This is a genomic window from Flavobacterium xylosi (genome assembly GCF_042787345.1).
Classification (GTDB): Bacteria; Bacteroidota; Bacteroidia; order Flavobacteriales; family Flavobacteriaceae; genus Flavobacterium; species Flavobacterium xylosi.
This window is the reverse complement of sequence record NZ_JBHZPZ010000017.1, coordinates 1-57,671: the sequence shown is the minus strand read 5'-3', so window position 1 is coordinate 57,671 and position 57,671 is coordinate 1. Positions and strand designations below refer to the sequence as shown.

At 33.2% G+C, this 57,671-nt stretch carries 58 protein-coding genes (1 of these 58 running past the window's edge); 14 read left to right on the top strand and 44 right to left on the bottom strand.

Translation table 11 applies throughout. The features are described from left to right. The 5 genes from ACFX5E_RS13475 to ACFX5E_RS13455 all read right to left on the bottom strand — a co-directional run. Window positions 1–123 carry the 5' end (the start) of a methyltransferase domain-containing protein gene (locus ACFX5E_RS13475; RefSeq protein ID WP_379855676.1) on the bottom strand. The gene continues 711 nt to the left of window position 1, outside the view, so only the first 123 of its 834 coding nucleotides appear in the window; its start codon is at window positions 121–123; the stop codon falls past the left edge of the window. After that, complete coding sequence (locus ACFX5E_RS13470; RefSeq protein WP_379855697.1) at window positions 120–317, bottom strand: YgaP family membrane protein; 198 nt, start codon at window positions 315–317, stop codon at window positions 120–122. Before ACFX5E_RS13470 ends, ACFX5E_RS13475 begins: the two co-directional genes overlap by 4 nt. A 119-nt stretch (window positions 318–436) precedes the next feature. Beyond that, entirely contained in the window at window positions 437–1,849 is a 1,413-nt protein-coding gene (locus ACFX5E_RS13465; RefSeq protein ID WP_379855675.1) for an MBL fold metallo-hydrolase, read from the bottom strand. A gap of 79 nt (window positions 1,850–1,928) precedes the next feature. Further along, window positions 1,929–2,717 carry a sulfite exporter TauE/SafE family protein gene (locus tag ACFX5E_RS13460; protein WP_379855674.1) on the bottom strand — a complete coding sequence of 263 codons (789 nt, stop codon included), beginning with the start codon at window positions 2,715–2,717 and terminating at the stop codon, window positions 1,929–1,931. A 72-nt stretch (window positions 2,718–2,789) separates the two neighbouring features. After that, the gene (locus ACFX5E_RS13455) at window positions 2,790–3,422 is read right to left on the bottom strand and encodes a Crp/Fnr family transcriptional regulator (protein ID WP_379855673.1); all 633 of its coding nucleotides are present in this window, start codon (window positions 3,420–3,422) and stop codon (window positions 2,790–2,792) included. Between the two features lie 331 nt (window positions 3,423–3,753). Between ACFX5E_RS13455 and ACFX5E_RS13450 the strand changes: the two genes are divergently transcribed. After that, window positions 3,754–4,065 (top strand): rhodanese-like domain-containing protein, encoded by a 312-nt coding sequence (locus ACFX5E_RS13450; RefSeq protein WP_379855672.1) that lies wholly within the window; start codon window positions 3,754–3,756, stop codon window positions 4,063–4,065. A gap of 58 nt (window positions 4,066–4,123) precedes the next feature. Continuing rightward, window positions 4,124–5,704 (top strand): NADP-dependent glyceraldehyde-3-phosphate dehydrogenase, encoded by a 1,581-nt coding sequence (locus ACFX5E_RS13445; RefSeq protein ID WP_379855671.1) that lies wholly within the window; start codon window positions 4,124–4,126, stop codon window positions 5,702–5,704. Window positions 5,705–5,799: 95 nt separating this feature from the next. Here the strand turns inward: ACFX5E_RS13445 and ACFX5E_RS13440 are convergent, their stop codons facing one another. Next, window positions 5,800–6,711, bottom strand: coding sequence for a DUF6268 family outer membrane beta-barrel protein (locus ACFX5E_RS13440; protein WP_379855670.1), 912 nt, complete (start codon window positions 6,709–6,711; stop codon window positions 5,800–5,802). A gap of 281 nt (window positions 6,712–6,992) precedes the next feature. Between ACFX5E_RS13440 and ACFX5E_RS13435 the strand changes: the two genes are divergently transcribed. Continuing rightward, entirely contained in the window at window positions 6,993–7,712 is a 720-nt protein-coding gene (locus tag ACFX5E_RS13435) for a hypothetical protein (protein ID WP_379855669.1), read from the top strand. Window positions 7,713–8,160: 448 nt separating this feature from the next. Here the strand turns inward: ACFX5E_RS13435 and ACFX5E_RS13430 are convergent, their stop codons facing one another. From ACFX5E_RS13430 to ACFX5E_RS13355, 16 genes are all read right to left on the bottom strand, one after another. Next, window positions 8,161–9,219: a PSP1 domain-containing protein gene (locus ACFX5E_RS13430; protein WP_379855668.1), complete on the bottom strand. Its 1,059-nt coding sequence runs from the start codon at window positions 9,217–9,219 to the stop codon at window positions 8,161–8,163. 112 nt (window positions 9,220–9,331) lie between these two features. Continuing rightward, window positions 9,332–9,784: an OsmC family protein gene (locus ACFX5E_RS13425; RefSeq protein ID WP_379855667.1), complete on the bottom strand. Its 453-nt coding sequence runs from the start codon at window positions 9,782–9,784 to the stop codon at window positions 9,332–9,334. A 239-nt stretch (window positions 9,785–10,023) separates the two neighbouring features. Further along, complete coding sequence (locus tag ACFX5E_RS13420) at window positions 10,024–10,245, bottom strand: CDGSH iron-sulfur domain-containing protein (RefSeq protein WP_379855666.1); 222 nt, start codon at window positions 10,243–10,245, stop codon at window positions 10,024–10,026. Window positions 10,246–10,279: 34 nt separating this feature from the next. Continuing rightward, a complete protein-coding gene (gene lipA / locus ACFX5E_RS13415) occupies window positions 10,280–11,149 on the bottom strand; it encodes a lipoyl synthase (RefSeq protein ID WP_379855665.1) in 870 nt (289 codons plus the stop codon). Window positions 11,150–11,216: 67 nt separating this feature from the next. Then, window positions 11,217–12,155 carry a WD40 repeat domain-containing protein gene (locus tag ACFX5E_RS13410; protein ID WP_379855664.1) on the bottom strand — a complete coding sequence of 313 codons (939 nt, stop codon included), beginning with the start codon at window positions 12,153–12,155 and terminating at the stop codon, window positions 11,217–11,219. Further along, window positions 12,152–12,505: a 4Fe-4S binding protein gene (locus ACFX5E_RS13405; RefSeq protein WP_379855663.1), complete on the bottom strand. Its 354-nt coding sequence runs from the start codon at window positions 12,503–12,505 to the stop codon at window positions 12,152–12,154. The genes ACFX5E_RS13410 and ACFX5E_RS13405 overlap by 4 nt, the downstream gene beginning before the upstream one ends. A gap of 38 nt (window positions 12,506–12,543) precedes the next feature. Further along, a complete protein-coding gene (locus tag ACFX5E_RS13400) occupies window positions 12,544–13,008 on the bottom strand; it encodes an Rrf2 family transcriptional regulator (RefSeq protein ID WP_379855662.1) in 465 nt (154 codons plus the stop codon). 127 nt (window positions 13,009–13,135) lie between these two features. Continuing rightward, a complete protein-coding gene (locus tag ACFX5E_RS13395; protein WP_379855661.1) occupies window positions 13,136–13,687 on the bottom strand; it encodes a BrxA/BrxB family bacilliredoxin in 552 nt (183 codons plus the stop codon). A 32-nt stretch (window positions 13,688–13,719) separates the two neighbouring features. Continuing rightward, entirely contained in the window at window positions 13,720–14,040 is a 321-nt protein-coding gene (locus ACFX5E_RS13390; RefSeq protein WP_379855660.1) for a DUF59 domain-containing protein, read from the bottom strand. Window positions 14,041–14,050: 10 nt separating this feature from the next. After that, entirely contained in the window at window positions 14,051–15,139 is a 1,089-nt protein-coding gene (locus ACFX5E_RS13385) for an Mrp/NBP35 family ATP-binding protein (protein ID WP_379855659.1), read from the bottom strand. Window positions 15,140–15,147: 8 nt separating this feature from the next. Beyond that, on the bottom strand, window positions 15,148–16,524 hold the full coding sequence (sufD, locus tag ACFX5E_RS13380; RefSeq protein ID WP_379855658.1) for a Fe-S cluster assembly protein SufD: 1,377 nt from the start codon (window positions 16,522–16,524) through the stop codon (window positions 15,148–15,150). A 10-nt stretch (window positions 16,525–16,534) separates the two neighbouring features. Continuing rightward, a complete protein-coding gene (gene sufC / locus ACFX5E_RS13375; RefSeq protein ID WP_379855657.1) occupies window positions 16,535–17,296 on the bottom strand; it encodes a Fe-S cluster assembly ATPase SufC in 762 nt (253 codons plus the stop codon). Window positions 17,297–17,324: 28 nt separating this feature from the next. Then, on the bottom strand, window positions 17,325–18,776 hold the full coding sequence (sufB, locus tag ACFX5E_RS13370; protein ID WP_379855656.1) for a Fe-S cluster assembly protein SufB: 1,452 nt from the start codon (window positions 18,774–18,776) through the stop codon (window positions 17,325–17,327). Window positions 18,777–19,310: 534 nt separating this feature from the next. Beyond that, complete coding sequence (locus tag ACFX5E_RS13365; RefSeq protein WP_379855655.1) at window positions 19,311–19,679, bottom strand: hypothetical protein; 369 nt, start codon at window positions 19,677–19,679, stop codon at window positions 19,311–19,313. Window positions 19,680–20,071: 392 nt separating this feature from the next. Continuing rightward, complete coding sequence (locus ACFX5E_RS13360) at window positions 20,072–20,794, bottom strand: hypothetical protein (RefSeq protein WP_379855654.1); 723 nt, start codon at window positions 20,792–20,794, stop codon at window positions 20,072–20,074. Between the two features lie 141 nt (window positions 20,795–20,935). Continuing rightward, entirely contained in the window at window positions 20,936–21,967 is a 1,032-nt protein-coding gene (locus ACFX5E_RS13355) for a hypothetical protein (RefSeq protein WP_379855653.1), read from the bottom strand. Between the two features lie 227 nt (window positions 21,968–22,194). Between ACFX5E_RS13355 and ACFX5E_RS13350 the strand changes: the two genes are divergently transcribed. From ACFX5E_RS13350 to ACFX5E_RS13330, 5 genes are all read left to right on the top strand, one after another. Further along, window positions 22,195–22,716, top strand: coding sequence for an RNA polymerase sigma factor (locus ACFX5E_RS13350; protein ID WP_379855652.1), 522 nt, complete (start codon window positions 22,195–22,197; stop codon window positions 22,714–22,716). A gap of 36 nt (window positions 22,717–22,752) precedes the next feature. After that, a complete protein-coding gene (locus ACFX5E_RS13345) occupies window positions 22,753–23,661 on the top strand; it encodes a FecR family protein (protein ID WP_379855651.1) in 909 nt (302 codons plus the stop codon). 9 nt (window positions 23,662–23,670) lie between these two features. Beyond that, on the top strand, window positions 23,671–26,208 hold the full coding sequence (locus tag ACFX5E_RS13340) for a TonB-dependent receptor (RefSeq protein WP_379855650.1): 2,538 nt from the start codon (window positions 23,671–23,673) through the stop codon (window positions 26,206–26,208). Between the two features lie 1,042 nt (window positions 26,209–27,250). Further along, window positions 27,251–29,221, top strand: coding sequence for an aconitate hydratase (locus ACFX5E_RS13335; protein ID WP_379855649.1), 1,971 nt, complete (start codon window positions 27,251–27,253; stop codon window positions 29,219–29,221). Window positions 29,222–29,453: 232 nt separating this feature from the next. Then, complete coding sequence (locus ACFX5E_RS13330; RefSeq protein ID WP_379855648.1) at window positions 29,454–30,428, top strand: hypothetical protein; 975 nt, start codon at window positions 29,454–29,456, stop codon at window positions 30,426–30,428. Between the two features lie 128 nt (window positions 30,429–30,556). Here the strand turns inward: ACFX5E_RS13330 and ACFX5E_RS13325 are convergent, their stop codons facing one another. The 3 genes from ACFX5E_RS13325 to ACFX5E_RS13315 all read right to left on the bottom strand — a co-directional run bounded on the left by ACFX5E_RS13325 (window position 30,557) and on the right by ACFX5E_RS13315 (window position 32,848). Beyond that, window positions 30,557–30,754, bottom strand: coding sequence for a tyrosine-type recombinase/integrase (locus ACFX5E_RS13325; protein WP_379855696.1), 198 nt, complete (start codon window positions 30,752–30,754; stop codon window positions 30,557–30,559). 19 nt (window positions 30,755–30,773) lie between these two features. Beyond that, on the bottom strand, window positions 30,774–31,796 hold the full coding sequence (locus tag ACFX5E_RS13320) for a phage integrase SAM-like domain-containing protein (RefSeq protein ID WP_379855647.1): 1,023 nt from the start codon (window positions 31,794–31,796) through the stop codon (window positions 30,774–30,776). A gap of 824 nt (window positions 31,797–32,620) precedes the next feature. Then, on the bottom strand, window positions 32,621–32,848 hold the full coding sequence (locus ACFX5E_RS13315) for a helix-turn-helix domain-containing protein (RefSeq protein ID WP_379855695.1): 228 nt from the start codon (window positions 32,846–32,848) through the stop codon (window positions 32,621–32,623). Between the two features lie 266 nt (window positions 32,849–33,114). On the opposite strand from ACFX5E_RS13315, the gene ACFX5E_RS13310 reads away from it, so the two are divergent. Genes ACFX5E_RS13310 through ACFX5E_RS13295 form a run of 4 tightly spaced genes read left to right on the top strand, consistent with a single transcriptional unit; the run spans window position 33,115 to window position 34,757 of the window. Beyond that, window positions 33,115–33,870 carry a hypothetical protein gene (locus ACFX5E_RS13310; RefSeq protein ID WP_379855645.1) on the top strand — a complete coding sequence of 252 codons (756 nt, stop codon included), beginning with the start codon at window positions 33,115–33,117 and terminating at the stop codon, window positions 33,868–33,870. A 1-nt stretch (window position 33,871) separates the two neighbouring features. Further along, on the top strand, window positions 33,872–34,297 hold the full coding sequence (locus ACFX5E_RS13305; protein WP_379855644.1) for a DUF5675 family protein: 426 nt from the start codon (window positions 33,872–33,874) through the stop codon (window positions 34,295–34,297). A 15-nt stretch (window positions 34,298–34,312) separates the two neighbouring features. Then, the gene (locus ACFX5E_RS13300; protein WP_379855643.1) at window positions 34,313–34,591 is read left to right on the top strand and encodes a hypothetical protein; all 279 of its coding nucleotides are present in this window, start codon (window positions 34,313–34,315) and stop codon (window positions 34,589–34,591) included. Beyond that, window positions 34,578–34,757 (top strand): hypothetical protein, encoded by a 180-nt coding sequence (locus ACFX5E_RS13295; RefSeq protein WP_209550182.1) that lies wholly within the window; start codon window positions 34,578–34,580, stop codon window positions 34,755–34,757. The genes ACFX5E_RS13300 and ACFX5E_RS13295 overlap by 14 nt, the downstream gene beginning before the upstream one ends. 109 nt (window positions 34,758–34,866) lie before the next feature. Here ACFX5E_RS13295 and ACFX5E_RS13290 read toward each other — a convergent pair whose 3' ends face one another. The 19 genes from ACFX5E_RS13290 to ACFX5E_RS13200 all read right to left on the bottom strand — a co-directional run bounded on the left by ACFX5E_RS13290 (window position 34,867) and on the right by ACFX5E_RS13200 (window position 55,325). Next, window positions 34,867–36,387, bottom strand: coding sequence for an amidohydrolase family protein (locus ACFX5E_RS13290; protein ID WP_379855642.1), 1,521 nt, complete (start codon window positions 36,385–36,387; stop codon window positions 34,867–34,869). Window positions 36,388–36,490: 103 nt separating this feature from the next. After that, the gene (locus ACFX5E_RS13285; protein WP_379855641.1) at window positions 36,491–37,231 is read right to left on the bottom strand and encodes a LytTR family DNA-binding domain-containing protein; all 741 of its coding nucleotides are present in this window, start codon (window positions 37,229–37,231) and stop codon (window positions 36,491–36,493) included. A 179-nt stretch (window positions 37,232–37,410) separates the two neighbouring features. Beyond that, window positions 37,411–37,833 (bottom strand): DUF6943 family protein, encoded by a 423-nt coding sequence (locus tag ACFX5E_RS13280; RefSeq protein ID WP_379855640.1) that lies wholly within the window; start codon window positions 37,831–37,833, stop codon window positions 37,411–37,413. 948 nt (window positions 37,834–38,781) lie between these two features. After that, window positions 38,782–39,540 (bottom strand): Abi family protein, encoded by a 759-nt coding sequence (locus ACFX5E_RS13275; RefSeq protein ID WP_379855639.1) that lies wholly within the window; start codon window positions 39,538–39,540, stop codon window positions 38,782–38,784. Window positions 39,541–39,546: 6 nt separating this feature from the next. Further along, complete coding sequence (locus ACFX5E_RS13270) at window positions 39,547–39,786, bottom strand: hypothetical protein (protein ID WP_379855638.1); 240 nt, start codon at window positions 39,784–39,786, stop codon at window positions 39,547–39,549. A 114-nt stretch (window positions 39,787–39,900) separates the two neighbouring features. Continuing rightward, window positions 39,901–41,163 carry a type II toxin-antitoxin system HipA family toxin gene (locus tag ACFX5E_RS13265; protein WP_379855637.1) on the bottom strand — a complete coding sequence of 421 codons (1,263 nt, stop codon included), beginning with the start codon at window positions 41,161–41,163 and terminating at the stop codon, window positions 39,901–39,903. Between the two features lie 80 nt (window positions 41,164–41,243). After that, a complete protein-coding gene (locus ACFX5E_RS13260; RefSeq protein ID WP_379855636.1) occupies window positions 41,244–41,594 on the bottom strand; it encodes a helix-turn-helix domain-containing protein in 351 nt (116 codons plus the stop codon). Window positions 41,595–42,267: 673 nt separating this feature from the next. Continuing rightward, a complete protein-coding gene (locus ACFX5E_RS13255) occupies window positions 42,268–43,380 on the bottom strand; it encodes a DUF3298 domain-containing protein (protein ID WP_379855635.1) in 1,113 nt (370 codons plus the stop codon). Between the two features lie 30 nt (window positions 43,381–43,410). Then, entirely contained in the window at window positions 43,411–44,064 is a 654-nt protein-coding gene (locus ACFX5E_RS13250; protein ID WP_379855634.1) for a hypothetical protein, read from the bottom strand. Window positions 44,065–44,745: 681 nt separating this feature from the next. Then, window positions 44,746–45,015, bottom strand: a complete 270-nt coding sequence (locus ACFX5E_RS13245; protein ID WP_379855633.1) for a hypothetical protein — start codon at window positions 45,013–45,015, stop codon at window positions 44,746–44,748. A gap of 140 nt (window positions 45,016–45,155) precedes the next feature. Beyond that, entirely contained in the window at window positions 45,156–46,307 is a 1,152-nt protein-coding gene (locus tag ACFX5E_RS13240) for a hypothetical protein (protein ID WP_379855632.1), read from the bottom strand. Window positions 46,308–46,312: 5 nt separating this feature from the next. Then, entirely contained in the window at window positions 46,313–46,543 is a 231-nt protein-coding gene (locus ACFX5E_RS13235) for a hypothetical protein (protein WP_196853776.1), read from the bottom strand. 156 nt (window positions 46,544–46,699) lie between these two features. After that, the gene (locus ACFX5E_RS13230) at window positions 46,700–48,364 is read right to left on the bottom strand and encodes a DnaA ATPase domain-containing protein (protein WP_379855631.1); all 1,665 of its coding nucleotides are present in this window, start codon (window positions 48,362–48,364) and stop codon (window positions 46,700–46,702) included. Window positions 48,365–48,525: 161 nt separating this feature from the next. Then, complete coding sequence (locus ACFX5E_RS13225) at window positions 48,526–50,778, bottom strand: DUF262 domain-containing protein (protein ID WP_379855630.1); 2,253 nt, start codon at window positions 50,776–50,778, stop codon at window positions 48,526–48,528. Beyond that, the gene (locus tag ACFX5E_RS13220) at window positions 50,765–52,426 is read right to left on the bottom strand and encodes a DUF262 domain-containing protein (RefSeq protein ID WP_379855629.1); all 1,662 of its coding nucleotides are present in this window, start codon (window positions 52,424–52,426) and stop codon (window positions 50,765–50,767) included. The genes ACFX5E_RS13225 and ACFX5E_RS13220 overlap by 14 nt, the downstream gene beginning before the upstream one ends. 20 nt (window positions 52,427–52,446) lie before the next feature. After that, window positions 52,447–52,929: a 3'-5' exonuclease gene (locus ACFX5E_RS13215; RefSeq protein ID WP_379855628.1), complete on the bottom strand. Its 483-nt coding sequence runs from the start codon at window positions 52,927–52,929 to the stop codon at window positions 52,447–52,449. Then, window positions 52,929–53,825: a helix-turn-helix transcriptional regulator gene (locus tag ACFX5E_RS13210; protein WP_379855627.1), complete on the bottom strand. Its 897-nt coding sequence runs from the start codon at window positions 53,823–53,825 to the stop codon at window positions 52,929–52,931. Before ACFX5E_RS13210 ends, ACFX5E_RS13215 begins: the two co-directional genes overlap by 1 nt. A 433-nt stretch (window positions 53,826–54,258) precedes the next feature. Further along, window positions 54,259–54,846 carry a hypothetical protein gene (locus ACFX5E_RS13205; RefSeq protein ID WP_379855626.1) on the bottom strand — a complete coding sequence of 196 codons (588 nt, stop codon included), beginning with the start codon at window positions 54,844–54,846 and terminating at the stop codon, window positions 54,259–54,261. A 5-nt stretch (window positions 54,847–54,851) separates the two neighbouring features. Further along, a complete protein-coding gene (locus ACFX5E_RS13200; RefSeq protein ID WP_379855625.1) occupies window positions 54,852–55,325 on the bottom strand; it encodes a hypothetical protein in 474 nt (157 codons plus the stop codon). An 865-nt stretch (window positions 55,326–56,190) separates the two neighbouring features. Here ACFX5E_RS13200 and ACFX5E_RS13195 point away from each other — a divergent pair. Next, window positions 56,191–56,637 (top strand): hypothetical protein, encoded by a 447-nt coding sequence (locus ACFX5E_RS13195; RefSeq protein ID WP_379855624.1) that lies wholly within the window; start codon window positions 56,191–56,193, stop codon window positions 56,635–56,637. A gap of 69 nt (window positions 56,638–56,706) precedes the next feature. After that, on the top strand, window positions 56,707–57,561 hold the full coding sequence (locus tag ACFX5E_RS13190) for a dynamin family protein (protein WP_379855623.1): 855 nt from the start codon (window positions 56,707–56,709) through the stop codon (window positions 57,559–57,561). Window positions 57,562–57,671 lie beyond the last annotated feature (110 nt).

Below are 57,671 nucleotides of genomic sequence, written 5' to 3'. Positions count from 1 at the left end.
TTGTATGGGAGGTGATACTTTTCCTAAATCCCAACCGGTGGTTTTGGCTTTGTATTGTGCTTCCCAATACGCTGCGTCTAGCGGTTTTTCGCATGAAACGACACAACATTCTATTTCTTTCATTCTATATTTTTTTTGCGGGTTGAAAGCCCGAAAGGCATATATAGCGGGCAAACGCTAATAAAACTGGTTAGTATAAAAATAATTGCAAATGCTCCTAAAACTAGGGCAAGTGTACCGCTAATAGTATTGGTAAAATACAATATAGCTATTAGAACTGCTGCGGAAATGCGGATAATTCTGTCTGTAGAACCCATATTTTTTTTCATCAGATATAATTTGACGGATTAAAATTCAATTAAAATCTATGGTAAATTTAAGATATAATTAGCTGATAAACAGATGTTTTTTGAGTAATTATACTAAAAAATAGTCTTTATAACACTTTACTTTGGCACACAAAATCAGTTTTTGGCAAATCAGTTTTTGCAATAGCGTTAAATCCACCTTCAATTTCTGTAATATTCCTGAAGCCACGTGCCTGCAAAATAGAAGCAGCAATCATACTGCGGTAACCCCCTGCACAATGAAGGAAAAAGGATTCTTTTGGATTAATATCTTTTATCCATTCATTTATACTAGCTAAAGGTTTGCTGTAAGCTTCTTCAACATGTTCCGCGCAATACTCGCTTTCTTTACGAATGTCGATTACTTTGCTTTCACCAATTTTCACTTGATTGGCAAACTCTTCTGCTGTAATTCTGTGTATGGTATCGATTTCTTTTCCTGCTTTTTTCCAGGCATCAAAACCACCGTCCAGATGACCAATTAATTTATCAAAACCTACTCGGCTCAATCGAGTTACCGATTCTTCTTCCTGACCTGTTTCTGTAACAAGAATAATTGGTTGTTTTACATCGGCAATCAAAGCACCTACCCATGGGGCAAAATCTCCGTCAATACCTATGTTTATCGATTGCGGAATAAAGCCTTTGGCAAAATCTCCATTTTTTCGCGTATCTAAAATCAAAGCTCCGGTTTCTTCTACAATAGCTTCAAAATCATTTACTGGTATGGCTTTCATTCCGTTATGTAGAACGGTTTCAAAACTTTCATACCCTTGTTTGTTCATCGCTACATTCATACCAAAATAGGGTGGTGGAGGTAATAATCCCTCTGTCACTTCTTTGATAAATTCATCTTCGGTCATATTGGCTCTCAAAGCATAATTGGTTGCTTTTTGGTTCCCAATAGTCGAAACGGTTTCTTTGCTCATGTTTTTGCCACAAGCACTGCCGGCACCATGAGCTGGATATACAATTACATCATCAGGCAAAGTCATTATTTTTGTTCTTAACGAATTAAATAATATTCCCGCTAGTTGTTCCTGAGTCATGTGAGCCGCTTTTTGAGCTAAATCAGGTCTTCCTACATCACCTATGAATAAAGTATCTCCAGAGAAAATAGCATGTTCTTTTCCATTTTCATCCATTAGTAAGTACGTCGTACTTTCCATGGTATGGCCTGGGGTATGTAATGCTTTTATTTTGATGTTTCCAACGCTAAATTCCTGTTCGTCTGTTGCAATTATTGCATCAAATTCTGGTTTAGCAGTAGGTCCATAAACGATTGGGGCTTCGGTTTTTTTACTTAGGTCAACATGTCCGGAAACAAAATCAGCATGAAAATGAGTTTCAAAAATATATTTTAGCTTTACATTGTCACGTTCTAATCGGTCTAAATAGGGTTGTATCTCGCGAAGCGGATCTATAATCGCAGCTTCCCCATTTGAAGTTATATAGTAGGCACCTTGTGCTAAACATCCTGTATAAATTTGTTCTATTTGCATGATTTTATAATTTAAGATTCTTATACAAAGATAATTCTTGTATTTGATTTTAAGAGTGACTATTGTTACACAAAGTATTTTATTTAAAAAAGATTTCTTTGGCAATAATATATATTCCCATTACTAATACAAACCAACCAAAAATTGGTTTAAGTTTGGCTCCGTCAATATTTTTTGAAAGCTGGATTCCCATAATCATTCCTATAAACGCAATACTCGAAATCACGAGTAAAAACGAATAGTTAATTGGTGTGCCAATATATAAATCGCCAGCAAAACCTATGCTTGAATTTATGAAGATAATCAGTAATGATGTTCCAACGGCTTGTTTCATTGGTAAATTAGCAAAAAACAATAGTGCCGGTATGATTAAAAATCCACCACCAGCTCCCAAAAAACCAGTTACAATTCCCACTATAAATCCAATTATTCCCAGTTGGGTGTAATTTGTTTTTGGCGGATTCGGTATCGCTTTTCTTTTACGTATCATCGATATGGCCGCTGCCATCATCAGTACAGAAAAAATAATCATTATCAAAAAACCTTTTGAAACTTGATAGGAAGCAATGGAGAAAATTGTAGATGCTATTTTTGGAAAAATGACTTCGCGAATTATTAAAATAGAAAAAACTGAAGGTATAGCAAAGTGCAGCGCTGATTTAATTCTAAGGTTTCCCATTTTATAATGGCTTATACAACCAAATAAAGCAGTAATTCCCACTATGAATAAAGAATAACTTGTGGCTAATTCGGGCTCTATTTTAAATAAGTAAACTAAAATTGGTATGGTAAGAATAGATCCGCCACCTCCAATTAAACCTAGAGAAAGTCCGATAATGATTGAAGCTAAATAACCAATATATTCCATCTATAAATATTTATTAAAAAGGTTGCTTGTATTTAATTTACAAACAGTAACATTTATAATATTGAATAGTTTTTATGTCAAAAGTTCGATTTGATTGCGATGCAATTTTACCATTCCGCGTTGTTCCATCTTTTTGAGCAAACGAGAAATCACTTCTCTGGAAGTATTCAATTCCGTTGCAATTTCCTGATGGGATAATTTCAAATCTTTACAACCACAAGCTTCCGCATGGCGTTTTAAATAAAACTCTAATCGCTCATCCATAGCTCGAAATGCAATACTGTCTAATACTTCCAGGACTTCTTCAAATCGAGTTCGATAGGTAAATAGTACAAATTCGTACCAACTGCGATATTTCATCATCCATTTTTCCATCAAGGAAAGTGGAATCATTATCAGTTCAACATCCTCCACCACTTTTGCCATAATCTGGCTTGTTTGACTTTTGGTGGCACATATCATGGAAACTGCACATGCTTGCCCCGGTTGCAAATAATACATAAAAAACTCGCCTCCGTTTTCTCCTTCACGATAAATCTTAATTTGACCTTTAGTCACCAAAATCGTGTTGTTGATATACTGACCTGTACGCATGATGATATCCCCGGTTTTATAGGACTGGAGAATAGCATTCGTTTCAATTTCATTAATAAGCTCGTCTGAAAACGATGGGAATATTTTTTTTAAATCATCAGAATCATGCATTGCGAAGTGTTTTTTTAAAATATAATTAGTTAAAAAAGAAACTGTTATTTTGAAAAAAATCAAGATAAGCAGTGTAAAAGTAAGCTAAAAAGTTAATTATTCAGGTGAACTGTTTAATTGAAATTGATACTTGGAAAACAAAATTCGAAGAATAAATTAAATGTATTTCCTATAGATTTGATGGACTATTTTTTAATGATTTCGTAAGCAAAAATGTAATTTGTTGATTATTAGTATTTAGCGAAAACGTTTTCTTTGAATTATATAATAATTTAAAAGAGGACTGTTTATAGTTATTTAAAAACATCGTATTTTTACAAAAAACATCATCATGAATTTAAAACAAGAAGATTGGATTTCTCAGCTCGAAGCAGATGAGAATGCAGTGATACTAGACGTAAGAACAGAGGACGAATACAATGACGGAATTATAGCCAATGCCATAAATATTGATATTCACATGGGACAAGGTTTTGTAAATGAAATCGAAACTTTAGACAAAAATAAAAACTATTACGTCTATTGTCGTTCCGGGGCAAGAAGTGCAAAAGCCTGTGAAGTTATGAATGAATTGGGTATTGAAAATGCCTATAATCTAACAGGAGGTATTTTGGCTTGGAACGGAGAAATCGTTGCGCCATAAAAATTAGCGAGTATAACTTGGTTTATACTTTATTACCAAAAAACAAAAGCAACCTACAATGAATGCAATACCAGAAGAATTCCAGATTAAAACATTATTAAATCAAGACACGTATTTAGTGAATGGTGAATTAAAAAAATGGGAAGGCCAAACTTCGGCAGTGTTTTCCACTATTTCATCAACAGAAAAATATGAGCCTACTATATTGGGTTCTATTCCTTTTATGGGAGAAAAAGAAGCAATGGAAGCGGTTGAGGCGGCATCGGCGGCATACAATAACGGTCAAGGTTTATGGCCTACTATGAAAGTAGTGGATCGTATCAAATGCATGGAAAATTTTGTCGCTCAAATGAAAACAACTCGAACAGAGGTTGTAAAACTTTTGATGTGGGAAATTGGGAAATCTTTGGGAGATTCTGAAAAAGAATTTGACAGAACCGTAGAATATATTTACGACACTATCGAAAGTTACAAAGAATTAAATGCTCAAAGCTCTCATTTTTCTAAAGTGCAAGGGATAAATGCCATGGTTCGCAGAGGACCACTTGGTGTTGTATTGTGCCTGGGACCTTACAACTATCCTTTGAATGAAACTTTTTCGTTGCTTATTCCGGCATTGATTATGGGGAATCCTGTAATTTTTAAACCTGCCAAGCATGGTGTTTTATTAATTTCTCCTTTGTTAGCAGCGTTCAGAAGCAGTTTTCCTGCCGGAGCCATCAATATTGTTTATGGTAGAGGTCGAGAAGTCGCTTCGCCTATCATGAAGTCGGGGAAAGTTGATATTTTGGCTTTGATTGGAAACAGTAAATCAGCGATTGCTTTGCAAGACCAACATCCAAACAAAAACAGATTGCGTTTAGTATTAGGTTTAGAAGCCAAAAATCCTGCGATAATCCTTCCGGATGCCGATTTAGATTTGGCCATACAAGAATGTATTGCTGGGTCATTATCCTTTAATGGGCAACGTTGTACTGCTTTGAAAGTTTTGTATGTTCATGAATCAATCGCAGATGAATTCAATAAGCGTTTTGCTGCCAAAGTGGATGCGCTAGCTTTTGGAAATCCATGGGATAAATCCGTATTTCTGACTCCTTTACCAGAAAAAGAAAAACCAGCCTATATACAAGAATTGATTGATGATGCTACAAGTAAAGGAGCAAAAATTATCAATGCAAAGGGAGGAGAGCATACTGATAATTATATTTTTCCGGCAGTTTTATTTCCAATAAACAAAGAGATGCGTTTGTATCATGAAGAGCAGTTTGGACCAGTGGTGCCAATTCTGTCTTTTAAAGATATTCAGGAACCATTGAACGATATGGCCGAGTCTAATTACGGACAACAAGTAAGTTTGTTTGGAAAAGACATCAAAACCATTGCACCGCTTATTGACACTTTAGTGAATCTTGTTTGTAGAGTAAACTTAAATAGTTCTTGTCAAAGAGGACCGGATGTTTTCCCGTTTACAGGAAGAAAAGATTCAGCAGTGGGGACATTGAGTATTCACGATGCCCTGCGTTCATTCTCTATCAGAACTTTTGTTGCTTCTAAAGACAATGACTATAACAATGCCATTTTGCAAGAGTTATTAAACAGCAAAGAGTCTAATTTTATCAATACAGATTATATTTTATAAATGAAGTTTTTATAAATCGAAGCCATCTCATTTTTTTGGGATGGCTTTTTTATTCGAATACAAGTTTAAACTGTTGAAAAAAAATTAAAAACTGCTTATTTTTTAACCTTACTCAGATCAAAACGATAAATGGCTTCCATCTTAAAAAGAATAGTGTTTGATTTGTCTTGGAATAATCTCGTACGGTTATCACCAAATCTTAATACAAGAATTTGTAAATCAAGTTTTTGGTCTATCGGATATACTCTAAAATCGTTTAATAAATACCCCATTTTTAGACGTAAAAGAATTTTTTTGTTGAACAAACCTTGTTGTACATATGCGGAAAAATCTATCGAATTATTTACGACATAGGTAGACCTGACGTTTTCTGTTGTCAGTTTATAACTATTTCCATGACCCAGAAAATCAACACCTATTTTTGTTTTATCAGTCAGACTATAATTGATATCGGCATCATTTGGCATAAAGGCATTTATTTCAAAACGTTTATTCGGACTATGATAATAAAAAGTAACAATGGGAACCACGGACATACCGAAAGCTTCACTGCTGCCGTAAAGTCCTAAACCGTAACCAAAATTTTCGTTTCTTTTATATTTTAACAAAGCTAATCCACCCAGATAAACATCTTCACTGCTGACATTGATATAATCAGAGGCTACTTTTGGCAGGAACAGGTATAGTCCACTCCAGTGTCCGGAATGTTTTACACTCAGACCAGCTCTTAAATTTGTTGAATATAAATGATTGTTATTAGAATCGGGAAATAATTGTAAGTTATAGCTGCTGAAATTTACACCGGTAACAGCAATATATTTTTCATTTAAAACAATTGGTAAAGTAAGATTTGTTTGAAATGTGGAGATGCTGGTATTAACAGAAGAATCTTCAAAAGTAGTTTTTTGCGATTTCCCATAGTTTACGGAAAATAGATCTATATATTCCTGAGCATTGCATAAAAAAGGCAGTATTAAAAATAACAATTGTATTATTTTTCTTTTCATTTTATAAATTTTAATCTTATTTAATTACTTCCAATATTCATTCTTAAAATTAATAAAAAAAAACCTAATCCGCTTTAAACAAGCAATATAGTGACGATTAATCGTCCTAATTATTTAGCGAATATAATGATATTGTTCCTCTGTAAAATTGCTATTTAATGAATTCAGTGAATTTTACAAGTAAACGAGAAATAAGTCCGTTTCTAAATAAATTGTAATTACCTGATTATCAGTATTTATGGTTATATTTACGTAATAAAAACAACTTAAAAAATAATAGTATGAAAAACATTGAAAAATTTTTAAAACCAGTTTTAATAGTATTTTTGGTCGCTTCATTTTTATCTTGTAAAAACAATAAGACAGAGAGAACAGAAACTGAAGAGGCAATGCCTAAGGATACTGCTAACGCTGTTGCTGCATTTGAAGCCTTTAAAGTTATGGTGATTAAGCACAAAGTAGCTGATTATGATAAATGGAGAAAAGAATACGATGCTCATGATTCGATACGAACGGCTTATACTATTTCGCATTATATGGTAGGAAGAGGAACAGATGATGCCAATATGATTGTGACAGCAACTAAATTTATCGATTTGCAAAAAGCGAAAGATTTCAGCGCACTTCCATACCTAAAGGAAGCAATGAAAAAAGCAGGAGTGATTGGTAAACCTGAATTTTCTTATTATGAGGTGATACGAAATGATGATACGGCAATTGACCAGAAAGATAGAGTAATGGTGACCCATAAAGTAAAAGATTTTGATGCTTGGCTCAAAGTGTATGATGCAGAAGGAACTGCTAAAAGGATAGAAGAAGGTTTTATTGACAGAGGATTGGCTCGTGGTATAGATGATCCGAATATGGTGACCATAGTGTTTGCTATCACGGATATGAAAAAAGCAAAAGAAAGCATAACCTCCGAAGCAAAGAAAAAACTAATGATGGATGCCGGTGTAATAGGCAGACCGGAAATGTTTTTTTATAAAGTAATGGATTAGTTTACCGTTTTTAGACATATAAAGAAACCGTCTTGTTTATGAGAACTAGACGGTTTTTTTATATAGATTTATGGTTTTACGGGAAACCCTAAATTGCAATTTTTTTTAGATTTGTAAGAATATAATGGTATTGTTCTTATATAAAACAGGAAGGGATAGAACGGAAGAATTCTAAGAAAAAAAATGGTAATGATTTTAATTAAAATAAAACACAACTGCCTAATTAGGAGTGTTTAATATTGTAATTGTGTAATAAAAATAATAGTATGAAAATATACAAAAATCACGAACCGCTTTGAATGCATTGCTTATCAGTTCTTCTGATAGCAGAACTGTTATCGAAATAAATTAGCGGTTTATCGATCACCATCCGCGAAAGGACAGGGAAATTTTTTCGAATTTTGTGAACGTCAAAAAGCGTTATTTTTTCTATATTTTTTGGTCAGTTTCATTTGTTCCTTTTTTTACGTTTATTTGTTCCTTTTTTCTCGAATCTTGTTAGACTATCTTGTCCCACAACGTTTACAAAATCCAGCACTTTGGATCTATTTGGTTTCTCCATTACTGCAGCCTCCTCCATTAAATCTTTCAGAATCATGCCTTCATTAATTAGTGTTTGAATTTCTTTAACCCTTGTGATTTTTACAGGTATTAAATCGTCTTCATTGAGGTAACTAAACCACATTATTTTTTTTTCAATATCTGTTTTTTGAAGGCGGGCGATACCTTTAAGAGTTTTAATTGTATTAAGATCATTGCCTTTCAAAGAAGATTTATTATTTTCTCGATCCTCTATTAAGCAACATTTAAATTCACTCCATTGCTTACGTTTGCTTCTACTTGTAGCACTAGTATTAAAATCGGTTAACCAGGCAGAATGACAAAACTCTCTTCCACAAGTACCGATACCACCTAAACGGGCAGCTTCTTCTAGCAGACTAATCTGACGCATTACTATTTTGATATGAAACGTTGCAGCCATTACCAGAATCAGTTTCCGGAAATCTACCCGTTCATCAGCGGTATAGTAGAAGGTTGCACTGGTTTTATCTCCTTGATAATCGACATCACATATTTTCATCTTCAAGTTTAAATCTTTAGCTAAAAGGCGGGCTTTATACATCGTTTCAGATTCCAGACTTTTAGCTGTTTTCCATTTTTCAATATCCGCTGATGTTGCCTTTCGATAGATTTTTTTTATGACCTCTTCCGTAAAAATAGTGTGTTTTTTTAATTGCAAACGGACCAATTCTCCGGTTAATGAAACATGTCCGATATCATGTCCGCCAAAGGTTTCAACAACTACTATATCGGCTTTTGTGAGGTTGATATTTTCAAGATTTACATAAAAATCTTTACGGCCTCCTTTAAATTTTATTTCAACAATGTTGAATGTTTGTTGATTTGGGGGCAATGGCATGTCGGCAAGCCAATCATATACATTTAATTGACCATTTTCACTGATTAGGGACAGTACATTATTTTTGCGTTCTGAAGTAGTATCCATGGCTATTGTATAAATTCATGTTTCATATTTGTCAATGTAAATATTTTGCTCCTTTGCGGAGCATAGTAAACTTTTTTTTGTCCAAAAAATTACAGCTTTTTTCACCAATACTTTAATACACCGGTTCAATAATTATGGCTGTTAAAACCGAATTGGCAATAAAACATTCCTGGTGGGCTCGGTGGTGCATTTCATCTATTGTAGTATTATCCGGTAGGTTATCTCCTTTGAAGACGATATTAGGTCTTAGATACACGGTTGTTACTGCCATTTTTAATTTTTCGTTTTTACCCAGTTTGGCTACTGCATTATCTTCATACGTTGCTACCGTATATTTTTTCATGGAAGCAATGGCCAGAAAGGTGAGCATGTGGCAACTTGCCAGCGAGGCTGCAAAGGCTTCTTCGGGGTTTACTAATTCTGCCTTACCCAAATAATCAGGAGCCGCGGAAGCTTTGATTAAAGTTCCACCTTCAAATTTCCACAAATGGCTGCGGTCGTATGTTTTGTATATGAAATCTTCCCCTTCATTCTTCCAGCTTAAATAAACTTTATATTCTGACATGTTTTTATGTTTTTAATTATTTTGCATTCCTCTTTGATTTCAAAATCACTTAAGAGGAACAGGAAACACTATAATTTTTATTCTTTGTCGGTGCTGTTTTTGAATAAGACTCATATTCCGGATATTCGGCAAAAGATAAATACAAAATCTTAAGCAATTTTTTTTTAGAAATACAGGAAGTTTTTGGAAAGAATTATCAAAACTTATAGTAACGCCGGACATAATGCTTGTTTAATGTATTATTTTTTAGGAGGCAAATTAAATGCAACAGCCTCATGTTCAAAATATCCATTATGAGCACCATCACAAAAGGGTTTGTTTTTAGAAAGACCGCAACGGCAAAGTGAAAGCACCTCTCGTCCTGCTAAATCATATACATTTCCATTTTTATCTACAATCTCAAAATCACTTTCTATTCTCAGGGAACCATTGCTGTTAACTGTAATTTTTGTTTTAGCCATTATTATTTTGGTTTTTGTTAATCTTTATTATTTGTTAAAATAAATGTCTTTCTGCATGATAAGATGACCTTATTAAAGGTCCGCTTTCAACAAAACGAAAGCCTTTGTTCAAGCCTATTTCCTTATATTTGGCAAATATTTCGGGCTTAATAAATTCTATAACGACTAAATGGTTTTTAGAGGGCTGCATATATTGTCCTATAGTTAATACATCAACACCTACACCTCGCAAGTCGTCCATAGTTTCGTAAACTTCTTCTTCGGTTTCGCCTAAACCCAACATAATCCCCGATTTGGTTTTCATCCCGGCTTCCTTCAATCTTTTAAGAACTTCAAGACTTCTGTCATATTTTGCCTGTACCCTAACTTCTTTCGTTAATCTGCGTACGGTTTCAAGATTATGTGAAACTATTTCGGGATGCACATTAATAATGCGTTGAAGGTTTTCCCATTTACCCTGAAAGTCTCCAATAAGCGTTTCCATAGTAATTCCCGTGCATGCTTTTCTCACTTCATTTACTGTTTCAGCCCATATCATAGAACCTCCATCTTTTAAATCATCTCTATCAACCGAAGTTATTACAGCATGTTTCAATTTCATCAGGCGAATAGATTCCGCAACCATTTTGGGTTCTTCCCAATCAACAGGCAAAGGTTTACCGGTATGTACATTGCAAAATCCGCATGATCTTGTACAAGTGTTCCCTAATATCATAAAGGTAGCCGTTCCGTTTCCCCAACATTCGCCCATGTTAGGACAACTGCCGCTTTCACATATCGTATGTAATTTATGTTCGGATACGATCTGTCTTACTTCGGCATATTCTTTTCCTGTGGGTAGTTTTACACGAAGCCAATCTGGCTTTTTAGTATATTTTCTTTCTTCTTCAATTATTTCTGACATAATCTAAATTTGAACTACTATTAATTTTAAGCCCTTTCCGCAATTCTCTTGCACTTTGGGTCTGGTATTACAATTGATTAATTTTCCATACCATTATCGCTTTATCATCGCCAGTTGAAACCAGGTAATTATTAAAATCACTCCATAAAAGTTTATTTACCGAATGGCTATGTCCTTCGTGTTCCATTTTATCGATACGCAAGAGCATTTCAAAGTTTTCGGCATCCCATATTTTAATTGTTTTATCTCTGCTTCCGGTAGCAAAAAACTTCTTATCTGGACTAAAAAAGATGCTGTAAATGGCGTAGTTATGGGCAGGAATATGATGGATTAAAGCATAATCGTTTTCCATATCCCACACATTCAAATAGGCATCTCTCGAACCAGACAAAAGGTATTTTCCGTTGGGATGATAGCATACTGCATTTACCGAAAAGTCATCCACATGTCCCTTAAGAATTTTCTTTTCTTCATAGGTTTCAAAATCAAAAATCCGAATAGATCCATCACCACATCCAACGGCCCCTTCCTTAAAAATACTATTGAAATGGATACTTCGTATCTTTTGATCGCAAAGTTTTAATGCGGTAATTAATGAGAAATCATTGATTGACCAAACTGAAACTGTACCGTCACCAGCGGCTACCCAAAAGCATTCTTGTTCTGGAAGATATTGAATATCATAAACAGATTCCCGATGAAGTTGCAATAACTTTATTTCTTCATTCTTGTTTAGGTCAATAACATGGATTCCTCCTAATGACTGGCCAACAAGTAAAATGTTTCTATCCAGAACATATTTCAATGCTAATGCTTTAGCAGGTATCTTTGCAACAACTTTGTTTTGCTGTGGCTCTTCCAGATTCCATTCTACCACCAAGTTATCGCTGCTGCCGGAGTAAAAAAGATGTGCATGACTTGACGGTTCCAATGTGTAAATAGCGCCTCCATGTCCTATAAACTGACCTGTTTTTTCTATTTGTATTTTTGTTGGTGCGGTTATCATATGAGATGCATATTTTCTTTTTTATTCAGTAATTCTTCAGTTGTTTCTCTGTAATCTGGATCATCCACACAGCAATCTACGGGACAAACTGCGGCACATTGTGGTTCATCATGAAACCCTACACACTCCGTACATTTATCAGTTACGATATAATAAAGATCCATAGATACAGGCATATTGGGAGTATTAACATCAACGGAATTGCCTGAATTTTGTCCAGTGTAAATGCCTTTGAGTTCAGTGCCGTCTGAATATCTCCATTCATCACCACCCTCATAAATTGCATTGTTGGGACATTCAGGCTCACATGCTCCACAATTGATGCATTCATCCGTTATCATTATTGCCATTGTAATAACTTTTTAAAATCAAATATTAATTAAATAATTCATTTAGCGCTTCCTTCTAAAATATTTTGCAAAACTCCGGAAACATCTTTTTCATTTTTCATCATGTCTGCCATAGTTACCTTATCTAGTAATTTATCCAGTGTAGCCTGCATCATTGACCAGAGCGACCGGATAGAGCAATCTACTGAATTGGTGCATAGCGCAAGTATTCCTGCATGACTATCACAGAATTTTTTATCAAAAAATCTTCCCCCCAAAGCTTTTAACGTATCATTGATTGTTATGTCAGCTGCAGGTTTTGCGAGTACATAACCGCCCATGTGGCCTCTTGTACTGTTAATCAATCCCTTTAAGCGAAGTATTCGGGTTAATTTGGCAACATAGTTTGTGGATAATCCTTCTGTTTCACTTAACTGACGAATACTTAGTCCTTTCTCATCTGTGCATCGGGTTATCCTTACCATTATTCTTAATCCATATTCTACCTGAGCTGTTATTTTCATAATTGTATTATTTAATTAGTTTGTGTATTTAATTTACTATGACAGACAAAGTTCGCAAATAAAAAAGTAACGTACTGTTGCAAATTTATTATAAACCATAAACACAAACTAAATAGACACAAACTATTTAGTTTTTATCCTTACCTAAATCAGTATAACAACCGTATTTGCCTTGAGTAATATTTTCAAAATCTTTAACGGAAATTGAAGGTCCCGTATTGCTGCATTCTTCGTTAAAAATCGCTGCTAATTGTATGGCAATACTTTCTGCTGTATGTCCGTCAATATCGGAACGTTTAAAAATCGCCGCTGGCTCACCATTTCTAAAAAGGGCAATGTGAGGTGAGGAAGTGGGATGATTTGCAAGATATTTACACCTGTACCAGTCAATTGCATCTTTTTCCATTCCACCAAATAGGGTGTAAAGCTCATCAGGAATGACACTGTTTTGCAACGCCATCATTACTCCTGGTCGTCCACTTCCTGCCGAACAACCGCAAACGGAATTTATTACAATAAGTATGGTTTTGTTATCATTGCGGCTTAATGCCTTGTCTACATCTTCAGGGGTTAATAATTCTTTGCATCCCACGGATTTCAGTTCTTCTCTCATGGGCTGAACATAAACAGCATCGTAGCTGGGTTGTTGTGTCGATTTTGTTAAATTATATTGTTCCATTTTTTCAATTATTAAGTTTGTTATTGTTTAATTTAAAACATTCCGGTTTCAAATCTTGCCGTCTCACTCATCATGTCTTTTGTCCAGCCGGGATCCCAGGTTATTTCTACATTAGATCCGTTAACTCCAGGAATATTTCTAATTTTTTCTTCCACTTCTGGCGGAAGTGTTCCCGCTACTGGACAGGAAGGGGAAGTTAACGTCATTAAGGTATGCACGTTGGCATCATCATCAATGTTGATTTCATATATTAATCCTAAATCATAAATATTGGTAGGTATTTCCGGGTCGAAACAGGTTTGTAGAACTTCTATGACTTTTGTCTCTAAATCTATTTTAGCTACTATTTCCATTTTTAAATTATTAGTTGTTAGTCTTTACGGTTTTAATGTCACTTACGCATTCCATTACTCTTAGGGCTATATCTTTAAATATTTTGCCTTCAATAGTATTTTCGTTTAATGCTGCGGGCGCTCCAATGTCTCCAGCCTCTCGTATTGTTGTTATTAAAGGGATTTGACCCAATAATGGAACATTCATTTCTTCTGATAATTTTTTTGCGCCATCCTTTCCAAAGATATATTCCTTTTTATTAGGATTATCTTCTGGTATATAGTATACCATATTTTCAACCAATCCAAGTACTGGGACATTAACCATAGGCATCTTGAACATATCGATGGCTTTTCTGGCATCAGCAAGGGCTACTTCTTGTGGCGTACTGACTACAATGGCTCCTGCAAGCGGAATTTTATCGACCAGCGTCAAATGAATATCACCTGTACCCGGCGGAAGATCCACAAGGAGATAATCTAAATTACCCCAATTTGCATCCTGAAATAATTGGATAAGGGCTTTGGAAACCATAGGTCCACGCCATGGAACCGCCTGCGAAGCTTCCGTAAAAAAACCAATAGATAAAATTCCAACTCCTTGAGATACAATAGGTTGCATAAGATTTCGACCAGAATCAGTGGAAACTACAGGTTTTCTATTTACTAGGTCAAACATAAGTGGCATTGATGGTCCATAGATATCGGCATCTAACAAGCCCACCTTTGCACCTGATTGGCTTAATGCCACTGCAAGATTTGCGGCAACAGTAGACTTACCTACACCACCTTTGCCAGAGGCAATAGCAATAATATGTTTAACGCCAGGCAATATTGTTCTCAGTTCTGGTGCTCTGTTCTTAAAACCAGGTAGGGCTTGCATATCTATGTCTACCTTAATATCCGTGCCTAATGCTTGCAAAAGGCTATCGATACAAGCATCTTTTACTACCTTTTTACTGATCATCGTAGGGCTGCTTATTTTAACGATAAAGCTAATTTTGTTCCCTTCAACATGAATATCATTCACTAATCCTAATTCAACAATACTTCTCTTGAGGTCAGGCTCAACCACCTTAGTCAGTATTTTTAGAATATCCTCTTTAGTTATTTCAGGCATGTCATTTATCAGTTTAATAATTCATTGTTTGAATCTGTAAATTCTTTAAATTTATCGACTAGCATTTGTTCTACTTTTTCTCTTACGGCATCAATTTTAATTAAGTCCGTTATTTCCGTTAAAAAAGCTTGTTTTAAAACTGATATAGCTTCTTTTTTAGATAAGCCTCGTGAACGCATATAATACAAAGCCTCTTTGTTCAATTGTCCAATGGTTGCACCGTGACTGCATTTAACATCATCTGCAAAAATTTCCAACTGGGGTTTGCTATTCATCTTGGCGGTTTTTGATAAAACAAGGCTATGGTTTTTTTGAAACGCATTTGTTTTTTGAGCATCTGGTCGTACTATTATTTTACCATTAAATACTCCTACAGATTTATCTGTGAGAATTCCTTTGTACAATTCGTTGCTGTTGCAATTCGGATACGCATGATCAATAAAGGTTTGGTTGTCTATATGCTGCTTATTTATACCCACATAAAGGCCGTAAAAATTAGTCATTGTTCCGCTATCCTTTAAAATGGAGCTTAGGTTGTTCCTTACTAATTTTCCACCCAAATCAACCACATAAGAACTGTAGGTACTGTCACGCATCTGCTCAATTTCGGTATTATTGATAAAATATGAATTCTCATCTTCATCTTGAATTCTATAATGATCAACAATCGCATTTCTTTTTAGGACCAACTGTGTCACCGTATTTGTGAAATACGTTTGTTGAGAATTAGTGAGATGGTGAAAGGTTTCGATAACTGTTACTTTACTATTTTCTCCGGCTACGATTATTTTTTGCGGGCTGATAACTGTTGGTTCATCTTCTGTATGAGCTATATTCAATATATGAACAGGGTGATCCAGCACTAATCCGTAAGGTACATAAATATAAATTCCATTTTCACCGAAAGCGGTATTTAATACCATAAAGGAATTATTTGCTTCGCTTGCCCATTTATTTAAGTATTCGGAAGCTGTTGCTTTTGTCAGTCCATCTTCTTGCAATCCAACGGAAATATCCTGAATAATAATTTTTTCTATTAATTCGTCCTTTGATGAAAGTGCTTTATTGTATTTACCATTCACAAAAACTAGCAAGTATACGTCCAGCCCTTCAAAAACAAAAGGCTTAACATCTTCTGTTGTAAGGTCAACAAGTTTTGGCTGATGGTAGTCTGGCTGAAGTAACTCAGCAACACTGGTATATTTCCAATCTTCATTACTTTTGGTTGGAAAATTTATGTCATTGCTCAATCGTTGAATCGCAGTTTTTTGTATAGCATGCCCTGCATAATCTTTCTGTCCATTTAGCTTACTTTCATAATGCTGGAATAGTTCAATAAACTTTCCCCTGCTATCGTTTTTATCTGGTGTATTTGAATTTGCCATGTTTATCTTTTTAAGATGTTACTATTGCCAGTTCTTCTTTGATCCAGTCATATCCTTTTTCTTCCAGCTCCAAGGCTAAATTTTTATCTCCTGATTTAACGATTTGCCCATTGTATAACACATGCACAAAATCGGGGATAATGTAATCGAGTAATCGCTGGTAATGTGTAATTACTATGAAAGCGTTGTCTTTTGTTTTTAATTGATTCACCCCATTGGCAACTATTTTTAGCGCATCAATATCAAGTCCAGAATCCGTTTCATCCAACACGGCAAGTCTTGGTTCTAACACAGCCATTTGTAAAATTTCATTTCGTTTTTTTTCTCCGCCCGAAAATCCCTGATTTAGGGAACGGCTTAAAAAGCCATCTTCCATCTCCACCAATTTTGCCTTCTCTTTAATGTATTTCAGCATTTCTATGGCACTCAAATCCGGCTTTTCTTGATGTTTTCTAACGGCATTAATGGTGTGTTTAAGAAAGTTTGCGGTACTTACTCCCGGAATTTCTATCGGGTATTGAAATGCCTGAAATATACCTTCCTTGGCACGTTCATCAACTGATAATTCGAGGAGGTCTTTTCCCATATAGGTAACACTACCTTGAGTAATTTCATAACCTTCTCGACCTGCCAAGACGTGTGCCAGCGTACTTTTACCACCACCGTTTGGTCCCATTATAGCGTGTACTTCGCCGGCATTTATTTGAAGGTTAATGCCATTCAATATTTTTTTTCCTTCAATTTCTGCGTGTAAATTTTTTATCGTTAACATAAGTTCTGTTTTTTATTTAATTATTGTTTTATCCGACGCTACCTTCTAAACTTACAGAAAGCAATTTTTGTGCTTCCACTGCAAATTCCATAGGCAATTCTTTAAACACATCTTTGCAATACCCATTAACAATAAGATTGATGGCATCCTCTTGTTTCAATCCCCTTTGCATACAATAATAAAGTTGGTCTTCGCCCACCTTAGAAGTTGTGGCTTCGTGTTCAATTTGTGCTGTATCATTGTCAATTTCGAGATAAGGGAAGGTATGCGCACCACATTTATCACCCATTAATAAAGAATCACATTGTGAAAAATTCTTGGCATTTTCTGCATTTTTCGCCACTTTAACCAAACCTCTGTAAGAGTTATTGCTTTTGCCGGCCGAGATTCCTTTGGAAATGATGGTGCTGGTGGTGTTTTTACCAATATGCCACATCTTAGTTCCTGTATCAGCTTGTTGTAAATTATTGGTAACGGCTACAGAATAAAACTCACCCGTTGAATAGTCGCCTTTTAAAATGCAACTTGGATATTTCCATGTAATGGAAGAACCTGCTTCAACTTGTGTCCAACTTATTTTTGATCGTACACCTGAACATAATCCTCTTTTGGTTACAAAGTTATAGATGCCGCCTTTTCCGTCTTTATCACCCGGATACCAGTTTTGAATGGTGGAATATTTTATTTGAGCATCGTCAAAGGCTATAAGTTCAACAACTGCAGCATGCAATTGATTTTCATCTCTTGTAGGAGCGGTGCAACCTTCTAAATAGCTAACATAGCTGCCTGCTTCGGCCACAATTAATGTTCTTTCAAACTGACCAGATCCCTCGGCGTTGATACGGAAATAAGTGGAAAGTTCCATTGGGCAACGAACGCCTTTTGGAATATAACAAAATGAACCATCAGTGAACACGGCGGAATTTAGCGCGGCATAAAAATTATCAGTTGAAGGAACAACCATTCCCAAGTATTTTTTTATTAGTTCGGGATGTTCTTTTACGGCATCACCAAATGAGCAAAAGATAATTCCTAATTTGGATAATTCTTCTTTGAAAGTAGTAATCACAGAAACACTGTCAATTACTATATCAACAGCAACTCCGGTTAATCGTTTTTGTTCGCCTATTGAAATACCTAATTTCTCAAACGTTTTCAATAGTTCAGGATCAGCTTCATCCAAGCTGTTGAGTACTTTTTTCTGTTTGGGGGCAGCATAATAAATAATATCTTGGTAATTTACTGGGGGATATTTTACATTCGGCCATTTAGGTTCCTTCAGTGTTTCCCAATGTCTAAACGCTTCTAAACGCCAGTCAAGCATCCATTGTGGTTCTTCCTTTTTAAAAGATATTAATCGGATAGTATCTTCATTTAAACCTTTTGGGATAAGTTCAGTATCGATATTACTGGTAAACCCATATTTGTAATCACTCTTAGTATACTCTTCAAGAGTTTCTGTGGATGCTTCTTTGCTCATGATTTTTGCTTTTAAATTCAAATCTTCGATACAAATATAGAACCTAATTTTTAATATATACAAAAAAGTATAAATTAATTTATACAATAAAGTATACTATTGTTAAATAACTAAAAATCTCGGTTTATTTGTTTTCTAAATTAGGACACAATACAGCCTTTGACAATGATAGAGTACCTGTTGATATTTCAATTCAATGGATAAAGCAGAAAACTTTTAACATTAAGAAGTCTAAAGTATCAAAATAAAGCACTGCCTATAACAGCTAAGGCTTCGTTGGGCTTGAAAAGCCAACAATGAAGCCTGTGTTGAACAGAACTTGGTGGAGTTTAAATCATATAAATTTACCTTATAATTAATAAAATTGAGTTCGTTTGGAGGTTTCCAACTCGCTCAGATTTAATCCCATAAAAAAAGCGCAAAGTTTATCACCATGCGCAGCTTATAGGGAAGTATATTTTTTTGAAAGTACACCTTTGCAGAGCGCAGGTAAGATTCTCCAGCAAATATAATTTTAAAATGTAATTCCTTTATTTAAGGACGAATTAAAAATCGTACTGTTGTTTTATCATTAGCTTGATTATAAATATCAACTATTAAATAGGTGTTAGTAGTAACACCTGTAATCAAATACGCAAAATCATAGTCGGTTTTATTTTTTGCTGTCGAATCATCCGTTAAAAATGGAGTGCTTGATCCCTCTTTTGTAATTATAACCTTAGAAAGCGCAATCTCAGATTGGATATTGCCGCTCACTGTATATTCGCCTTGTGAATTAGCTTTACCCTCGGTTTGATTAAAAGTTATTGTTGGACGTGAAGCATCATCCTTTGAGCACGAATTCAAAAATAATCCGCTCGCTAAAAAGAATATTGCAGTAATAAAAAAATATCTAATTCTCATAATTATTTGTATTTAAATTGTTGCAAATTTAGCGGTTAAGTAATTTTCTTTTCTTAAAGTATGGGTTAAAGTCTTAAAAAAAATTATGCAAAATGAAAATGCTTTGGAAATATACATATTAATTTACTACCAAGTTCCTCGGACTCGCCCATAAGAAAGATAAAGAAATTGGAAAAAAGTAAATGTTATAAAGTGTTTCTAAATACTCTGTCGACTATTTAAAATATTATCATTAAGAAGCGACGAACTTCTTTTTAGCAAAATTAATTATGTTAAAAGAGTTCACGCTAGAAAGGCTTATTTAGAAGAATTTCTAGAAACTAGTGAATAGAATCAAAAAGAGACTACCTTTTAATGATAGTCTCTTTTTCAATAAATCCGTTGTAATTTAATTAGTCCTTGTCATCCAAGTCTGATTCATTTTCAAGTAAGTTTTTTATTTGCTCTCCAATATTCTGATTACCATCGTCGTTATCGGTACTAATTTCGATAACTCCATCCCCATCTGTGTCCATCAATAAATTTTGATTGGCTAAAGTAATAAGTTTTGCCATTATGGCATCAAGATGTATTTTTATGTTAAGTGACATATCGTTACCATTAACTATAAAATCTTTAGTTGGATCTGCAAAATCCATTTCAAGTTCAGCATCTTTTCCACTCCAGATGATAAAGTTTTTACCGTTTATTGTACCTTTAATTAAAAAAGTTTTACCTAACATTTCGCCCGGTACAATACTTTTTTCAAATTTAAATTCAATTTCCTCATACTTGGCATTCGGAATATTAACTGAAGTTATAAACTGAGTCAAAGTTTTGTTAGGATCTAAAATATCTACTAAAAAAGGACCTACAAGTTTTACATCATCATCATAAAAAGGATCTGAAAGATTATATTTATCATCTTCTTCATCTAATTCAAATTTTATCTTTCCAATGTTTATTTTAAACTCCGTGAACACAACTGTTGATGCTGCAGTACGAGCAGTTGTAGATGTTTTTCCTGTTGCAGAAAAGGATGAAGCTTTTAAGGTAACATTACCGCTTGTAGATGGATCATTTGTGCAAGAACTCATCATAATGACAAGTAATGCTAAAATCGATGTTTTTTTCATTTTTTTCATTTTTTTAAGATTAAATAATATGTATTTAGGGGTTAATAATTAATGGTTGTGATATACAATTTTAATAATTGTATTAATAAAATAAAGTTTCTTTAAAATTTGCAGTAACTAGGTTTTTATGTTAATTTTTAATTAATTTTTGGTGAAATAAAGATAATCAGTTGCTCCATCGCTGCTACTTTTATTTTTCAGTCTAACGTTTGTGGTTGTATATTCTGTAATTTTCCAATCGTCCTCCAATTCATCCAATTTACTGTCTTCAAATTTTAACAGAAATATATCTTGACTATTATTTACAAAAGTGGACCAATTTCCGGCAATAGTATTTTTTTCTTTTACAACCATAACAGTTTGATTAGAATTGAAAGTAAAATTATATCCCTTGTAATTTAAAGTTTCATCACTATCATCAAAATAATAAGATACGTACCAAGTTCCATTTGTCAAAATCGAAACAAAATTCTGGGTCACTCCAGAGCCTGAATTAGTATTACAATCTTTAATTCCCTCTTCAATACTATTTTCAAAATTAGAGTTATTTGTAATTACAACATTTTGACCCTTATAATTTTTAATCGAAATTGGATAATTGATGGATATAAACACGTTGCTTTCTAAATCTTTTAAAAAGTTATATAAATCCTTATCGTTTTGAATAGTAGTAGTGTTTGCAATTTGATTATTTGAATTATAAATACTAATCTTTATTGGATAATTTATACTTATGCACTCAATCTCATCAAACCCGTCCTCATCATCACAATTATCAATAACATTCTCTAATTGATCCGAATTTCTAATTAGTTCTGTCTTGAAATTTTGATATTGGATTGTTATTGGATATACAAAGTTTACTACATCATCATCATTTGAAAAAGCATCTAATGCGTTTTGAACTACTAGATAATCATTTTGGCTAGACACTGTAATATGCTTTTCATTTACAATAACACTAACCGGCAACAGAACATTAAAACAACTTGATTTATCCAAAATATTATCTTTAGACGTCGGGTTTTGTGATACCCTAGATATCAAACTCGCAAGAGGAGATTTAGCTGTTAAGTTTTGTGTAATGTCTTGAATAACCAAAGTTTCCTCATCTTGACATGAAATAAATACCATTACAGCAACGCACATTAATAAATATTTAATTGTTTTCATATGTAGCTACTAATTAATATGTAGAATAACGAACTGATATTTTTTATATTGTATTTGTGGCATTGAACTCCATTTTGCGTATTCGCTTCAATGTTTATGGACTGTTTTTATTTCCGTATTTCATTTTAAAAGAGTAACGGTATAATAGTAAAACAGTTTAGATCTATATTACCCTACCAAAATTTAAAAATAAATATATCTTTGTAAAGCAAAAAATTACGAAATAAATGACAATATTTTCATTATCAAACACTTGTGATAAAATTATTTTTTCAATATTTTTCAAAAGTCATGCGAAAGCGCTTCGCAATTTTCTTTTTTATAAATATGGGAACAAAGACCAAGCCGATGATATAACGCAAGAAGCTTTCATTAAACTCTGGCAAAACTGTGCTACAGTACCCATTGAAAAAGCGAAATCTTATATATATACCATTGCAAATAATAGCTCTCTTAACGAAATTGCACATCAAAAAGTAGTTTTGCAATATGAAAAAAATTTTGTTGGTCATGATAATACAAATGAAACACCTGAATTTATACTCGAAGAAAAACAATTCAAAAGTAAGCTCTTAAAATCAATTGAGAATTTGAAAGAAACACAGCGAGTTGCTTTTTTGATGCATCGAATAGACGGTAAGAAATATAGCGAAATAGCAACGGAATTAAATATCAGTGTAAAAGCAGTTGAAAAGCGGATACACTTGGCTTTAATTGAACTACGAAAAGAAATTGATACAATAAAGTAGGGTAAATTTGTTTTTACTTGTTTTAAATATAATACGATGAATGCAATGGAAAAAAATCACATTTTGGCAAAATGGCTAAACAACGAATTAACAGAAGATCAATTAGCTGAATTCAAAGCTAATCCTGATAACGAAAAATACGAACAAATTAAAAATTACACTGCTCATTTAGAAGTACCATTATTTAATGAAGAGAAAGTTTTAGAGCATGTTATTAATCATAAAAAAACAACACCTAAAGTCATTGCTTCATACAAAAAATGGTTATTCAAAGTGGCTGCAGTTTTCATTATTGGATTAGGAATTGTATTTATGATGCAAAATTTTGCGTTACAAACACAATATGCTCTTTATGGTAAAAAAACCACTTTCTTATTACCGGATAATTCTAAAGTAGTTCTAAATGCCGGCTCTGAAATTAAATATAAAAAATGGAATTGGGACAATAATAGAAACCTTGAGTTGGATGGGGAAGCCTATTTTAAAGTAGCAAAAGGTAAAAAATTTGAAGTTACAACTGTCCTTGGAAAAGTGTCTGTTCTTGGAACTCAATTTAATGTAAAAGTACGGAAAGATCGTTTTGATGTAACATGTTTTGAAGGAAGGGTACTCGTAAGGTACCAAGAAAAAGAATTGATTTTATCACCTGGACAAGTTGTTTATTTTGAAGATGGAAAACAAATAAACTCAACCATTGCTACGGCTCAACCAGAATGGATGGGAAACACCATTGCTTTTAATAAAGAAAATTTACGCAACATTTTAGATGAAATTCAAAGACAATACAATGTTTCTATTGAGGTGAAAGCAAAATATTCGAGTGAATTATTTACTGGAAAAATCCCAATTAACAATCTTGATGTTGCCCTTCAAATTATTGCCACAACCTATCATTTAGAATCCAAAAAAATTACTGCAAACAAAATAATTTTTGAAGGAAAATAAATTTTTTAAATGAAATACAATTCTGTTTTATTTTTTTGCCTTTTTTTTGTCTTGAGTATGACAGCTCAAAACAGAAGTGAAGCAATTGCATTAAAAGATATCCTGCAAACTATTGAAAAACAACATCTTATTTATTTTAATTATATTGACAATGAGATAGTTGAACTTAAAATTATACCTCCAAAAAAATCGTTGTCTTTGAACAAGAAGATCAGTTATCTTGAAAAAAAAACGAATTTGTTCTTTAAAAATATCGATAATAAATTCATTACTATCTTTAGTGATAATAGGGATGACACAAAGAATATTTGTGGATATGTATATTCTAAAGAAGATAATTCTCCACTGGAAAATGTGAACATTAAGTTTGAAGATGGTTTTAGTACTTCAACCAATATAAAAGGATATTTTGAACTAAAAAAAGAAAAGTCGACTGATTTATTAATTAGTAACATTGGGTATACCACTGAAAAAATTTCTGTTTCTGATTTACAAAATAAAAATTGTTTAAAGATTTTCATTGAAGTGGAAATTTCTGAATTAAATAATATAATTGCAAATCAACTTTTAACATCTGGAATCTCAAAAAAAATTAATGGAACATTTGAAATTAAACCAAAAAAACTTGGAATATTACCTGGCTTAATTGAAGCGGATGTTTTACAAACCATGTTGCAAATTCCTGGTATTTATAGTGCTGATGAAAGTATTTCAAGCATTAATGTGAGAGGAGGCACGCATGATCAAAATTTGTTTTTATGGAATGGAATAAAAATGTATCAAACGGGACATTTTTTTGGATTAATTTCGGCGTTCAATCCTAATTTAGCCCATACCATTTCTATAATTAAAAATGGGACTTCTGCTTTTTATGGAGAAGGCGTCTCAAGCGTTGTGGATATTTCCTCAAACACCAATAATTTTAAAAAAAACAGTTTTAGTGCGGGAATAAACATGATAGATGCCGATGTGTATTCAAAGTTCAAAATCTCCAAAAAAAGTTTTGTAGAAATTTCAGGAAGAAAATCCATAACCGATTTAGTAAAAACACCTACCTATAAAGAGTATTATAATAAAGCCTTCCAAAATACAAGTATTACAAATTTTTATAATAATCAAAATATAGATTATTTAGGTGATGAAAAATTTAATTTTTACGATATTACGGCTAAATATTCTCAACAAATCGGACAAAAAAACCATTTTATTTTAGATTTTATTACAATTAACGATCAACTTAAAATTTTTCAAACAACAAACATCAGTTCTCAAATTCAGTCTGAAAATAATATTTTAAATCAAAAAAATTACGGAAGTAATCTCTCATGGATGCGACACTGGAATACTAAAAACAGCTCTCATTTGAATGTTTATACTTCGTCATATGTGCTAAATGCCGAAAAAGACCAAATACAAGATAATCAAATTGTAAAACAAAAAAATGAAGTATTAGACAACGGCTTGAAGCTTGAAAATAGCCATGCAATCAATTCGAATTTTACCCTTAAAAATGGATATCAATTCAACGAAATTGCTACCATAAATTCAGATGAAGTAAATAGTCCTATATTTTACAGAAGAATTAAAGAAGTTCTACGAATTCACGCACTTATAGTTGAAGCAAAATATAATGATACAATATCCAAAATATATTTTAATGCTGGATTGCGATTAAACTATATCGAACAATTTAAAAAAAAGCTTTTAGAGCCAAGATTACAGTTTAATTATGCAATTACAAAATATTTTAATTTAGAAGTATTAGGAGAATTTAAAAGTCAAAATTCTTATCAGGTTATTGATCTGCAAAATGATTATTTTGGTATTGAAAAAAGAAGGTGGATATTGGCAAACAACACAACAATACCTATTCAAAGAAGTAAACAAGCATCAATTAGTTTATTTTACAACAAAAATAATTGGTTATTTACTATAGATAATTTTTATAAAAAAGTAACTGGAATTAATAGCTCGAGTCAAGAATTTCAAAACCAACTAGAATTTGTTAAAACTAATGGCGATTATAAAGTTTTAGGAATTGAAATGCTGGTTCAAAAAAAGATAAACCATTTTATTACCTGGTTAAGTTATACTTACAATACTAATAATTATCACTTTCCAAATTTAGAACAACCTGTATTTCCAAATAACTTTAAATTAGACCATATTATCTCTTGGGCTGGAATCTATGATAGAAAAAATCTAAAAATAGCATTGGGTTCAAAGTGGTATTCTGGAAAACCCGCGACTACTCCTATGAGCTCAAGTATAAATTACAGTAATTTCTCCGATCCAAAGATTGATTACAATACCCCAAACAATACAATATTAGATGACTTTTTTCAAGTTAATTTTTCGACAACATATAAATGGGAAAGCTTAGATCATATTCAATATAAATTGGGGTTCTCTTTATTGAATATATTGAATCGAAAAAATGAAATCAATGAATATTATAGAATAAATACGGTTACCAATTCTATTGAAGATGTAAAAACTTTTTCACTTCGACGAACTCCAAATTTAAGCTTTAGAATAACTTATTAAACAATTTCCATAACATTAAATAAATTTACCAGTGTTAATCAATTGTATCAATTGTTTAAAAAACCATGTATATGCGTACTCTGTTATTTAGCGTAGTAAAAAGTATAACAAATCGCATTGCTGTCGGAACGCTACTTCCCTAGTTTGTCAAAAAAATAATAAAAAATTAGCCTTAAAATAGGTTAAAAGACAAACTCAAGGGTAGTATATAAAGTTCTAGCATCAGAAGGTATTATTCCTGGTCCTGGATAACTGGTTGTTCTTCTTGTAAATAACTATTGTTTGTGAAATTGGTAATTCCAGCTTCCAATTTCCAGTTTTTCCATTTATAGGAGGTTGAAAAATCTGCTACATGATAGGCTGGTAATTGACCAAAATCCCATAAGTATTGTCAATTGCATCTGTTTTACTGTTGTTTGCTTCCGTAAATTAAATAGATACATAGGTAAATTGTCCACTCGAAATAAAATTTTTATATCCAATCCCTGTTCCTGTTTTTATGTTGTGAAGCGGAATAAATTCCACTTTATTTCCTTCAATATTTGGTGCGTCTGATTTTAGATATTCCGAATCGGTGACAGCAATATTGGAAAATACATTCCAAACAAAGTTGTCGTTTTGTTTTAAAAATGAAGGTTAAAAACATTATGTTAGATAGCGTAGATGTTTTTTAAAACAGATTGATATCGATGTTTAAAAAAACTTTTATGTAGTTGTTCAAATCGATAATAGTAAAAAGTTGTACAGCCATAAAATATAGTTTTCCTGAATTGGAGTGCAGTAACACTAGTAAACAGAACTGAATTTTTGTTTAATATTTATAAAACTTTTGGAATTGTATTTTGAATAAAACAAAAAGTTGTTAGGATTTTAAAGATTGTCGTTACTAGAATAAAGCTGTTATAGAAAACCGCCAACCGATGGGTATATCGATAAAATTTCAAAATAGATGATCTACCTGGAACTAGCATAAGATATTGTTAAAACCACTAAGTTGTTCCCATAAAATCCATAACTTAGGAAGGAAATAAAAACTAATGTTATGATCAATTTAAATGTTGCCCAGAAACTAATCAAGGAACATCTTCTTCATGGAGAAATGGTACAAGGAACAGAAATTGGTATAAAGATAGATCAGGCTTTGTTGCAAGATGCAACGGGCACCTTAGTTCAACTAGAACTGGAAGCAATGGATCTTGATAGGGCAAAGACGGAAGTGGCCGTTCAATATGTCGATCATAATTTGCTACAGACTGATTTTAAAAATGCCGACGATCATTTATTCCTGTTGTCGGCTGCGCAACGCTTTGGTCTATGGTACAGCCGGCCGGGAAACGGGGTGAGCCATCCGGTACATATGGAACGTTTCGGTAAGCCAGGGAAAACCTTGGTAGGATCGGACAGTCATAGTTGTGCAGCAGGATCTTTGGGCATGCTCGCAATTGGTACGGGAGGCTTGGATGTGGCAGCGGCCATAGCAGGTGAGCCCTATTTTGTAAAAATGCCAAAAATAATGGGTATCAAGCTGATGGGGAACCTACCCGATTGGGTAAGTGCCAAGGATATTATTTTAGAGATGCTTCGAAGACATGATGTAACGGGAGGTGTTGGTAAAATTTTGGAATATTATGGGGAGGGATTAAAACATCTTAGCGTAATGGATCGTCACGTCATTGCCAATATGGGTGCCGAGTTAGGTGCTACTACTACAGTATTTCCTAGCGATGATGAAACCAAACGTTTTCTAAGATCCCAAGGTAGAGAAGATGACTGGGTTGAATTGGTCGCTGATGAGGGTTGTGTATACGATTTATATGAAGAAATAGTGTTAAGCGAGCTTGTACCGCTCATTGCAAAACCGACGAGTCCCGGGAATGTAGTCCCAGTGAGCGAAGTTGCCGGAAAATCAATTGGTCAAGTGGTAATTGGGTCTTCCGCTAACCCTGGTCTTCGAGATTTTTGGATGGCTGGAGCCATTGTAAAGAATAAGACCGTAAGCAGTGAGGTATCTTTTGATATCAACCCGACCTCGCGGCAGACCATTCAAAACATGATAGAAAACGGTGCTTTTGCCAACTTGATCAAAGCAGGAGCAAGATTCCATCAATCGGGCTGTATGGGCTGCATTGGTATGGGTCAAGCCCCGGCATCTGACTCCATTAGTTTGAGGACGATGCCACGAAATTTTCCCGACAGATCCGGAACAAAAGATGACCAAGTATACCTATGCAGTCCCGAAACGGCTGCCGCATCTGCCCTAACGGGGAAAATTACCGATCCCAGGGATCTTGTTAAATTATTTAAAATGAGTTATCCAAAATACAAAAACCCAGAAATAGAGATTATCAATATTGATATGTTGGTAGCCCCTCCAGAAGACGGCTCACAAATTATGTTAAGGAAAGGACCGAACATTAAGGCACTCCCTCATATCGACCCGTTGATGGACATCTACAAAGTTCCAGTTCTGCTAAAAATGGGAGATAGTGTTTCTACCGATGAAATCTTAAAGGCCGGGGCCGATGTATTGCCCTTTAGAAGTAACCTTCCCGAAATCAGCAAGTACACCTTTACAGTGATAGACGACTCTTTTTATGATAGGGCTATGGAGTCCAAATCCCATTATGGTGGGCATATTGTTGTCGCTGGGGAAAATTATGCCCAAGGATCCAGTAGGGAGCACGCCGCACTTGCGCCCAAGTATTTAGGACAAGTTGCCGTTATAGCCCTATCGTATGCTCGCATCGCTTGGCAAAACCTAGCGAATTTTGGGATATTGCCCCTTGAATTTATCAATATTAAAGATTATGACAAGATCGAACAGGCTGATATGGTAAGTTTTAAAAGTTTAAAGGAGGATATAAGGAACAGGAATCCCATCAAAGTTTTAGTCAGTAACGATTCGGGTAAACAACTTGAATTTGACACTAAGCATAGCTTAAGCGACCGCCAGATAAATATTCTTTTGAAAGGCGGGATTATTAATGAATTTAAGGACAAACTAAATGCTTAAATAATATTTGGCTACTTTCCAAAATGCCCTTGCAGCCTTACCTATTTTAGGAAGAGCTGGGCTGAAAACTCTGGGTCCTAATAATCAACATTGTTGAACGGTTCCTTTAAGGGAAGGTTTTACACTACTCTCCAAAATTTGAGAATTTTGATTCTATATAAATTAGGCAAAGCAAACAATAATTTATCGCTACATTTGGAAAAAATTTAAACCATAATATTTCTGAATAGTGATGACACAAACGCTTTTTAATCCTTTTAAGGATTTGAATTTTGACGAACATTTTTGCTTCCTTTCAGGAGTTTTGACAAATGAGAACATCACTGTTTTTCCAGTATGGCTGATGGATCATTTTAGATTAGGTACTGAAAGAATTGAGATGATGGATAAAGCTAAATCTTATAATTATGCAGATCTTAAATTACCGTGTTCTTCCGAAGTGAAAACAGCTTTTGAGGAGCTAGATGTAAAAATTGAGGCTGCGTATAAAAAAGGTTTTGAAGGCATGGCGTCACTCGATCAAGAATTGCTTTTTCAGTGGACAGGCAGAATGGTCTATGGTATGCTATACTACGAAATGCTTTATGAAAGAGACAGGCTGCTAAGGCAAGATGAAGATTTTGTGCTTTCCGTCACTCTCAGGGAACGCTTTGGTCACTTCCATTTAATGCTACAATCTTTAATAGAACCGATTTCTTTCGTTGGAAAAAAACCATGGAGCATCGCCGTATTTCCACTTAAATATTCTTCCGATATTTTTAGCTATCGCAACGATGCGGTTAATTTAATGTTCTCATTTGGGGTCAATGACTTTGGTTTTATTGCATGTTTACAAGATAATGGGGTAATTGGGGAGAAACAAAAAGAGATCCTCGATAAAATGGAAGGTCATGTTTTACATCCTATCCAGTTTGAAGAGTTGTACGCTAGGTTTCATTATTCAGATTATATTTTACAATACAAACCTGAATACAAAATTGAAAACCAAAACAATGGTATTACTATAGAAGTTGAAACGGCTGGTAAGCAACCTCATTTCGGATTTTGGGATGAGGATATATATGCCCAATTGCTATCCAATTATTGGCAGGTATATGGAATTGAAAAAGGGGATATTCTTAAATTTCAAAAGCCGCCACTTAGCTTTCTTGAAAATCCGTATACCAAAGATTTTATTAATCCAGAATCCATTGACTTACCATTTTGAAGGGTTAATAGCAAAAAATAATAGAATATAGCCATTATCGTTATTGGGAATCTCATCATATCAATTTAATAATTGTCATTACTAGACAAAGTAAATGTAAACTCCTCACAAACGTGAGTAAATTATAATTAATTTGCTTTCGAAAGTTTAGCAACACTATTCATTTTGTTTCTTAAAACCATGATATCCTCACTTACTTTTTTGTCCAAAACCTTAGCATAATGCTCGGTGGTTCGTAAGTTTTTGTGCCCTAACATTTTGCTGACGCTTTCTATGGGAACACCATTTGTAAGCGTTAAAGTGGTTGCAAAAGTGAGTCGAGCAATGTGGAAGGTTAAATCTTTTTTAATGCCGCAAACGGCCGCTATCTCCTTTTAAGTAGCTATTCATTTTTTGGTTGCTCAAAATAGGTAACAGTTTATCTTCATTTATGCATTGTGGGTGATTGGCATATTTCAGAATTAATTCTTCGGGAATAGGAAGGAGGGGAATGCGAGAAGCTGTTTCCGTTTTTTGTCGATGGGTGAATATCCATTTTCCGCCATCAATACCCATACTGATGTTTGATACCGTTAAGTTTTTGACATCTATATAAGCAAGGCCAGTGAAACAACTGAAAACGAAAATATTTTTTACCAGATTTAATCTTTCGGTTACAAATACTTTAGAATAGATATCCTGAACTTGTTCCTGGGTTAAATAATCTCTTTCGACTTCGCGAATTTTTGATTTATAGTTTGCAAATGGATCCTTATCTAACCATCCATTTGAAATGCAGATTTTGATTATCTTTTTGAAGTTCTTAATGTATTTGACTGCCGTGTTGTTGGCGCATTTACGAACACTTCTCAAATAGAATTCATACTCTGTTACGAAAGAATGGTCTATTTTATTAATTTCTATATCTGATATACTGTATTTCCATTGCAGGAATTCTTTGGTGTGCTTAAGCGAGGTTTTGTATCGCTCTAGTGTTCCAGGTGCGTATTCGAGACCTAATAACTCTTCTACTTTTCGATTGTGCTCCTCAAAAATTGGAATTAGCATACGTTGACGTTCATGGATGCCGAGAAGTCTATTTTTAAAAACTTCAATTGTGAGAGGTTCATTCCGGTGAATTAATTCCATTTGGATGTCAAATATTTTTGATCTCATTAAATCAAGGTATTCATTTAATGAACGAGCATTCTCTGTATTACCTTTCATTTTTGACATCTCAGGTGACCATTTAGCGGAATCTATGAAATTTTTGGTACTGAACTCCATTCGATTTCCATCAACAGTTAATCTTACATAGATAGGAAGTAGACCCGCAGCATTAGCTTTTGTGCTCTTCGCATAAAAGTGCAATGTGATTTTGGTTTTCATAGTGGTAACCTTTTAATTAATTATTTAATTTAGATTTCTAAAGAATATCAAACAAGATGTTTAAATAGTGGACTAGTGCTAAAGCAGCTATTGAACAGGTTGTTTGAAATTTTCAAGTCGATTTAGCGAGACCCTAATTTTAGATTTTTCTAGGGTCTCGATTTTGTCTCTTGAAGGATGAGATTAGATGAATAATTTGAATATGTCGTAAAAGCAAAAACCCCTTAAATCATAAGATTTACGGGGTTTTGATACCATTTGTTTTTCTACTGGCGGAGAAAGAGGGACTAATCGAAATTATGAACCCCTTGTATTCATTGACTTTAAAGACAATTCTCAGAATGAGTGCACCGAATTATGCACCCTTTTTTTTGACTCAATTTAGCACTTAAATTGTATGAATCAAATTTACGAATTTAAGTCCAATTAATCTCATAAAGGCGACCAAAAAATGAACGGGTTGCATTGCAATTTTTAATTTCCAAGGATGATTTTAGTCAACGATCAAGGTCATTACCTGTTCCTTTTTCAGGCTGGTGTATTGGCAGAATTCTTCTATGCTCACCAATTCGTTTTGGAGCTTGTTAAGCTCTTTGCGGATGGTTTGCAACATTCTCACGCTTTGTCGGTAACTCTTCCCTGTAATGCGTTGTATGTCCTTCGGGTAGATACACAACCTCTTGTTTTCGATTTTCATACACTATCTATAGCTTTGAGTAGGCTTTGATATACCGTGAAGTACTAGCTGCCATACTTTTATGGAGTAAAATTAATCAAAAAAAGGATGCATTTATTCCCGCTGAAACAAGGCGTGGAATTTTCTTTTATTGTACAGGATTGTCAATTTTTAATAATTCCCTTGCACTGACTGGTGCCAATGTATGTCCAAACATTTTAAGGACCTGGTTTACCTTTCCGAGATTTAGGTTTTCTTTGCCTTGTTCTATTTTACGAACGACAGTTAGTGCCACTCTAGCACGTTCCGCAAAAGCTTCCTGAGTAAGCTTTACTTCGTTTCTTTTCTCTTTTACAAAAGTGGCCAATGTCTTCATCGTTATATGCATTTGCATTGATTTTAAACAAATATAGCGTTTTATATGTAAAAGCATATAGTTGTTTTTTTGATAGGTTGTCCGACACAGGGTGACATTTATGTTTAAAAATGTCATTTATACCATAGCAAGACATATGGAACAATGCCCTGTTCTACATTATTAGTTTAAGTGTAATCTTTGTTTGGAAATCAATCGAAAGTGTTGCAACAGGATGATGATTGAAGGAGTTTTTAGTAAATAATTAATTTAAATTTTTAGGAATTATGGCAAGACAGAAAGGCATAATTAAATTGAAAGGTACTATCGGGGATATTACCTTCTACAAAACCAAAGATGGCCATTTGGCCAGAGAAAAAGGCGGCATCGATGCGAGCAGAATTGCAAGTGATCCTGCGTTCCAAAGAACCCGTGAGAATGGAGCCGAATTTGGAAGAGCAGGCAAGGCAGGAAAAGTTTTGAGAACGGCAATGCGAACTTTACTCATTAATTCTGCTGATAGCAGAATGGTAAGCCGATTGACTCAATCTATGATTAAAGTCATTCAGGCGGATATGGTAAGTGAACGCGGATTGCGTAATGTGATTGATGGTGAGGCAGAATTGCTTACCGGTTTCGAATTCAACATTAGAGGCAAACTGGGCACTTCATTATTTGCTCCTTTTGTGGGGACAATTGACCGTGCTTCGGGTGACATCATGGTTGATTTGGTGCCGTTTGTTCCTGCAAACATGATTGCTGCTGCAAGCGGAACCACGCATTTCAAAATCATATCTGCAGGTGCGGAAATAGATTTTGAAGCCGAAACCTTTGTCGTTGCCACTTCGGAAACGGATATTCTTGCGTGGGATTCGAATCAAACCGTTGATATCAATCATATCAATTCAGTTACTCCGGGCAGCACAAAACCATTGTTTTTGGCTTTGGGAATTGAATTTTATCAAGAGGTAAATGGAAGAATGTATCCTTTGAAAAACGGGTCATACAATCCATTGGCATTGGTTCAGGTAAGCGGATTGTAGGATGGTCCTAGTGTTAAAACGGACGTATTTTCCCGAGGGAACGCAAGGAGTTTTGGAATGGAACGGCACAATAGTTTGTTATACCATCGAATTGCCCTGGTTGGGAAACCAAAAGCGTATTTCTTGTATTCCCGAAGGAGATTATGTTTTGCAGAAGCGATTTAGCCCCAAGTTCCACTGGCACTTACATTTGATGAATGTTCCGGGAAGAGATTTAATCTTAATCCATCCCGCCAATGACGCTAAAACCGAATTATTGGGCTGTATCGCAACTGTAACACTGCACACCGGAATAGGGAAAGGAAGTTCTTCCCGAAAAGCTTTAGAAAAGTTAAAAGCTGTAGTTTATAAAGTTATGACCTATAATGAAGAAGTGAAAATAAGAATCCAAACTAACCCTTTGAAACCGCTCAGGATGACAAGGTAAAAAAGTAAAGAAATTATGAATATAGTTGAACGTGCGAAAGCACCAACCCCAAAGTTTTTTAAGGTTTTGAGAAGTATTGGAATGGCTCTATTGGCTATCAGTGGTAGTATTATTGCAGCACCGGTAGTTTTACCTGTAGCCGTTGTCAGTATTGCCGGTTATGCAGCCCTTGCGGGAGGTGTCATTTCAGTAATCAGCCAGATCACGGTTGACGATACGGCGAACCGAGAGCGGGCCATAACGAATCGGTTGAAAAAAGGCAATCAAAATTTACCGCGAGATGGAATCAAATAACACCTTGCAAATCGGAACCGCATCCGGAACTTTATTAAGTGTGATGCCAAATATTGTTTCTGAAGATATTCTAAAAACGATTATCTTAGCGGTAATTGGAGCTATTATTAGTTTCATTATTTCACTCCTTTTAAAAGGATTGACAAAATTTAAAAAGAAACACTGAAATAAATTCAGCGTAAAATAATTCGGCTTTGGCTTGGTAACCTTTTTCCGAATTTAAATGAAAGCCTGGTTCGAATGGATCAGGCTTTTTTTTTATTAATATATCGGTTTCAATTTATATACTGATCTATTTCTATGTTTCTGTTTTTATTATTTGCATCTTCTATAGCTTTAAAAATAGTAGAGATATGGATTTTATCAATCATATATTTATCAAAAAACACATATTCAATTGTCTTTGTGTTTTTAATATCTTCTAAAGGATTTTTTGCCAGTAGCACTAAATCTGAATTATAACCTACTTTGATTTTTCCGGTATTGCTTTTCATCCAACTACTTGGCGCAACCGTAGCCGAATAGAGCACTTGTGAGTTAGTCATTCCAGATTTTGATAATGATACTAATTCATTATGAAGTGAAAATCCAGGGACAACAGTGGCTACATTAGCGTCTGTTCCAGCCAAAATTGTAACTTTATTATCTATCAGTGCTTTTGTCATAATATGAATAGCTTCTGCATAAGTTTCCCAGAAAATTAATGATATTTTTTTTGCTTCAGGTTTATCTTCTCCATCATATTCATATCCATTTCTCCCTGGTAACCACCCTAATTTATAAAGAGGAGTTCCTTCAATAATTTCAGGATTAGCATATTTTAATTCTATTTCTTTTAGTCTAGATTCTAACGCAAATCTTTGTTTTGGAAGACTTTCAATTAACGAAATAGTAGAAGTTACACAAATATTGTTCTCTTTTATTTTTTTTGCAATTTGCTCCGAACGTACCTTTAAGAAATTGATGTATTCTTTTGGGTTTTTAGAAATTGATTTTCCGAAATCTTCCATATTTTTTACGGTTATTTCTTCAATATGAGCAATCTCTTTTTGACCTGAATGATAAAAAGTTTTTAAATTAACTAAAGGGATATGGCCAATGACAGGGATATTGTTTTCCCTGGCAATCTCTATTGTTGTTTTAAACATTTCCGGAGTAACAAAACCATACATTTTAACTGCATCGTAGCCTTGTTCTTTTATTCTCTTTATCTCCTTTTGTGCATCACTTTTAGTTGAATAATTGACGGATTGTCTAGTCCACCTGTAATAATAACCTGTTAATCCACTCTCACTATATATTGGTGGAGATCCGATAAACATTCGTGGACCAATGCCATTTTTTTTTATTGATTTTCTCCATTCTAGAACTATAGGCCTTCCAGCCATTTCTCTAACGTAAGTTACACCATTGGCTAAATATAAAAATAAATCATTTTGACTTTCTTTTAAATGAACGTGAGAATCTATAAGGCCAGGGATCAAATATTTATTTACACCATCAATAATGATAGAAGTGCTATCCATGAGTTGATTTTCTCCTACACGAATAATCTTTCCGTTTTTAATAATTATATCTTGATTTTTAATGAAAAAAGTACAATCTTCTGAAAGAATGTTAACGTTTTTTATTTGAATTATTTTGGATGGCTTTACAATTGAAGAAATAGTAATCACTTCAGTTGACTTCCCCAATACCTTATTTAATTCATTATCTGCCCAGATAAAAATGGCAATAAAAACGATTAACAGTATCGTAACCGCATATAGAAATCTCCTAAACCATAGTTTTTTCATAATTTATTTTTTTGATTTGATAGGCAAAAATAAAGTGAAGCACACCCTGATTTAGCGTGTAATAAGGCGTTAGGTATGAAATATGCTGTTTTAGGTACGAAAATTATAAGGACAATAAACGCTCCTTGTAATTTTTAGAAACAGGCAGCTCAATTTGAGTGAGAGATATGGTATCCTGATTTTTCCAAGCCTTAAAATGTGCTGGATTTATTAAATGGGAGCGATGCACTTGAACTAAAAAGTCGAAATCATGCTGGACTTTTTTAAGCGTGCTGCGAATTAATTTTGTTTTTAGTTGGCTCTCGTCGATAAAGAAAATCTCGACATAATTTTGTGCATTAGAAACACAGATTAAGTCCTGTTTTCTTATTTTTAAAATATCTAATTTATTTTCACCTTTAATAATTATGTTTTCGTCTTTCGCTGGAATTAACTTAACAGAATATATTCTGGCTAACACTATTATCGGAGTTGAAATCAAGGCTGATTTAAGAATTATTAACTTAAAAAATTGAAAAAAATCATATCCTCCATTTAGAACGGGGCTTTTATAATAAATATAAGTATTTACTAAAAAAAGCAGCTGAAAAAAGACAAGGCTACCTATTTCAAAACCAACATTCCATTTTGAAACTTTTTGATAAATACTTTTTTGAATAATAGCAAGTAATCCGTAGCATAGAAATGCAATAAAGCTAAATCCAACACTTATAAGCAGCCACATTTTAAAGCTTATTGTTCCATCATCAAATGGTTTTATAAAAAAAGCAAAAATAAAAAGCCAAATACTGATGGAGATTCCTATTAGTAAATGATGCTTGATCGATGGGTTTAATTTTTTCATTTTAAAAGAAAGTGACTATTTTTTACAGTACATATTTTTTTTAAATTCGTTTCGATATTTGGATTTGTTGTAATTTAGGTTGATTATTTCTCTTGTAACTTGTTTATTGTTCTGACAAACGTCAAACTTAATATTTTTCAAATATATAGATATAAAATCTACTTCAAGTTTTACTGTTGTTACTTTTTACAATACCCCAACAATATCACTCGTCTCATTTCATTAATAAGCACAATATGCTGTTGGATTTGGTCCTCTTTTTGTTCCAACAACCTCAACGCCTGAATTTGTTTTTTATGCAGCTCGTGTTCCTCCAGCATTTCATTTACTTTTGAGTTAAAATCTTTTTTAAAATCGTCGATTCGTAAAAATGGAATTACGGAACCAACTAAAGATTGGTGCCAAAATTTAGATTTCCACAAACTATAAGCCAACCAATAAACTGTTTCAGCATCTTGTTCATTTTGAAATAATATTACAAAACTATTGGTAAAAGGTTCTTTTTGGGGTTTTCCACTATTCATCCCTTTGTTGAGAATAAAGATTTGGTTTGCTCTGTAAACTGCATTTTTTTGGTGTGTTTTAATGATGAAATTCGGCATGGTGGATTGGTATTAAAAATTAAATATTAATTTTTTGAAAAGAAAAAAGAGAAAAAAAGAAAGCCACTAAAACAGCAGAAATGACGAACGAAAATGGAGGGAGGAACGACCGACTGATAGTGAGGAATGGATGCTATGTTTGCTGGATTTTTTTCTTTTTCTTTTCAAGAAATTTCACTATCGTCTCGTTGAGGTTTTTCTGGGGATATTAATATGAAAAAGGCAATCAAACACCCCCAAGCACCGCAGTCTTGTCCTTTTCGGACGAGACGAGGAGCGAAGTGGCGGGGTTGCGGCAATCGAACAGCCGCCTGAAGCCGAGAATTGCAGCTGGCGAGGAACGAGACGCAAAATGAAGGAGAAAGAGCGTGAAACGGCGGGGAAAAAATATAAAACAGCCGAAGGCGTTCCTTGATTTAGGGCGAAGCGACCGAATTAATTATGAATTATGAGTTAAGAATTTTTTGAATGATATTGTAAATTGCAGGTAGAAGGGAGCGGCGCCAACCCCGATGGCTGTGCGAAGAGCGCCACCGCTGAAAAAACGGAGGGCTGCAGACACAATATGGCTGGAATGCAGTGAAACGTAGCCTGCGGAGTGTAACGAAATGAAGCGGTATTGTGGATGCATAAGCCCGACCGAACGCAGGGAAGAGAACGTGTGGAGATGAGGAACGAACAGTGGAAAAAATAAGGTTGCCTATTTTTGGCTGCCTTATTTTTTTGTGCTGTGAAGTGTCTGTGGAACGGAGGAAAGAGGCTTTTTCTGCCGACGACCGACTGGAACAGCCGAACGGAACTAAGGGAACGACCGAAGAGAGACAACTTGATTGCCCGTGATGTTTATAGCGGAAATGTTCTTTTGGAATTCTATATTCTATTGAAATTACTGGAATTTTGGTATGCTTGGACTAAATAAGGATTTTGCGCAGCTGAATGGGGTAATGACTATTGGACCCATATTGGTTGTGTTCTCCTATTTGCTGGGAAGCCCATTTTGTGTACCGGAACGTTTGGATATTCATTTACCAATTTAAAAAATTTGTCTTTTATGGAATTCCCCGGACTTATATAAGCAATCGTATATAATGTTAGAGAAAGTAAAGAGAATAGTTTTGCTCTTTGATTTTCGTCCGGAATGTAGGTTATCGGTTGATTTTTTAGGTTTTTAGGCCATAAATATTTTGTTGTAATATTATTATTCCATAATCTGGAATGATGTGCTATTACATTTCTGATTACTGTTGTTGCTTCAAGAAAACTAGAAAAATCTTTATGTGAATTAAAACCAAATTCTATTGCAATCTTAGATTTTTCAGGTAATTGATGCACCAGGTTTTTGTATAGTTTTGAAAGTGTACCGAGTGATGCCACTTCTAAAGCCTTCCACGCTTCCGGAAGTTCGTTTTTATGATTTTTATTGTGTTCTAAAATAAACTGTTCTTTACTTCTGGCAATCTCTATATTTAAATGATCCGTAATGGATTTTTGTTTGTTTTTATCTGAAAAAACAGCATAATCTATATAGCATAACGGCCCATAAGAAAGTGATAGCTGATAAATTAATTTGGTTCTTAAAGCCACTTCAATTCTTTCTATTGCATCAAACATTAATAGTCTTAAATGTCTATCGAAATTGTATAAATCTATAACCTCTTCAAAGTAGCTGTAGTCGCTGAATTTATGTTCAACTTTGTCAAATTGCATTTCCCATCAATATCCCTTTAGGCGATAATAACTAATGTTTTTCAGGAAATGTGGCGCATTTGCTTCGTTATGAAACAGCATTCCTCTTTCTTTCAAGAGTGCAATTTGTTCCTCGACAGTTTTAGGTGCTTTGTTCGCCATATTGGTATAAAAAAAAGACCAGAAGGCTGTTCTTACGGGAAGCGCTACTGGTACGATTGGGACAAATAAATACACATTTGTATTATTGTGCAAACTCTTTAACATTTAATCATATTTATCAACAATATCGAGTATTAGGGATGGTGTTTTAACAAAGAAAATACTTTGTTATTTATTTAACCACTATCGTTTTTATATCTATTAGTGATTCCGTGATGTTTATGATGTGCTACTTTCTAATTTAAATGCTTTAGTCATCAGTTCTTGCTCACTTCTTGAAATTCCAATTTCTTTAGCTATGGTTTTCCAATTTGTTGTTACCGCTCGTACTTCTTTTATAATGGTCACCATTTGCTTTTCGTTTAATCTGAAATATTCTCCAACACTTTTTGCCAATTCAAAATCAAGAGCATTGTTATCAGTATCGATATTTAAAGCCAAACCATCCTTTTCAATTGATGGGTTGAGGTCATAGGCCGGTGATAATATCCAACCTTCTTTGGTCAGGATAAAGCCGTGGTTTCTTAGATGGTCATCGGTATTGGATATGGCAATATTGAAGATTATTCTGCGCCATAATTGGTGCAAGTTAGCTTCTATATTTGTTCCATGATTGCTAATGAATTCTGCTATGTCTAAATAGCTTGCCGGATTGTCTCGGATAGTATCTTCATTGTTGGCTGTCATGGTCATGGCGGAAGCAAAGTGTATTCTTTCTCCGTTTTCCCGGTCGAATCGTTTCGTAAAAAAGGTGTGGTAGTGGCCAATTATTTTTTCTATTCGACAGGGAGCCATTTCAATCCTTGCTTTAATTGCTAGTTGATAAGCAAGGAACTCCCAAGCTCCTTTGTCTGTGGTGTCTGTTTTGGATGGAAATTTGGCGATCCAAAGGCTTTTATCATTGTCTAGAATATTAGCTTTTGGTCTAGCACCACCGAGTGAGGAACCTGGTGCCATCAAGACAGACAACCATTTTTTTGCGTCATCATTATCATCATCATTTTCAAAATTAGCGGCTGCGTTTTGCAATTCACGAATGGATGACCATGGTGGAGTAGAAGCTGTTTTGTTGTTGTCGAGAAATTCACCGTTTGGATCGGTCTTGAAGCGCAGGGCTCCCATACGACTTTCATCGTATACTCCTAACAGAAAATCAATATCATAAAGTGTTGGTGCTTTTTCTCCTTTTTCTTTTGCTTCTTGGGCCGCTCTTCGTTTCATTAGCGTTCTTCCCCAAGTGTCGGGCATACTATCCAGAAATATTCCGAAGTTTTCTTTTTGGTTAGGGTATTGTGGTCCTCCATATAATTGAATATCCGGATCTAACAGAAACTTTTGTTCCGATTTTATCCAGTCTTTATTGTATTCAAAGCTAAATGCTTTTTTACCTTTAGCTTGTTGTGCAGACAAAACACCAATGATTTTGGGTTCAGGCATTCCCTGCCAATGTGCGTAAACGTATATGTTGGTTTTTGTGGCCATTTTAGATTATTAGATGGTTCTCGATACTATTTTTACTCCATTACATTGCGCAAAAATCACTCGAACTGACGATATATTTACTATTTTAGAAGTTCGAGGTCTTGGAGTTTTCTTCCTAGTTCATCGTCTGCTGCTAGTTTTAGGAAATCGTCTTGCAACCCCAATACACGAAGCACATTGAAATAAGCCCCCATTGCCACACTTGAATTTCCTAACTCGATTAAGTGTAGCGTTGATCTTGCGATATCTGCTCGTTCGGCTACTTGTACCATAGTCAATTTTCGCCTTTTACGAGCCATCTTTATATTTTCTCCCATTTGTCCCAGTACTTTGTCATACTTTGGAAAAACGGTTTGTTTTTTAGTTGTCATTTTAAAAAAATGTTCGTTATTATGTACAAAAGTAACAATTATGTTTGAAATAACATACATTTTGTATTTTTAATTATTGTGAACTCCTTTTTTTTATCATTTGGACTTGAATTATTTTTGCTGTTTTGTCGCAAATACCTCCTGTTTTTGCGACAAAATAATTGCTTTAATTTTAGTACCGCCAGTGATTTCAAACTAGTCCAATTTATTGGATTAAATGCAATATACAGCGCTATTATACCAAACGTTTGGACTATATTATGACGATTAATTGTGTAACAAAAAGAGTATCTATTTGTGACAAAAAAAACATAGGAAAGGGCACGGATGTAATTCCGAGCGAACGGATATAACACATTAATGAATTGACTTCATAGAATTTTATTTTTTGCGGTAACAAACAAACATTTACCATGTAAAAATTAAAAACCTCCAAAATTCTATATTCAGATTATGGAGGTATTCAATTAGGAACTTTTTTAGGATATAATCTACTTATTTTTTCTTGCTAGCAGATTGATTAGGATTCAATTGTTTGCCCGTATTGCCTTGATTCTGGGTAGATTGTTTATTTTGGCCGCTGGTTCCTTTATTCGTATTTTGCATGTTGACTGCATTGTTTGCAGGGCTGATTTTTTTAGACTTTCATCGTTGGTAATTTGATTTGCAAAATCTTCAACTTCAATTTTTATTCTATTATATCTGAATATTCTATTTCCATATAAATTTGATGCTATTCTCTATTTAATAGGCGGTTAGTTAGTATTGTTTTTGGATTCATTAAATCGCTTAATTCAGCAAACGGGATAAAAACATCAGTTGTGCCTCCTGTATAAATCCCTATACCATTCCCATAGGGTTGGAATAACAATGATATACCATTTCTGTATAATGCAAAATCCTCAGGTAGGTAAAAATTTTCAAGATCTTCTTCTTGTAAATTATACTTTTCCTTGAATTTTTGTCTGCAAATAATTTTTAATTTTTTCAAGTACTTTTTCTGAAAAATATCTTCTAGTTTTAGTAGAGTATTTGCTTCAAGATCCAAGTTAATATAAGAAATATACCAATCGCCGTGAGCAGCTCCACAATGGGCTTCCCGAGTATATTCTTGAAGTGTCAAAAAATTGTTGTCCAAATAAACTACATCGATATTTAAAACAAAATAACCAAAAGTATGCGGAAGATTTAATTTAATGAATTCTTCGTATGTTTGATTTGTCTTTAAACCTATATCTTGTTTTATAGCATTGTTAATGATTTTATCCGAATTATTTTCCTTTGATTTAAAAACCGGCACGCTCAAGTTTATAAAAAAACGAGTACTGTCGCATACAGCTTCTCCAGTATTTGTTTGTAATTCTTCTTTATAATAATTTTCAGGAAATATTTTGAATTTCTCTTTGATTTCAACTAATTCTATGTTAGAAAAAAATCCCTTTTGCGAGTCTAGATATTTGATTTTAATTTTTGAGACCGAAACGAATTTTCCACTGATATTAATTCCTCCTTTATTATTTTTAAATTTAAAAGAACCGTTGGGAGTCATTTCTCCTGTAAACATTCGTGGTTTATTACTATTTGAATCATCAATAACGCAACTTAAAATAGTGTCTCCATCTGTACCATTATTAGTATTCACGCTTTTTGTTAAATATAAATTGAGTATTTTGTTGTTAGACAATGAACCTCTAAATTTTTTAAAGAAAACTTTTGGAATAGCAAATTGATGACTTGAAATCTCTTTTTTATTGTTAGAAATAGTTTTTTTATCATTAGAATTACAACTGCTAATTATTATAACTAAAAGAAATTGAATTAAATATGAGCTGGCTTTATTTTCCATTACTTAATCTTGTCAAAATATTTTTCTAATTTATTCTGCGATGTAATCATTAACAATGTCAAGAAATAGTTCGTCTATTTTTTGAAAAGCTGCTTTAAAACCCACGTTTCCGTACTTTTCTTTCAGACTATTATGTTCTATGTATTTGAAATTATCAAATGAACTTAATTTTTTTCTTGTGTCTTCTGCATATCTTGTTCTTTCACCTTCAAAACTAAAAGGGAGAGTACATATTATTAAAAAAGTTTTTCCATTCTTCGAAAGATAATTTGCAGTATCTTCCGTGAAAAAAGAGCTTATATAACCACCTAGCCCAGAAATAATAATGAACTTATCGTCTGATGCTAAGTGTTTATAAATAGCATCAGGCATTTGAAGTCGATTATTCATATCAATAGAAACAAGCTTATCTACAAATGTACCGCGATCTATCATTACTTCTTTTTGTGGTGGTGCAAAATGGATAAATTCAATTGTAGAGTCTTTAGGAATATTCCCTGACTCTGATGATACAGCTGTATATTTTGCCTTAACTCCATGATTATAAATAAATCTTAAAAAATTACATCCAGCTCCTCCCAGGGCTATAATATGTAATGGTTTTTTATCGATTTTGGATGTATCTTTAAGGGAATTGTTAGTTGAGCCTAAAACTTCTAATTCTTGTGGTTTTTTATTATACATAGTTTGTTCTTTTATTTACACCAAAATTAATTGGCATTAACGCCAAACGATGTCGCCTTAAAAACAGTTTCAAAAATATCTTCTAGATATTGAATTGTTTGAGAAGATTAATTAGTGAATAAAGTTTGAGATTTTGTTTTGAGTAGATTCTAGATATAAAATCAAGTCGATTAATCTTAAAATCAGACAACATTTTTGCAGCTGTAGGATATGTAAATTCCGCGATGACTTTCCAATCGCATTCAATTGTTTAATTATCTTTAATTTCCAATAGGCCCCATTTCTGGTCGCAACGATCCAGCGGAAAAGTAGTAAATCAATTTTTGGATCTATAATCTAGTTAGCACCTATGCTAACCCTTCTATATATGAAACTTCCCTTTGTATCGATCCATTTTATGTAGGGATTTAAAAGCTTAGTATTAAAACAATAAAGACCAATTGACTACTTTTTCCACAAAAAGAGTATTTGTAGATATATCCTGCAGTTCTAGGTTATTTCAAAGCTGTTCTGAAAAGTAATTAAAGTATCTTTCTTTTTGCTTTTTAAAACTTGGTTATTATAAACCAATCCTTTTAAGAGCAAGTGTTTGTTTGATTGTAATAGTTGAAATTCTAAATCATTTAGATTGAAGTTATCTGTCTTGATTTCAAAACTCCCAACTAAACCTATTTCCTTTTGTTATACATACAAGCCTTTTTCTAAACAGGGTTTCATTTTTTGGATTGTAGTGTTGTATAATGGAAAGAGTACTAATTCTTCTTTTAAATCATTGCATTTTAATTTTTGCACTTTCCGGTTTCTATACCAAATCTCTATTTGGTTTTTTGGTGTGTTTAAAAGCCCTTCAATGCAGTTTCCTGCCAAATCTTCGTCTGATAGGATTGCTTTACTTTTGAGTAAGTAGTAAAAATATGGATCAATAATAACTTCTTCTAATGGCTGCTTCATTCTTTGGGCTATCACTTCGAACTTTATTTTTTGATCTTTAGTGAGTAATAATTGGTTCAATTTCCAAGCTTCTCCATAAAGATTTATTTTCAGTTTGCAAGTTGTCAATTCAGTACCTATTATTAAGTTTTTATTTGAGTTTATTCACTGTTCCTTTTACTTAATTTTTCCTCCAGTTCTTTAAGTAAATATTTATAATTATTTGTTTTTGCTATTTTTAAAAATAGTTCAAAAATTATCTTTATTTCAAATTCAAATTTTTCACAAAATCCACGTAGGATTAATTTAAATGTCTCAAAATCAAATCGACTCCTAAAACCATATCCACCACAATCAACTTCATAATCATCACCGTAAGTAAATGATTCATATGATGTAAGACTACTTTTAAAAATAGGGTAGTTTCCACAAAAATATCCGACAGTTTCATCATCAACTCTTCCATTATAATATCCAAAAACAAAAATTTTTTCTAATATCCAAAATTGTTGAGTAAGTCTAGCATTGTGTATTTCATAATCCTGGATAGGAATTGTTTTTTTTAAATGATTTAAAAAAATATCTCTTACTCTTATTCCTAAATTTTCCTGTCGTTCAACAACATCTTCGTTTTCAAGTGTTGCTGTTTTTTCGATGAAATAAAAAAGAATATTATAGTTTAAGGATTCAATTTCACCATAATCCTGATCAGTAATACCTTTACCTACTATTCCTCTGTCAAATCTTTTAAAATAAGGTTCAGGCTGAATGGTCCCATCATCCCATCCATTTAAATCAGCATCAACAAAATAAATAATTCTACAATTTTCATAACGTTCAAATCGTTTAAGCAAATTTAATTCCTCAATAAAATTATCTCCCAAATAATTTCTAAAAGAAATATGTTTTGGGTTATTTATCTGTTTATTCTCATAATTATATTCTTTGAAATTTTTATATTCATGTCTAGGAAATTTGTAAAGGTCTATTGTTGAATTGTAATCAAAATCAAATAATTCATTTAAATAAAAATAGGACGCATCGGTACACATCTTTATATTTTCAAGGTAGAAGTAATAGTTATTCGTTACAGAAAACGATGCGTCAGCAGGTATACCTTTCCATTTTGTCAGTAATGTTAATTCTCCTTGATTTTCCATCTCTTTAAAAAAGAAAAACAAACTTTCTCTATCAATATCGCTGAAAAACTGATCATAATAGAGATCTTCAGGAAGTTGATTAGGGTTGGCAACATATTCCCATTGTTGTGTTTCTTCATCAAAAATCTCCAAGTAGCAATAATACACTTTCATATAAACTAACTTCTTCTATGCCAAACCTTTCCTTCGGTCGAAGAATAATATAGCCCTTTTGATGTTGTAACTAAAATTTCGTCACCACTATCCATTAGGTCCTGTAATGTTCCCATGCTATGAGATTGACCGCTTCTTCTGTGCCATACTTTTCCATTATTGGAGGAATACTCAATGAAGTTTTTTGCCACATTAATTCTTAATAATTCTCCTTTGTGTGAAACCATCTGTCCCATAATTTTATTTTTAAATTGTTATAACGCAAAAATATTTGAAGGAAAAGCCAAAGTGTGTCAGTCTGATTTTTTTGTATTAAAAAAAAGACACTAGCGAGGGAAGTGTCATTTCAGATATCTCAAAAATGTTTTTTCTCATGGATTTATTTTCCGATTTTATTCTATCGAAGTATCAAACCCAGTTGCAATTATTGTAATTGCAATTGATTCGCCAAGATTTATATTTTCACTAACAGACATAATTATACTGGCCTTGTAATCTACTTCTGATTGTATGTAATCATTTATTTCGCCAATTTCATCAATCGTTGTTGCAATTGTACCACTTGTGACCAATAACAAAACGTTCATGGCGTTGGCGATTTTGTCCTCTTTCAACAGCGGAGAAAATAATGCCGACTCAATTGCATTTTTAGCCCTATTTTCACCGGAAACGATAGACGAGCCAACTAAAGATAAGCCGCTATTACCTAATACTGTTCTGATATCTTTTAGATCAAATCTTCTGTGTGATACCATTTCAACCATTCCTTTTACAATGTTTGTGATAGTATCATTGATAAACTGAAATGCCGATTCAAAATTAAGATTTTCATTGCGGTGATTTGATTTGTTATTATCAATAACTATTAGCGAGTCAAATTGTTTCCGCATTTTTTTAATCTCTGAATGTGCTTTTTCATCATTTAATTTTCCTTCAGAAAGGAATGGAATTGAAACAATACCTATTGTGATATTATCTCTTTCTTTTGCCAGTTGTGCGATTATCAATGCTGTATCCATTTCTGCTGCTCCTCCCATTTCAGCAATTATCACAACCATTTTGGTGCCGTTGCCCAGCTGAGTTTTGTGTGTAATCCTCTTATTTTCGATTACTTTAGCATCATTACTGCAAACCATAAAATCAGCTCCTTTAATCTCTTGCTGAATCATATCGTTTACACTATTGCCACCCGCAATTCCTATACCGATTACTTTAATCGTATTTGTACAGTCATAGGTTAAATCCATTACGAAGTACGAACTGGCTATGGAGTTAATTTTCCTGATAACATTTTTTGTAAACTCTAGCGTTATTTCTTTTTTATTAAGTTTTACTTCTGAAAGCAGATAATGTAAACAACCTTTAAGGTCTTTCAAATTTGACTTTATATTTCGGGCTATATAGTCTATGATTTTTACGGGTATTTCTACATTCTTGGAAAGCAATAAATTCTTCAGGACTGCCATTCGGGTTACATAATCAGTTTGTTGCAGTTCTACCGTTAATCCTCCTTTAAAACGAGACAATAGTTGGGGATTAATGCTCTGCATGTCGATTAGTGCCCTATTAGAAGTAATTATGATTTGCTTGCCCTTTTGACAAAAATTATTAAATACTTCTAAGATAACTTCCTGTACTGTAGTTTGACCGGATAGGCATTGAATGTCTTCCAATATTAAAACATCTAGCGATTGCAGCCAATTGACAAATTTATCCCGATTATTGTTATTTACTGAATCGATGTATTGTTGTGCAAAGATTTCAGAAGAAGTATATAAGACGCTTTTCTCAGGATACTTCTCTTTTATTTTATTGCCTATTGCATGAACCAAATGCGTTTTTCCAAAACTCATTCCTCCAAAAATAAACAAAGGATTGAATAATTTTTCTCCCAAATGACTCGTGACAAAAATTCCTGCCGAAACCGCACTTTGATTTGAATCGCCAACAATAAAATTATTAAAGCTGTATTTTTCATTTAGCTGAGATTCTATTTTAAATTTTCGGGTTATAAACGTTTCAATACGTTTTTGGATCTTTTTTCTTGAATTTGCCATGTCGTTATTTTGTAGTTTGCCTATTTTTTGGTTTTTGTGGAATCCTTTATTAAGCAAACTTAGGCGAAGCTAATGCCAGAATGCGGCGGAGATAAATTATTGTATAAAAAAACGACACCTGAAAAGTGTCGTTTTACTTTAACATAATAAAATCTAGATTTTCATGCTTCTATGCAATTTGCAGAATAAATTAGTGTTTTCTTTATTTCTGAAATTACTCTTTTATTTCCGTCAACTTCATCTAGTGTAATAGTTTTTTTATGAAAATTTTCAAAATCTATTGTCGCAAATGGGCTATCAATAATTTCGGGCTGTAACCAGTTATCTTTGTTTTCAGCATATCTAACTTTGTTTCCAGAACCAAATCCACTTCTTACTCCATATCCGCAAATTGAATTTTCTATACTAAAATCTAATTCGGGACTTAATTTATTATCATCTTTGTTTCTATAAGCAGCAATTCCTGTCTCATTTCCATCCCAAAAAGATAATAAGACATTGTTTCTATTCGCATTAAACACTTTCAAAACAAGCCAAGACTTAATGAATTTTTCAACATTAAAATCTTCAAATTCAAAAAGATGGTCTTTATTTACAATTGAGATAATATAATCAGTGCAATAATTTTCCATTTCGTTTGAACGCAATAATTTCATAAAATCCAATTTCTTTAAATGATTCCTATTTAAAGTTGAAAACAGAACACCTTCAAAATCCCATGAGGCTTTGTATATATGTTCCACTTTATTACAACCAATGAAAACTCTGAATAATCTAAATAAATTAGCTAACCTTTTATTACTATTTGCAGTTTGTTCATTTTTTATCAAACCAATAGTGTTTTGATAATTCTCAAATATTGTTGAAACCAAAGTAAAATTGATATTAGAAAATTCTAATAATTCAGGTTGAACACTTTCATTATCATTTAATAAGCTTGCCTTAAACAAAAAAGATAAATCTCCCATAAAATATTTATGATCTTCCCATTTTTCGATAGATACTAAATGTTGTTCTTGTAGGCTAGCTTTTAACTTTTCTTCCGTATTAAACCAGATATTTAATGGAACGTTTTGTATTTCATTAAATTCAGATTCATAGTTTAAGATATGTTCTAAAGAATCTGATTTTTCAATGATTTGTAAAATGTATCTCCAATCTAAGTAATTATCATTTCTTTCCTTCCAAATTTTGTCAAAATAATTTTTTCTTAAACGACGGATAAAACGGTAAACTTCATTTTCATCGCATTTAGATTTTACCATAAAAGAAAGCAAGGGTAAGAGTATGTTTTGAGTTTTATCTTTAGATAAATTTCTTAATCCCAATAATCCTTCCACTTTGTTGTATTCATTAATAAATTTAAATTGCTTTTGTATCTCAGGATTCGAATCTAATAAACCTATTAAATCATTGATTGCAATAAAATAATTGTGAAGTTCAAGTAAAACTTCAGTATTTTTTTTATTACCATCTTTAAAAAATTGTTTTGATTTTTTTATCAAATCTATAGATTCTTGTTTTTCGATAATTTGAAAACTCCATATTAAAAAATCATTCACACCGTCATCAGCTATATACTCCCATTCTTTTCGATTATTCCAAAAGAAATTTTCTCTGTCTTCCCATTGTTTTGAATAAATATCATCATCAATATTTCCAAGTAAAATTGGTTTTATATTTTCGGAAACCGAAAGGTTTTTCCCTGTGGTATTTATTATAACGAATCGTTCTTCCCCATGCTTTCTGTCTTGTACGTCATAATATTGAATTTTCACTTTGTTTATTATAAAATCTGCAAACTCGTCTAATTTGAAATTATCAGTTTCCTTTAGTTTTCTTTCAATAATTTGTAATGCATTGATCATGCTGATAATTGTAGGGTCTAAATCATATTCCTTAAAATACCAAGGTAGCTTTCCAATCGCTTCAACCGCAATCTCTTTATTAATTATAAAAAAATCATTTACTAAATCACGAAGGAAAAACAAACTGCTTTCTCTAATAGCGTATTGTAAATACGGTTCTTTATCATCATGAGACTCTTCCTGTTTTGAAATAAGACATTGCTTTAGTTTTGAATTAAGTTCTTCATTTCTGACTTTTTTACAAAGCATTCCAATGATGAAGTATAGTGTTGTAAGTCTCTGTTGACCGTCCGTCAAATAGATATGGTCAGTTGGATTTTCATATACATCAATTTTGCCTAAAGTAGTTTCTCCTTTTTTATGCTCTTCTATCAATGTATCAAGAAAAGCAGAGACAATTTCTATCTTTTTATCGCCATGGCTTTTATCGCCCCAACAATAATCTCTTTGAAAATCGGGAATGATTATTTTTCTATTTGGTGTCGAGAATAATTGTGACAATGAATATTCTTTGGTGTTTTCTAATTTAAGATTAATTGATGCCATATTGTGCTTTTAAAATATTAATTGTCTTTTTTTTATTTGCAAGGATATCCTTTGTATCCCATTCGGAATTTGCAAAAACGGATAGCGTATGTATCAAATTTCTGCTTTTGAATTCTAATCCTTTTCCAGTATTAAAATATACTTGTTTTTTATCTTCAAAATCTTTAGCTCCAAATGCAGAATTATCTTTACCATAGAGTAAAACTAAATTTCCTATACAGTGAATACTCCCTTCTTGAAATTCAGTCTTTTCAAAATCTAAATTGCTTTTCTTTGATTTTGGATAAATATGTTCCAGGGAACGATTATTCCAAATAGAAAAGTCAAATTTCCTTTTCAAATTAGTATCTTCTAGTAAATTCAAATACATTAAAAAACGAAAAGTAAATTCCTTTCTTGAATCATTATACTCTGCATCATTTTCATCCCAATAGACAAATTTTTCGTTTAACAAGTCAATTGCAGAAATCGCTTTCTCCATTTTAATTAAGTGCTCTTTATTAGTTTTTGAGTTTATTTCTTTAGTATTATTTATAATTTCTAAATGTGTTGCATTAACTAAAGACCATTTAGCATATTCACTGAAAGCTAATTTGGATTCATTTTTTTTATCCAAAAAAGAATGAAGTGCTTCTTCTTTTGAATTACTCGTTTTTAATATAATACCCATCAAATTAAAAGATTCAGGATTATTATATAAATCCTCAAATGTTTTTTGAAGCTTTCTTAGTCCTTCAAAATGATTTTTTGCATCTCGTGGACTTGATATGAATTCATTTTTAAAATTTTGAAAGTCAAAACTTTTTTTGCTGTCTTCAGATTCAATTTTCCAATAAGTTACCAGTAAAAAATACAATGGATGTCTATCTCCTATACCGAAATAATCCCTTACTTCTTGTTGATTCCACCAATACAACCATTTATCCCAATTGCGGGCAAGTCTCCCTCGATCTTCGTTTATTTTCCATTCGAATCCAAATTCTTCTTCTCTGTCGATCGTGCCAGATATTTCAAAAAGGGGTCTAGACGATTGTATTAATATATCAGATTTAATTAATTCTTCATCTTTCATAATAGCTTTCAGTCCATTCAAAGCAATGAAGGTATTTACCGCCTTGCTTGCCGGAATTGTATTGAAAAGCAGTTTGACATTATTCTTAATAAATTTTTTGAAGCCACTATCATTTAAAAATTCATTGAAAATATCTTTTATAGTTTCTATCGCTTCATTAAAGTAAAAGATGTCTTGCACCGTAGTATTGGATTCTATTTTTCCTTCACTAGCCAAAAGGTATTTCAAATATTCATCTGAATCTTTTCTAATTTTATAATCTAAAATAACATCTTTTAAAAAATCAAAATCTCCAAGTACGATAAATATTAAATACAAAGTTGTTGTGCGCTGTTGTCCATCTACTAGTATAATAGGAGCAGTTTTATTTTCTTGAACAACAGTAACTGCCTCAATAAAATAATCAGCTTTTTTATTATTAATGTATGCGTTTTTAATGCTTTCACAGAAAAAATGAACTGAACTTTTATCTTCATCTTTCTCTTTTGCAGACCACTTATATCCTCTCTGATAATGTGGTATTGCAAAAGTTTTGTTATCAAAATATTCTTTGATTGTCAATATATTATTACTCATATTTTTTTTATTTTTTATTATTAAACTCTATTTTTTAAATGCTTTAAATATAACTCTGCACAAGCCTTAGCATCGCTCAATGCATCGTGGTGATTTAGCGGAATGTTATGTTCTTGGCACAATGTAGCTAAATTTGACCTAAAAATCTTATAAGTACAGTACTTATTGTAATCCGGTGCTGACATTCCATAATGTTCCAATGTTTTGCTTAAAACCGGGAAATCAAAACCAAATCCATTGTGCGCAATTACAGTTTGATTTTCTATAAATGGCGCAATCTTGTGCCAAATTTGGTCGAAAGTAGGTGCATTTATGGTGTCTCTTGCCGAAATTCCATGAATTTCCGTAAAACGCTGCCAGTAGTAGTTGTCTGGTGGTTGCACCAACAAATTGATTTCTTGGGTGATAATTCCATTTTCGACTCTTACCAGTCCAACCTGGCAAATGCTCCAACGGTAGCCTTGTGCTGTTTCAAAATCTATAGCGGTAAAAGAATGGCTCATTACTTATATATTTTGATCATTTCTTCGATGCGGATTTTTACTGCTTTGCGTAATGTTGAAGGTTCATATACTTCAACTTGATCACCATATTTAAGCAATTCCATGATGAAATCATTGGTTGGATGCATGTATAATTCAATAAGGAGTTCTTCCTCTGTATCCTGTAAAACTTTTTGTGAGGAATGGAGAGGGAAAGATTTTGTGTAATTTCCTTGCTGCCACGTAAAAGAAAGTACAATTCTTTGAACAGGTTCGTAGGTTTCAATTCCAAAGGCATGTTGGTATTTTTTATCCATATCAAAAACGATGGGCTTGAATTTGTCAGCTGAAATTTTCAAATCAGCGATTCTGTCGAAACCGAAATTTTTTATACTCCCGTTTTTGTTGTCTTGGGCTATCAGGTACCAGCGGTGTTGGGATTCTTTAATCGCGATGGGTTTTACCGTTCTTTGGGTAATTTCCATATTCCAAAATTTGGTGTGGGTAAATGCGATTTGGAAATTGTTTTGAATGGCGTATAAAATGCCGTTTATCAAGGCGGTTCCTGAAGATTTTCTGTTTTCCAAGTGAATACTTGGTGCTATTTTATTTCCTTCTTTAAGTGCCTGATGAATGGAAAATGCCTCAATCATTCTTGACACCGAAGGATCTTCAACGTCTTCATCTATATAATACACCTTATCCTTTCGATTGTACTGGATAAGAATACCGAACAAATCCAGTATGTCTTTTTTATCTCTATCGAAAGTACGAGCTGAAAATTCAAAATTAGCACTCAAATCCTCATTTTCAAGTTTAGTCATCACCAGTTTATGTAAATCCTGAAAATTACTAGGAACCGATTTTAATCGATCAACGATGTATAAATAGCGTTTGTAAAATATTACTTTTGCCATAGGTTTATTTTTTAATTATGCTAAAGTATTATTTTAGTCCGACAAAACGTGACGGATAAAAAAACGAATAATTTTTATTTTATATCCATTCTAATATTAAGAAGAGCGTTAAAAAAAAAAATAACCTTTTATCTACAGAGAATATCAATTGTCGCCTGTCGTTGTTGGTTCCCGTTTTATAGTTTGTTACTTCTAAAACAATAAATAGTAAATCAATACTTTTTTGTCAAACTCAATATTAAAGTAAAATATAAAATTAATACAATGTAAAATTGAATCCTTACGGGAAACCGTAAAGGTGAAAATAACTTAATAAAGGAATTCAAAATTGTGATTTTTTCCCGGTTCATGTTTCCGCTGATTTAAGCTAAAGAATTGGAGTATTAGCTCAGATTTAAAACTATGGAACACTACATGTCCAGTACGTAATTTACTAATCTAATATATCATCCGGTTTATTGATTAATGGATCAACCCAATCTGCTTTGTTAGTTGCCCAATCAATCCATTCTAGTTTCTCAGGAGTTAGATTATTGGTATTGATTGCCATTTGTTTTACAGCTTCAATATATTGCCTGATTATACGAGTTTTGTCATATTGTTCTGAAAGTTTAACTAATCTATTAAATTTATCAACTTCTTCGTCCCTTCGCTTTTTGATTACTACCAGGCGATTTTCTTCTTCCTCTCTTTTTAAAGCTGATATTCTAGCTCGTTCTTCCCATTCTTTTTCTCTTTGTGCAATGAGTTCTAGTTTGGCCACTATTCTAGCTAACATTCCTTCTAATTTTACCTTACCATCACGCCATTCTCTTTCTCCTGAGTATTTACCTACTTTGAAAATAAAGTCTCCTGTTGGAATGTATTCTGAAGAACCATATTTGGTTGTTGGCGGGATTCGTTTTGATGCTTCCCTTAAATCAATTTCGACATAAATATTATCTATAAGTACACAATCATAACCGTACTGTTTTGACAAAGTATGCCCTCTATATCGTAGTAATTTGGTAAGTGTGTCCATAAATCTCAACGCTCGTTCTCTATTGTTTTTTTAACTCTGATTGGGTATGTAATTCTATTATCCTCTCGATATGAAGTGAAAGAAATTTTGCCTTGCCAATATTGTTTGGTTTGTATGGTCAGAATATCCGGTTTTGTTATTTTATCGGGAACAATTAAGGGAGCATTAGGATCATTCTCAATTTCGTGGGTTCTTATCGTTAACGGTGTTTGGTCTACATTAATTAGATTACCTTCTTCCCTTAGGGTTAAAACGATTTTATCCACACCACCAAAGGCCGGATTCAGTTTTTCTTTTTTGAACTTCTTATTGAATTTGAGTTTTGACCAATAGCTACCGTCAGGCATTGGGATTTCATATTGTTTACACAATTTTTTTATTCCGTCATTGCTGTATGCATATTGCTGTGTCAACTTTGAAAGTGTTGTCGACCATACTATATCGTATAATTCTTTTCTAGTTAATTCGATGGTTTCCATAAAATATATCTTTAAAAATTATAATTAAAGGTACAATATGTTGTTTTAAAAGTGAATTTAGCCCTTCGACGTTGTTCATGATGAATTTGAATTGATAAATACTTCGACTAAAAAAGGATTTTGTGAAGCTGAATGAGGTAATGTCTAATGTAGATTTCGATGTCAGGATACTTCTAAAAACTAAGTTTCTGTAGATACTATCATTAATTTAGATTAATATCAACTTTGAAGTGATTACACTCCGGAGTTTTAACTTGTCGATTTTTGACATTTTGCCTTAGTGGAAGAGGCACGGATTAGAAATCGGCGCTATCGGGCTTTTAATTAGAAATAAAGACTAATTGTTTCTCCTAATAGAGATTGTTTATGATTAATTGGAAAAGACGTGGAGTGTAAGTGTATGTTAGCAGACAACTGGATATGTTGGTCAAAAAGCGCTACTTGATGCTGTATTTGTTTATGGCATGTTTGAGATTACAATATGACGTGCCATACGATGATTCGTGCGGGAGCGGCATATAATGAAGACAAGGATAAGGTTAAAAGGATAAGGTTGATACTCCTTTTTTTAGATTTTTTTAAGGGGTGGATTTCTTGTCTAGCAGCCAGAAAGGTACTTTCATCGGCTAGAAAGGTACTTTGGCAAGACGAATGATTTTATAGAAATAGAAATTATATTTTTGGGAAAATACAGGCTGTCAAACCATAAAAATTATAAACTATGTCAAATTATTGTTTTGAATACTGCAGAACGAAAAGTTCCCTCATTTCGAGCGTAACCGGCTCAGCAAATTCGTATTTTTAATAATGAATTATTGTTTTATTCTAACAATAGTTTAAAAATAAATTTAATATTCATTCCTCAATGATAGATTCTGACCGACCGTACAGACGTACGGAAATAGATAAGATTTTCACGAAAACAAAAGCCTCAATGCAACAAGCAGCTCTGAAAAGAGGTGGTGACGGAATTGCATTATATATTGATGTTTACACTGGAAAAACATTACGAGGCGGTGACCCCTACGATTATGAGCACCTTAGATCCTCTGAAGCAGTTCATGCCCAATACAAATCAGTATTAACCGATGAGCAGATCGCTTTGGTGGTTAACTGTCCCGAAAATGTTGCTGTTACACTAAGATGTATCAATCAGTCTAAAGGCAAACGTAAAATGGAAGATTGGTTAAGTAATCCTGCCAACATAACAACCAATGGAATTGATTTGAAATTGACATTGGCTAATTTGAAAAAAGCGGATGAGGACATTGAGAGGATGGTTAAGAGTTTAAAAAATAAATACTCTCAGTGACACAATTTAGCAGTAAAGAATTTCAAATTTGACAAAAAAATAATAAAACCTATAACGCACAAGACACATATGAAAATTGACATTGCCTACAATAGTTATACCTATAAATTTGACTTCAAAACAGACGATAAATCATTTAACAATGAAAAATGTGGTAAACAGTGTAAACAAATTATCAGAGAAAATGAAAAAAACAGAATTGAAAAATGGTTTGAAAGTTTTTTATTAAAGCTTGGAGAAGATTTTGGACGTCCTGACTTGGAGATTGCTTTTACCTCAATACAATATGAATGCAATAATGTTGAAGAAATTGTCTCAAAAATGAGTATTCATAAAAATCGTAATTGGAAGATTACTCTAAACATTGTAGTTATAGAGGATAAAAATGTTTTGGGTGAGCTTCACGAATTAATCAATACAATGGTTGAAAGTAAGGAAAATACTTTATATAAGCAATTAGGGGAAATGCAAGTTTTATCTAAAATAGAAGAGATTGATAAAAGTGAAGTTTCAGTTGTGTTTATTGCGCCTATGAGTGCTGGTAAATCAACATTGATTAATGCTTTGATTGGTAAAGATTTACTTCCTAGTCAAAACCAAGCCACTACTGCTACTATTTGTAAAATAAAAGATATTGATGGTAAAGAAGGATTTGATGCAGTTATTAAAAATGCTGTGGGAGAAATTCTAGAAGAAAAAGAAAATATTGATTTATCATTTATTGAGGACTATAACGATAAAGGAAATACGGAAGATATAGAGATTTTTATAGAAGGAGATATTAAAAATATTGACTCATCAGATTTAAAGTTAGTTTTAGTTGATACCCCAGGACCAAATAATTCTGAAAACATACGTCATAAAGAAGTAACATTAAATTATATAAAAGACAAAACTAATAATCCGCTAATTTTATATAACTAGATTCAACTAATTAATGCAACTTTAGGGAAAAGATAAAGATATTTTTTCAAAAGAAAGGACTTTAAAGTCCTCTCTCTCGAATGGAATAAATGTTCTTTATTTGCTCCTGA

Excerpts from the sequence above, each read along its gene's own strand:
- ACFX5E_RS13470 (WP_379855697.1), bottom strand. The coding sequence starts at position 317 with ATGGGTTCTACAGACAGAATTATCCGCATTTCCGCAGCAGTTCTAATA.
- ACFX5E_RS13465 (WP_379855675.1), bottom strand. The coding sequence starts at position 1,849 with ATGCAAATAGAACAAATTTATACAGGATGTTTAGCACAAGGTGCCTAC.
- ACFX5E_RS13460 (WP_379855674.1), bottom strand. The coding sequence starts at position 2,717 with ATGGAATATATTGGTTATTTAGCTTCAATCATTATCGGACTTTCTCTA.
- ACFX5E_RS13455 (WP_379855673.1), bottom strand. The coding sequence starts at position 3,422 with ATGCATGATTCTGATGATTTAAAAAAAATATTCCCATCGTTTTCAGAC.
- ACFX5E_RS13450 (WP_379855672.1), top strand. The coding sequence starts at position 3,754 with ATGAATTTAAAACAAGAAGATTGGATTTCTCAGCTCGAAGCAGATGAG.
- ACFX5E_RS13445 (WP_379855671.1), top strand. The coding sequence starts at position 4,124 with ATGAATGCAATACCAGAAGAATTCCAGATTAAAACATTATTAAATCAA.
- ACFX5E_RS13440 (WP_379855670.1), bottom strand. The coding sequence starts at position 6,711 with ATGAAAAGAAAAATAATACAATTGTTATTTTTAATACTGCCTTTTTTA.
- ACFX5E_RS13435 (WP_379855669.1), top strand. The coding sequence starts at position 6,993 with ATGAAAAACATTGAAAAATTTTTAAAACCAGTTTTAATAGTATTTTTG.
- ACFX5E_RS13430 (WP_379855668.1), bottom strand. The coding sequence starts at position 9,219 with ATGGATACTACTTCAGAACGCAAAAATAATGTACTGTCCCTAATCAGT.
- ACFX5E_RS13425 (WP_379855667.1), bottom strand. The coding sequence starts at position 9,784 with ATGTCAGAATATAAAGTTTATTTAAGCTGGAAGAATGAAGGGGAAGAT.
- ACFX5E_RS13420 (WP_379855666.1), bottom strand. The coding sequence starts at position 10,245 with ATGGCTAAAACAAAAATTACAGTTAACAGCAATGGTTCCCTGAGAATA.
- lipA (WP_379855665.1), bottom strand. The coding sequence starts at position 11,149 with ATGTCAGAAATAATTGAAGAAGAAAGAAAATATACTAAAAAGCCAGAT.
- ACFX5E_RS13410 (WP_379855664.1), bottom strand. The coding sequence starts at position 12,155 with ATGATAACCGCACCAACAAAAATACAAATAGAAAAAACAGGTCAGTTT.
- ACFX5E_RS13405 (WP_379855663.1), bottom strand. The coding sequence starts at position 12,505 with ATGGCAATAATGATAACGGATGAATGCATCAATTGTGGAGCATGTGAG.
- ACFX5E_RS13400 (WP_379855662.1), bottom strand. The coding sequence starts at position 13,008 with ATGAAAATAACAGCTCAGGTAGAATATGGATTAAGAATAATGGTAAGG.
- ACFX5E_RS13395 (WP_379855661.1), bottom strand. The coding sequence starts at position 13,687 with ATGGAACAATATAATTTAACAAAATCGACACAACAACCCAGCTACGAT.
- ACFX5E_RS13390 (WP_379855660.1), bottom strand. The coding sequence starts at position 14,040 with ATGGAAATAGTAGCTAAAATAGATTTAGAGACAAAAGTCATAGAAGTT.
- ACFX5E_RS13385 (WP_379855659.1), bottom strand. The coding sequence starts at position 15,139 with ATGCCTGAAATAACTAAAGAGGATATTCTAAAAATACTGACTAAGGTG.
- sufD (WP_379855658.1), bottom strand. The coding sequence starts at position 16,524 with ATGGCAAATTCAAATACACCAGATAAAAACGATAGCAGGGGAAAGTTT.
- sufC (WP_379855657.1), bottom strand. The coding sequence starts at position 17,296 with ATGTTAACGATAAAAAATTTACACGCAGAAATTGAAGGAAAAAAAATA.
- sufB (WP_379855656.1), bottom strand. The coding sequence starts at position 18,776 with ATGAGCAAAGAAGCATCCACAGAAACTCTTGAAGAGTATACTAAGAGT.
- ACFX5E_RS13365 (WP_379855655.1), bottom strand. The coding sequence starts at position 19,679 with ATGAGAATTAGATATTTTTTTATTACTGCAATATTCTTTTTAGCGAGC.
- ACFX5E_RS13360 (WP_379855654.1), bottom strand. The coding sequence starts at position 20,794 with ATGAAAAAAACATCGATTTTAGCATTACTTGTCATTATGATGAGTTCT.
- ACFX5E_RS13355 (WP_379855653.1), bottom strand. The coding sequence starts at position 21,967 with ATGAAAACAATTAAATATTTATTAATGTGCGTTGCTGTAATGGTATTT.
- ACFX5E_RS13350 (WP_379855652.1), top strand. The coding sequence starts at position 22,195 with ATGACAATATTTTCATTATCAAACACTTGTGATAAAATTATTTTTTCA.
- ACFX5E_RS13345 (WP_379855651.1), top strand. The coding sequence starts at position 22,753 with ATGAATGCAATGGAAAAAAATCACATTTTGGCAAAATGGCTAAACAAC.
- ACFX5E_RS13340 (WP_379855650.1), top strand. The coding sequence starts at position 23,671 with ATGAAATACAATTCTGTTTTATTTTTTTGCCTTTTTTTTGTCTTGAGT.
- ACFX5E_RS13335 (WP_379855649.1), top strand. The coding sequence starts at position 27,251 with ATGATCAATTTAAATGTTGCCCAGAAACTAATCAAGGAACATCTTCTT.
- ACFX5E_RS13330 (WP_379855648.1), top strand. The coding sequence starts at position 29,454 with ATGACACAAACGCTTTTTAATCCTTTTAAGGATTTGAATTTTGACGAA.
- ACFX5E_RS13320 (WP_379855647.1), bottom strand. The coding sequence starts at position 31,796 with ATGAAAACCAAAATCACATTGCACTTTTATGCGAAGAGCACAAAAGCT.
- ACFX5E_RS13315 (WP_379855695.1), bottom strand. The coding sequence starts at position 32,848 with ATGAAGACATTGGCCACTTTTGTAAAAGAGAAAAGAAACGAAGTAAAG.
- ACFX5E_RS13310 (WP_379855645.1), top strand. The coding sequence starts at position 33,115 with ATGGCAAGACAGAAAGGCATAATTAAATTGAAAGGTACTATCGGGGAT.
- ACFX5E_RS13305 (WP_379855644.1), top strand. The coding sequence starts at position 33,872 with ATGGTCCTAGTGTTAAAACGGACGTATTTTCCCGAGGGAACGCAAGGA.
- ACFX5E_RS13300 (WP_379855643.1), top strand. The coding sequence starts at position 34,313 with ATGAATATAGTTGAACGTGCGAAAGCACCAACCCCAAAGTTTTTTAAG.
- ACFX5E_RS13295 (WP_209550182.1), top strand. The coding sequence starts at position 34,578 with ATGGAATCAAATAACACCTTGCAAATCGGAACCGCATCCGGAACTTTA.
- ACFX5E_RS13290 (WP_379855642.1), bottom strand. The coding sequence starts at position 36,387 with ATGAAAAAACTATGGTTTAGGAGATTTCTATATGCGGTTACGATACTG.
- ACFX5E_RS13285 (WP_379855641.1), bottom strand. The coding sequence starts at position 37,231 with ATGAAAAAATTAAACCCATCGATCAAGCATCATTTACTAATAGGAATC.
- ACFX5E_RS13280 (WP_379855640.1), bottom strand. The coding sequence starts at position 37,833 with ATGCCGAATTTCATCATTAAAACACACCAAAAAAATGCAGTTTACAGA.
- ACFX5E_RS13275 (WP_379855639.1), bottom strand. The coding sequence starts at position 39,540 with ATGCAATTTGACAAAGTTGAACATAAATTCAGCGACTACAGCTACTTT.
- ACFX5E_RS13270 (WP_379855638.1), bottom strand. The coding sequence starts at position 39,786 with ATGTTAAAGAGTTTGCACAATAATACAAATGTGTATTTATTTGTCCCA.
- ACFX5E_RS13265 (WP_379855637.1), bottom strand. The coding sequence starts at position 41,163 with ATGGCCACAAAAACCAACATATACGTTTACGCACATTGGCAGGGAATG.
- ACFX5E_RS13260 (WP_379855636.1), bottom strand. The coding sequence starts at position 41,594 with ATGTATGTTATTTCAAACATAATTGTTACTTTTGTACATAATAACGAA.
- ACFX5E_RS13255 (WP_379855635.1), bottom strand. The coding sequence starts at position 43,380 with ATGGAAAATAAAGCCAGCTCATATTTAATTCAATTTCTTTTAGTTATA.
- ACFX5E_RS13250 (WP_379855634.1), bottom strand. The coding sequence starts at position 44,064 with ATGTATAATAAAAAACCACAAGAATTAGAAGTTTTAGGCTCAACTAAC.
- ACFX5E_RS13245 (WP_379855633.1), bottom strand. The coding sequence starts at position 45,015 with ATGAAGCAGCCATTAGAAGAAGTTATTATTGATCCATATTTTTACTAC.
- ACFX5E_RS13240 (WP_379855632.1), bottom strand. The coding sequence starts at position 46,307 with ATGAAAGTGTATTATTGCTACTTGGAGATTTTTGATGAAGAAACACAA.
- ACFX5E_RS13235 (WP_196853776.1), bottom strand. The coding sequence starts at position 46,543 with ATGGGACAGATGGTTTCACACAAAGGAGAATTATTAAGAATTAATGTG.
- ACFX5E_RS13230 (WP_379855631.1), bottom strand. The coding sequence starts at position 48,364 with ATGGCAAATTCAAGAAAAAAGATCCAAAAACGTATTGAAACGTTTATA.
- ACFX5E_RS13225 (WP_379855630.1), bottom strand. The coding sequence starts at position 50,778 with ATGGCATCAATTAATCTTAAATTAGAAAACACCAAAGAATATTCATTG.
- ACFX5E_RS13220 (WP_379855629.1), bottom strand. The coding sequence starts at position 52,426 with ATGAGTAATAATATATTGACAATCAAAGAATATTTTGATAACAAAACT.
- ACFX5E_RS13215 (WP_379855628.1), bottom strand. The coding sequence starts at position 52,929 with ATGAGCCATTCTTTTACCGCTATAGATTTTGAAACAGCACAAGGCTAC.
- ACFX5E_RS13210 (WP_379855627.1), bottom strand. The coding sequence starts at position 53,825 with ATGGCAAAAGTAATATTTTACAAACGCTATTTATACATCGTTGATCGA.
- ACFX5E_RS13205 (WP_379855626.1), bottom strand. The coding sequence starts at position 54,846 with ATGGACACACTTACCAAATTACTACGATATAGAGGGCATACTTTGTCA.
- ACFX5E_RS13200 (WP_379855625.1), bottom strand. The coding sequence starts at position 55,325 with ATGGAAACCATCGAATTAACTAGAAAAGAATTATACGATATAGTATGG.
- ACFX5E_RS13195 (WP_379855624.1), top strand. The coding sequence starts at position 56,191 with ATGATAGATTCTGACCGACCGTACAGACGTACGGAAATAGATAAGATT.
- ACFX5E_RS13190 (WP_379855623.1), top strand. The coding sequence starts at position 56,707 with ATGAAAATTGACATTGCCTACAATAGTTATACCTATAAATTTGACTTC.